The sequence below is a fragment of the Neorhizobium sp. AL 9.2.2 genome (assembly GCF_013317225.1).
In the GTDB taxonomy this organism is placed as follows: Bacteria; Pseudomonadota; Alphaproteobacteria; order Rhizobiales; family Rhizobiaceae; genus Neorhizobium; species Neorhizobium soli.
Window position 1 is genome coordinate 114376 of the sequence record NZ_JAALXU010000008.1, and the last position, 57671, is coordinate 172046.

Sequence of the window (57671 nt, forward strand, 5' to 3'; positions counted from 1 at the left end):
GCTCCAAGGCCAGCGTATCGGAATCTTTTTCGACCGACTTGGTTTCAAGCTGGGGCATCCCCTGGGACTTGATATCGTTTTGCGCAAGCCGCTCTGCATCGCGCACCGACATGCCTTTGGACACGATCGTGCGCGCGAGGGACGAGGGATCAGACGTGGTGATCAAGGCACGCGCGTGACCAGCCGAAAGGCTTCCGGCAGACAGCATGTCGCGAACCGGGTCCGGCAATTTCAGAAGGCGAAGGCTGTTTGCGACGTGACTGCGGCTCTTGCCGATGATTTCACCCAGATCGTTTTGGGTATAGCCATGTTCGGCAATCAACTGCTCGTAACCGAGCGCCTCTTCGAGCGGATTGAGGTCGGACCGCTGAACGTTTTCAACGATTGCGATTTCAAGTGCGGTCCGATCGTCTACGTCGCGGACGATGACTGGGATCTCAGTCAGTCCCGCCAGTTGCGCTGCACGCCACCGCCGCTCACCGGCAATGATCTCAAGGCGACCGTCGACTGTCCGAACAACGACCGGCTGGACAATGCCATGCTGCCTGATCGAGCTGGCGAGATCCTGCAGCTCCGCCTCATCGAAATGGCGCCTGGGGTTTTTCGGACTGCGCGAAACATGCTCGATCGGCACCATACGGTCTGGATTGACGTTTTTCGCAGGTGCATTGACCTGCACAGGCTGATCCATCTCACCGATAAGCGCAGCAAGCCCGCGGCCCAGCCGCCTTTTCGAGGGATCTTCGTTCATCCTGTCACCTGTTATTTCGTGTAATCAAAGAAGGGTTTCAAGCTGCCTTGCGCCGACGTTCCCGCTGGATCACCTCGGAGGCGAGCTGAAGGTAGGCCTGGCTCCCAGCGCATTTGAGATCGTAAAGAATAGCCGGCTTACCATATGAAGGCGCTTCGGATACCCGAACGTTGCGCGGAATCAGCGTGTGGTACACCTTATCACCGAGATATGTCCTGACGTCGCTGACGACCTGTTGGGCCAGATTGTTGCGCGCATCGAACATCGTCAGAACGATGCCCTGGATATCGAGCAGCGGATTGACCGTCCGGCGGACCTGGTCAACCGTTTCGAGGAGCTGGCTCAAACCCTCGAGCGCAAAGAACTCGCACTGCAGAGGTACGAGCACCGAATGCGCCGCGGCCATCGCATTCATCGTCAGCAGATTGAAAGAGGGTGGGCAGTCGACGAGGATATAAGAGTATGCACGCGCTACATCAGTATCCAGCGCCCGCTTTAACCGGAAAGCGCGGTCCGTGGCCTGCGAAATCTCCATCTCGAAACCAAGAAGATCCATGGTGGAGGGAACGATGGACAGGTTCGGAACAGCAGTCGGAACGGCAGTTTCGCTAATATCGCTTTCGCCCATCAGCACGTCATAAGACGAATGAACGCGATCCTTGCGGTTAATACCGAGGCCAGTGCTGGCGTTTCCCTGCGGATCAAGGTCGATGATGAGGACATTTTCGCCGATTGCGGCGAGCGCCGTTGCCAGGTTGATTGCTGTCGTCGTCTTACCGACGCCGCCTTTTTGATTAGCGATGGTAATAATACGGTTCTTTTCGAACATATCGCACCTGACTTTACGGGTCCTTGCGTCGGAGGTTGCTGATCTCAAGAATAACCGAGTCCTGCTCGACAACGCTTTGGTGTTCTAGCAGATCGAAATCCCAGCGACTACGGGCTTCGCTGACTTCACGGCGATAATCCCGGCCTTTGTGGAAGAAGCCTCTGGCTTCCGTTTCGACCATCCAATCGGAGGAATAGGATAGAAGTTGGTTGAGATCAGCCAGAGCGCGAGCGGAAACGCGCTGGCATCCAGGCAAGTCTTGTTTCGCCTGCTCGATCCGGAGCGGATGAACCGAACCCCGAGCTCCGGTTTCGTTCAGGGCGACGCGGAGGAAAGCAGCCTTTTTATGGTTGCTTTCGACCAAGTGAACCCAACCATCTTCAAGCTCGGCGAGCAATATCGCGGTCACGACGCCCGGAAAGCCACCGCCCGAGCCAAGATCGATCCATTTCGATGGCTCCGGGGATAGTTGAAAGATTTGCGCGCTATCGGCGATATGGCGCTGCCAAATCTCGTTCAGGGTCGAGGGAGCGACAAGGTTGATTGTTTTCGCCCACTTGGAGAAGAGCGTGGCAAAATACTCAAGCCTCTCCTGCGTTTCACGTGAAACACTTCTGCCGTTCAACATCATGCCGAGACTCGTTTTACGCGATCCGAGACCGCGGCTTCTTTTTTCACAAGCGCAAGAATAAGTGCCAACGCTGCCGGCGTGATACCGTCAACTTTTGCGGCCTGCGCCATATTGCTGGGCTGATGCTTCGCGAGCTTTATTCGTAGCTCGTTTGAGAGACCGGGCACTGTAGAATAATCGAAGGACAGGGGGATGGTTTTTGACTCATCGCGGATCGTTGAGCCAATATCTGCAGCCTGTCTATTCATGTAGACAGAGTAGGTGGACTCGATCTCGAGAGCTTCCGCTACCTTCCCATTGACCCCATGGAGTTCTCCCCAGACACCGGCCAGACCAGCCATCGATTGGTTGGGATATGCGAGCAGCTCGTACGCCGTACGCCGCTGGCCGTCCTGATTGAGGGACAATCCGTGCGCTGCACCCTGTTTAGGCGTCAGCGAGAGCGATTTCAGCATCGCACGGGTTTCGTCGACTGCTTTGGAGTAGGCCGCGAACTTCGCTGCACGATCAGTGCCCACGCAGCCCAGTCCAATGCCCTTCTGAGTGAGCCTGATATCGGCGTTGTCGGCTCGTAGCGAAAGGCGGTATTCTGCACGTGATGTAAACATCCGATAAGGTTCCGTCACGCCCTTCGACGTGAGGTCATCGACCATGACACCGATATAGGATTCGGCTCGGCTGAACGGCTCCGGCTGGCCTCCCGAAGCCGTGATCGCTGCTGAAAGGCCGGCGACCATTCCTTGCGCGGCAGCTTCCTCGTAACCCGTTGTGCCGTTGATCTGGCCAGCCAGGAACAGCCCCGGCAATTTCTTGACTTCCAGCGTGGGTGTCAATTCCCGCGGATCAACATAGTCATACTCGATCGCATAGCCGGGCTGGATAATCTCGACCTGCTCGAGGCCCGAGATCGTCCGGATAAAAGCCTCCTGGACTGATGCGGGCAGGGACGTGGATATTCCGTTTGGGTAAACAGTTGGATCATCAAGCCCTTCGGGCTCTAGGAAGATCTGGTGCCCGTCGCGCTCACCGAACCGCACGATCTTGTCTTCGATTGACGGACAATAACGCGGGCCCACGCCCTCGATCTGGCCGGAATACATTGCGGACAGGTGGATGTTGTCGGAGATGATCCGATGGGTCGCCTCGTTCGTGCGGGTCACTCCACAGCTGATCTGCGGCGTTACGATTTTATCGGTCATGAACGAGAATGGAACTGGCTGCTCATCGGCTTCCTGCTTGTCAAGCTGGTCCCAAGCGATGGTCCGCCCATCAAGCCGTGCCGGTGTGCCGGTTTTCAGGCGCCCCAAGGCAACGCCAAGTCCAAGAAGCGTCGCTGATAGCCCGAGCGATGGTTCCTCACCCACCCGACCGGCCGGTATCTGTTCCTGCCCGATATGAATAAGCCCGCGCAGGAACGTACCGGTCGTGAGTACAGCCGTTCCGCATCCGAATCGACGGCCATCCCTCATGATGACAGCTGACACTCGACCAGTGTCCGTGATGAGGTCGAATGCGTCACCCTCGATGACAGTGAGGCTCAGGTGATTGAAGATTTCCTTCTGCATCGCTTCACGGTAAAGGCGCCGGTCGGCCTGCGTACGGGGACCACGAACGGCGGGACCCTTTTTCCGGTTGAGCAAACGGAACTGGATTCCAGAAACGTCTGCGACGCGGCCCATCAGACCGTCAAGCGCATCGACCTCGCGCACGAGGTGACCTTTGCCCAGCCCGCCGATCGCGGGATTGCAGGACATGACACCAATCGTTTCACGTTTGTGGGTGATTAAGGCCGTCCTCGCGCCCATCCGCGCCGCAGCGCTCGCGGCCTCGCAACCGGCATGACCACCACCAATGACGATGACATCGAAATTTTGGTTCATATTCATTGTCCCACGTCAGCCGAGTGTTTCACGTGAATCATTTTCCGATACAGAACTGCGAGAAGATAACATCCAGCAACTGCTCGACATCGACGCGGCCCGTAATGCGCCCCAAGGCGGATGCGGCTGCTCGAAGGCTTTCGGCTCTCAAGTCAAGTTCCGTGCCGTTTAACGCCTCTGCGATAAAATTGGAAGCATCTTTCAGTGCGTCGACTTGCCGAGCTCTGTTCGGAACCAGCGAACCGGTCCACAGCGCTGTGATCTTTCGGAGGATGGTCTCCCTGAGGAGCTCGAGCCCGTCGCCAGTTTTAGTTGAGATGCAAAGGTCGAAGTCGTCCGAAGGTGCGTGCGCATCCAGCTTCGTTCCGACAGTCAGGACGTTAGTCTGACTGAACTCATGGTTTTGTAACGCCGGCGAATCGATCTCGTTGAGAGCGAGGATCATGTCGGCTTGCTCGATCGCAACACGGGCCCGACGGATCCCTTCGACTTCAACAATGTCGTCGCTTTCCCGCAGGCCAGCCGTATCGAAGAAACGGACGAGATAACCCGACATGTCGAGATCGACATGCAGGATATCCCGGGTCGTTCCTGCACGTTCCGTCACAATCGCCACATCCCGGTTCGCAAGCGCGTTCAAAAGGCTGCTTTTGCCCGCATTCGGAGGCCCGGCGATGACGATCTTGTAGCCATCCCGGATGATCTCGCCAGACTTTGCGGTTTCCAGATGCTGGAGAAGTTCCAGATAAATCTGGCCCACCTCGCTCCAGACCCGCTCCGATACGGAACCGGGCACGTCGTCCTCGTCAGCGAAATCCAGCTCGGCCTCGATCAGAGCACGCGACCGCGTCAGCCGCTCAGCCCAGTCGATATAGAGCGCTGACTGGCCGCCAAGGCTTTGCTCGACCGCAAGACGGCGCTGCATTTCCGTTTCGGCAGAGATGAGATCCGCAAGACCTTCAATCTCGACCAAATCCAGCTTGCCGTTCTCAAACGCTCGCCTTGAAAACTCGCCCGCCTCTGCCAACCTCAGTCCGTCGATTTGCTCGAGCTCTAGGACGAGAGCTGCGACAACGGCGCGGCTGCCATGCACATGCAGTTCGACGCAGTCTTCTCCCGTAAACGAGTTTGGCCCCGGGAAGCCGACCACCAGTCCCTGATCGATGATCGCGCCGTTTCGGCCGCGAATCGTTCTGAGCGATGCTTTCCGGTCCGTCGCTAAACGACCAGCAAGCGTCTCAGCCGCAGTGAAGGCTTGGTTGCCGCTTAGCCTGATAACGGCGAGACCTGCGGGCAGTGCTCCGCTCGAAAGGGCAAAGATCGTATCAGGGTTCATGATGCGGCTTTCGGACTGTGTCCCAGAAACTCGAAAGCGCCCGTCTTTACGACGGGCGCCTCGCGGTAGCAGTGAATCCGGCTAAGGATCAGGTGTTCATCGAGTCGAAGAAGTCGCTGTTGCTCTTGGTCTGCTTCAGCTTGTCGATCAAAAACTCGATTGCATCCGTCGTTCCCATCGGCGCGAGAATTCGACGGAGAACAAAGATCTTCTGCAGGTCCTGGCGCTGGACGAGAAGGTCTTCCTTGCGCGTGCCGGATTTCAGAATATCCATGGCTGGGAAGATGCGCTTGTCGGCAACCTTTCGGTCGAGCACGATTTCCGAGTTGCCGGTCCCCTTGAACTCTTCGAAGATGACTTCGTCCATACGGCTGCCCGTATCGATCAGCGCCGTAGCGATGATGGTCAGCGATCCGCCCTCTTCAATATTACGGGCGGCACCGAAAAAGCGCTTCGGGCGCTGCAGGGCGTTGGCATCCACACCACCGGTCAGAACCTTGCCGGATGACGGAACGACCGTGTTGTAGGCGCGGCCAAGACGGGTGATGGAGTCGAGCAGAATGACGACATCGCGGCCGTGTTCGACGAGGCGCTTCGCCTTCTCGATGACCATTTCAGCCACCTGAACGTGGCGGATGGCGGGTTCGTCGAAGGTCGAGGAAACAACTTCGCCCTTCACCGAGCGCTGCATGTCCGTCACTTCTTCCGGCCGCTCGTCGATCAGGAGAACGATGAGATAGCACTCGGGGTGGTTTGCCGTAATCGAATGCGCGATGTTCTGCAAGAGAACGGTCTTACCCGTGCGCGGCGGCGCGACGATCAGGCCGCGCTGGCCCTTGCCGAGCGGTGCGACGAGATCGATCACGCGCGCCGAATTGTCCTTCGACGTCGGGACGTCGAGTTCCATCTTGAAGCGCTCATTCGGGTAGAGCGGCGTCAGATTGTCGAAATGCACCTTGTGGCGGATTTTTTCCGGGTCGTCGAAGTTGATCGTGTTGACCTTCAGCAGCGCGAAATAGCGCTCGCCTTCCTTCGGCCCGCGGATCGGCCCCTCGACAGTGTCGCCGGTCTTCAGCGAGAAGCGGCGGATCTGCGAGGGAGAGATGTAGATATCATCGGGGCCAGGCAGGTAATTGGCGTTGGCCGAACGGAGAAAGCCGAAGCCATCTTGCAGAACTTCAACGACACCTTCGCCGATGATCTCGACATCCTGGCTGGCCAGAATCTTGAGAATCGCAAACATCAATTCCTGCTTGCGCATGGTGCTGGCGTTTTCCACCTCCAGCGATTCGGCGAATGTCAGCAAATCGGTCGGCGATTTGCTCTTGAGTTCTTGAAGCTTCATTTCAGCCATGAAGAGGGGACCATATTCAGAATTTTTTGGGGAAACAGGCGTGTCGGTGAAATTCGCTACCGCGGAAGACACCGGGGTAGGACAGACGATTACACACATGCCACGAGATGAGATGGCTGGGAAAATAGCTGTTCACGAGCACGCCTGCAAGGGGGAGGGGCAGGCGGAGTTAAGAAAAAGCTCAAGACACCATCAAAATGGCTTAACGATGACCATGATTACGATGGCAATCATCAAAACCGTCGGGATTTCGTTCATCAACCGCCAGTAGCGGGCGGTTTTGCGCGGCCCGTCTATGGCAAAAGCCCGAACTGCGGCACTGAACCGCATATGCGCCATGGTGAGCAGCAGGACAAACAGTATCTTGGCATGAAGCCAGCCGCCCTGGAAACCGTAGACTGCCCAAGCGAGATAAAGCCCGAGCGCCCAGCTGATCATCATCGCCGGGTTCATGATGATTTTCAGGAGCCGCCCCTCCATCACTTTGAAGGTTTCCGACTGGGCGGAGCCGGGTTCGGCTTCCGCGTGATAGATGAAAAGCCTGGGAAGGTAGAGCAGCCCGGCCATCCAGGAAATCACGGCGATGACGTGAAAGGCCTTGATGTAGAGCAGGAAATCATCCGGCCGCAGCCAGTAGATAAAAAACAGCACGACGACGAAAACCGAAAGCGCCGTCGCCGCCCGGAACGCGACACGCCGCCCATTTCCGGCACCGGTGCGATCGTCCCGCGTCATACGCCCGATCCTCTGACCCGTTTCACAAGATGCGCAACAGTCTGCGGATCCGCCTGCGGTGTGATGCCGTGGCCGAGATTGAAGATCAGCGGTCCCTGTCCAAGCCCCTGGAGAATAGCATCGATCCCGTCGTCTAGGGACTTTCCGCCTGCCACCACGCGCATTGGATCGAGATTGCCCTGGACGGGCCCGTCCTTCTGCAGCTCCTGCGCAAACGACATCGGCACCGACCAATCGAGCCCGATTGCATCTGCGCCCGTCCGGGCCCGGTAGTGTTTGAGGTTCATGCCTGCACCCTTGGCGAAAGCAATCACCTTCGCGTTAGGTCGCGCTGCCTTGATGATATCGATGATCCGCCGCACGGGCTTGATCGAGAATTCCTCGAATTCCTTCTCCCCGAGCACGCCGGCCCAGGAATCGAAGATCTGCACGACATCTGCGCCCGCATCGATCTGACCGATCAGATATTCGGCAGACATCTCCGCCAGCAGAGCCAGCAGTTTTTCAAAGGCCTCGGGGTAGCGGTAGGCGAACAGACGTGCCGGCGCTTGGTCCGGTGTTCCCTGACCGGCGATCATATAGGTCGCAACGGTCCAGGGAGCCCCGCAGAAGCCGATCAGGGCAGTTTCAGGGGGTAGCTCCAGCCGAAGCCTCCGAACCGTCTCCAGCACCGGTGCAAGGTGGGAAAGCATCGTACTGCTATCGAGCGCTGCAATCCCTGCTTCGTCGATCGGATCCATCCTTGGACCCTCTCCCTGCACGAAGCGAACATTGCGCTTCAAGGCATCGGGAATGACGAGGATATCGGAAAACAGAATGGCTGCGTCGAACTGGTAGCGCCGGATAGGCTGAAGCGTCACTTCGACAGCCAGATCCGGCGTATAACAGAGATCGAGAAACGAACCGGCTGCCGCACGGACTTCCCGGTACTCGGGCAGATATCGACCTGCCTGCCTCATAAGCCATATCGGCGGTGGGGTGATCGTCTTGCCGTTCAGCACCTCAACGATCTTCCTGGTCGGACCGGCCAATGGGTTCTCCAAATAAAGAAAATAAGATTCTTAAGATCTTCTATTTCTTAGAGTCGGTGAGTAGCAAGGATTAAAACTCCTGCACAGAAAACGCGACGATCTGCCGCTCCGTATCGTTGAAAAGGAAAACTTCCGGGCATTCTTGGCAGAGCTTCTGGATAACCATATTTCAATCAGGGATATCAATTGCTTGTGCTGGGCGCTTGGTGAAGCTCTCTTGTGGATATCTTGTGAATCAAGCGATAGGTTCATCCGGTTATCCCCGCTTTGAACAGGGGGCCTGAACGGCTTCCTCGAAATACGCGATTGTGGACAACTCGGAGGTTATCCCAGGGGTCTGGCTCGGCCCTCGAAAGGCGGTCAGTCTCTCCCCGGTTATCAACAGAGGACGAAGAACAACGTGGAGAACAGAAAAAACTTCTTCCATCTCCACCTCATATCTGACTCCACCGGCGAGACCCTGATCTCGACAGGACGCGCGGCGGCAGCCCAGTTCCAGACCTCGCTCGCCGTCGAGCACGTCTATCCGCTGGTGCGAAACCGCAAGCAGGTTCTCGCCGTGCTGGAGGCGATCGATCGTGAACCGGGGATCGTCCTTTATACGATCGTTGATCGCGAGCTTGCGAAACTGCTGGACGACCGCTGCCGTCAGATAGGAACACCGTGCGTCAACGTGCTGGAACCGGTTATGGCGACATTCCAGACCTATCTCGGAGCACCGTCTAAATACCGCGTCGGCGCGCAGCATGCGCTCAACGCGGAATATTTCGCCCGCATCGAAGCGCTGAACTTCACCATGGATCATGACGATGGCCAGATGCCCGAAGGGTACGACGAGGCCGATGTCGTACTGGTCGGGATCAGCCGCACCTCGAAGACGCCGACCAGCATCTATCTCGCCAACCGCGGAATCAAGACGGCCAATATCCCGATCGTGCCGGGCGTCGACCTTCCGCACGCACTTCTGTCTGCAACCCGGCCCCTGATCGTCGGGCTGGTCGCGACGACGGACCGCATTTCACAGGTGCGCGAACACCGCGAACTCGGAACCACGCAAAATTTCGATCGCGGTCATTATACGGATCGGGCAACGATCAACGAGGAACTGAAATATGCACGAGCGCTCTGCTCGCGCCACGGCTGGCCGGTCATCGACGTCACCCGTCGGTCGATCGAGGAGACGGCGGCGGCCATCGTTGCGCTCCGCCCGAAGCTACGGTAATTCGGCACTAATTCCATCCGGAGATCTGCCGTGACAATGTCTCACTCAAGGCCACTCATATTGGCCTCATCCAGCAAGTTCAGACGCATGTTGATGGAAAATGCGGGGCTGAGTTTCGAAAGCCGGGCCGCCGATATCGATGAACGTCAGATCGAGGCGGGACTGGTGGGCGCCAGCCCAGATATCGTCGCGCTGACCTTGGCAAAGGCCAAGGCGCTCGATGTCAGCAGACACTATCCTTCCGCCATCGTCATCGGGTCGGATCAGACCATGTCGCTCGATCATCGCGTTTATCACAAGCCGAAATCACGGGAAGAGGCGCGCGAAAGCCTGCTCTCTCTGTCGGACAGGACGCATAGGCTGAACAGCGCCGTCGCTCTTATGCGCGATGGCGAAACCCTTTGGGAGCATGTTGCACACGCCGATCTTACCGTCAGACCGCTCAGCGAGATATTCGTGGATCGCTATCTGGATAGGGTGGGCGAAACGGTGTTCGGAAGCGTCGGCGCCTACCAGTTGGAAGGTGAGGGCATTCAGCTCTTCTCGCGGATCAAGGGAGATTACTTTACCATTCTCGGCCTACCCATGCTGCCGCTTCTCGACACCTTGCGCGCGATCGGAGCGATCGATGGCTGATTCACGTGAAACACTTTTGGTTAACGCTTTCGTAACGGGCTGGCCGATCAAGCACTCGCGTTCGCCGATCATCCACGGTCATTGGCTGGCTAAGTTCGGTATTGCTGGCCGCTACACACGTGAAGCGGTGGCACCTGAGGATTTTCCAGCTTTCATCAGCAAGCTCAAAGACGGATCATCGGGCTATCGCGGCGGCAATGTCACCATTCCCCACAAGGAAATGGCTTTTGCGCTCGCTGATCGTCCAGATGCGATTGCCGAAGAACTCGGTGCCGCCAATACGCTGTGGATGGAGGACGGTGTTCTTCACGCCTCGAACTCCGATGTCTACGGTTTTACCGCCAACCTCGACGAACAGTCGCCCGGTTGGGGAAATGTCGATCGCGCCGTCATTCTCGGTGCTGGCGGTGCCAGCCGAGCTATCATTCAAGCCGTCAGGGATCAGGGCGTCGGAGAAATTCACGTCGTCAACCGGACCGTGGCGCGTGCGCAGGAACTTGCCGACCGGTTCGGACAAAACGTGCACGCGCATGCGATGGAAGCACTGGGCGAGGTCATGTCCGGCGCAGGTCTCTTTGTGAATACAACATCGCTCGGCATGGACGGCGCGCCGATACCGCAGTTCGACTTCTCGACCATGCTCACGAACGCAGTCGTTACCGATATCGTTTATATCCCGCTGCAAACGGACATTCTGAAACAGGCGGAGGAGCAGAGCTTCGTGACCGTGGATGGTCTCGGCATGCTTCTGCATCAGGCCGTGCCGGGTTTCGAGAAATGGTTCGGCCTCCGCCCTGTCGTCGATCAGACGCTGCGGGATCTTGTCATCGCAGATATGGATATTCACGGATGATCGTTATCGGCCTCACCGGCTCCATCGGCATGGGGAAATCCACCACCGCAGAAATGTTTGCGCAAGAGGGTATCCCGGTCAACGATGCCGACCAGGTGGTCCACGATCTCTATCACGGTGAAGCGGTCGATCCGATCGCGGAGGCGTTCCCGAATGCGGTCAGAGACGGTGTCGTCGACCGACAGGAACTGTCGCGCCAGCTTTCGGCAGCACCTGAAAAATTCAAACTGCTGGAATCCATCGTCCACCCGCTGGTGCGCAAACGCGAAGCAGAATTTCTCGATAAACACAAAAGCGCCGGCGCAGCGCTCGTCGTGCTCGACATTCCCTTGCTGTTTGAGACCGGCGGCAAAAAAAGGGTCGATTTTGTCGTCGTCGTCAGCTGCGATCCACAGGTGCAGCGCCAGAGGGTACTTGCGCGGCCCGGCATGACAGAGGAGAAGTTGTCGATGATCTTGGCCCGGCAGGTTCCGGATGCCGAAAAGCGGGCGCGTGCCGATTTCGTCATCGACACCGGCGCCGGACTGGAGACAGCCAGATCAAGCGTGCGCGAGATCATCGGCAAGCTCAAAGCCGGCAGCAGGAACGGAAATACCCATGCGTGAAATCATCTTCGATACCGAAACCACAGGCCTTGAATCCAAGGCCGACCGGATTATCGAAATCGGCGGCATAGAGCTCATCAACAACTTCCCGACGGGAAGAACGCTGCACCTCTATATCAACCCGGGCGATCGCAAGGTTCACCCGGATGCGCTGGCCGTCCATGGCATTACCGATGAGTCGCTGAAAGACAAGCCGCCGTTCGCCCAGGTGGCGCAGCAGATCATCGACTTCTTCGATGGCGCCCGGTGGATCGCCCACAATGCCAATTTCGATATCGGCTTTATCAATGCCGAATTTGAACGCATAGGCCTGCCGCCGGTCCCACCGGAAAACGTGGTCGATACGCTTTCGATGGCCCGCCGAAAGCATCCGATGGGTCCTAACTCCCTCGACGCACTGTGCCGTCGCTACGGCATCGACAATGGCCATCGCACCAAGCACGGCGCGCTGCTCGACTCCGAACTCCTGGCGGAAGTCTATATCGAAATGACCGGCGGCCGGCAGGCGGCTCTCGGTCTGGTCGGTGCCGATCAGCCGAGAAACGTCATCGAGATCGATGATGTGGTGGTAACCGCGATCGCAGCACGGCCGCGCCCTTTGCCGCCGCGCATCAGCGAAGACGACATTGCCGCCCATGCCGCAATGGTCAGTGGACTGAAGGATAAGGCCGTCTGGCTGAAATATGCAGCCGACTGATTTCTGCTGAAGTCCAGACATGAAAAAAGCCCGGCTGTGACCGGGCTTTTTATATTCTATCCGTTGCTCGCTCAGCTGTTGAGCGGCTGAACCTGCGACTTGGTCTGTTCTTCGGCCATGCGCTGCGAGAACATCTGACCGAAATCGATCGGATCGATCATCAGCGGCGGGAAGCCACCGTTGCGGGTCACGTCGGAAATGATCTGGCGTGCGAACGGGAAGAGAAGACGCGGGCATTCGATAAACAGAAGCGGCAGCATGTGCTCCTGCGGGAAACCGGTGATGCGGAAAACGCCGCCGTATACCAGCTCGGCCGCAAACACGATCTTGTCGTCTTCGCGGGCTTCGGCACTCAGCGACAGAACGACGTCGAAGTCGTTTTCCGAAAGCGGATTGGCGTTGACGTTGACGCTGATATTGATCGCTGGTGCCTTGTCGCGCGACTGCAGCGAGCGTGGCGCGCCGGGATTTTCGAACGAAAGATCCTTGGTGTACTGCGCCAGGATATTGAGCGAGGGGGCGGAAGCCTGTTCGTTATCGTCTGCCATAAAAATTCCTCAAGGCTGGAAAGGGTGGCTGAAAAGCGTTGGGGGCACTTAACATTTCGCTCCAGGGCTTACAACCCTGCGAGATCTTAGCCTTAAGGTTCGATCCGCTTATCCTTGTCCGCCCAAGGCGAGGACGGGTTCGGTTCGCGGCGATAATCGTCGTCATCGAGATCGACCACCGGGCCGGATCCAACCGGATGAACAGGCGCCGGACCGGGGCCAGGGCCGGGACCGGTGCGAAAACCGCCCGGCCTTCTTCGATCGCCCGAATTCACGACGACCACGCGGCTGCCGATGGCCGACCAGATCAGCTTGCGGATAAAGGGCACAAGCAGCGCGAGACCAATGATGTCGGTCAGAAACCCCGGCAGCATCAGCAGGATGCCAGCCACCACGACCATCGCTCCGCTCACCAGTTCGGCTGCAGGCATCCGACCTTCGCGTCCTTCTGTCGAAAGCCGCCGCAGCATAGTCATCCCCTGGCCGCGGATCATCAATGCGCCCAGGAGGCCCGTTCCGAGGACGAGGCCAAGCGTTCCCCAAAGTCCGATCGCTCTTCCGACCAGAACAAAACCAGCGATTTCGGCCAGCGGCCAAGCCAGGAGAACAACCGGAAGGAATGGTAAGCGCATAATCATTGCCTGTATCTAATTGGCGGATATGGGTTCATCTCACGCCGTTGCTATTTGAAGATGGGCGGTAGGAGACTATATGAAAAGCTGCATAGAACTTTTAAACGACAATTGCGGGATAAAATGGGCTCGAACGACTTGATAACACTGTTTTTCCTCGTCGCAGCAGTGCTGATATTCCTGCAATTGCGCAGCGTCCTCGGCCGGCGCACGGGACATGAGAAGCCGCCGACTGAGACAGTCAGCCCTCGCGATGTTGCCCGCGGTCCCGTCGAGGACGATAGCAAGGTAGTGACGCTTCCTCGCCGCGACAATGTCGATGAGGAACAACGCAATGCCGATATCGACGCCGTCGCGAAGCCTGATACGCCGCTCAACGCATCGCTTCGTGCCCTCGTGAAGGAAGATCCGTCGTTCCGCCCGAAGGAATTCCTCAACGGCGTGCGGATGGCGTACGAGATGATCGTCATGGCTTTTGCCGACGGTGATCGGAAGACCTTGAAAGGGCTTCTCTCCAATGAAGTCTATGACGGTTTCGAAGCGGCAATCGCCGAGCGCGAGGCCAAGGGCGAGGTGATCAAGTCCACATTTGTCGGCATCGACAAATGCGACATGACACAGGTTTCGATCAAGGATGGCGAATCCCAGGTTACCGTCCGCATTGTCAGCCAGTTGATCTCCGCAACCTTCGACAAGGCTGGCACGCTGATCGACGGCGATCAGGAAACCGTAGCCGACGTCATCGACATCTGGACCTTTGCCCGCGACATCGGCTCCCGCGACCCGAACTGGAAGCTGGTCGCCACCGAATCCGAACAATGATTTCCGCGTCTCCGACCCTCTCTGACTTCCGCCTCGAGAGGGTCGACTTCGCGGATCTCCCCGGTTGGGCTGCCGACGATCCGAGCCCGCTGTATGAGGCGATGCGTGCTTGCGCGGCCCATATCCGAAACGTTAAGCCCTATCGCAAGGGTTCTCTCGGCCTTGAGGCCAGGGAACTGGCGGACCTCTTCGAGCAGGCCGCACCATTTGCGGATGCCTCTGCAGCTCGCACCTTCTTCGAACAACGCTGCACACCCTTCCGGATCCTGAAGCACAATGACGAACAAGGATTCGTCACCGCCTTCTACGAACCGGAAGTCGACGTCTCCGATGTGAGCGAAGGTCTTTTCACCCATCCCTTCTATTTCCGGCCTGACGATCTCGTCGATCTCGACGAAAGCAATCGCCCTGCGGATCTCGACTCCGGCTACATGTTCGGCCGTCAGACGCCGGATGGTATCGTCGCTTATCCGGATCGCGGTGAAATCGATCGCGGCTGTCTCAACGGCCGGGGGCTGGAGATAGCCTTCGCACGGTCGCGGATCGACGTCTTCTTTGCCCATGTTCAGGGCGCAGCTCGGCTGGTCTACCCCGATGGCCGCGTCCGTCGCATCACCTACGCGGCAAAGGCAGGCCATCCGTTTTCGCCGATCGGCAAGCTTCTGATCGATCGTGGCGAAATCGCTCGCGAAGACATTTCCATGCAGAGCATTCGGACGTGGCTTGCCGAAGCTCTGGTGTCGAATCCGGCTAAGGTTGATGAAGTCTTATGGCACAACAAGTCCTACATCTTCTTCCGTGAGGCCGATGTCAGCGACCCTGACCTCGGTCCTATCGCTGCCGCCAAGGTGCCGCTGATCGCGGGACGCTCGCTCGCCGTGGATCGCTCCATTCACACATTCGGCTACCCCTTTTTCATCCATGCGGAACGGCTGACACATCTCGACGACGGCAAGCCGTTCGCGCGGCTGATGCTGGCGCTCGATACGGGTTCAGCCATTATTGGGCCTGCAAGGGGCGATATCTTCACCGGTTCCGGCTATCACGCAGGCGAGCTTGCCGGCACGGTGCGAAACGATGCGGATTTCTATATCCTCGTCCCAAATGCGGCCGCCGGCCGTTATGCCGGGTAGGATATGGCGCATGAAGGATCGAAAACTCAGTTCAGATGAACGCATCCTGTGGGGCAAGGTGGCGAAATCCGCTCGTGCTCTGCCTGGGCGCATGAAAGAGATCGCTGCCTTCGAAGAGGAAATGGCGGCACGACTGGCGGCAGAGGATGAAGTCTCCAAGCCCCCGGTACCGCCAACCCAGCGTGTCAGCGATGCCTTCGCGGCAGTCGCGCCGAAGGTAAAAAAGCCTGCCGGCATTCATCATCCGCTGGAAAAACCCACCCGGAAGAAGCTCGCCAAGGGTCGCCTTGCGATCGATGCGCGGCTCGATCTTCATGGTCTCTACCAGGACGCCGCCCACGATCTGCTGCTCGATTTTCTTTACAGTGCCCATGATCGCGGTCTGCGCCATGTTCTTGTCATCACCGGCAAGGGCCGCTCGGTGGGCGGCGAGGGGGTTCTGCGCCGTGCGGTGCCGCTGTGGTTCTCGAAGGCCGAATTTCGTTTCCTGATCTCGTCCTACGAATGGGCAGCCCAAAACCATGGTGGCGAGGGCGCCATGTACGTGCGGCTTTCAAAGAGCCGTGCGGATTATCGGGGATCGGTCCTGTGACGCCCTTTGGTGAAGCGCTTCGACAGCTGCGCGCCAAAAAGGGAGTTACCCAGAGGCAACTGGCAGAGGCGATCGGGGTTACGCCTGCCTATCTGTCGGCCTTGGAACATGGCAAACGGGGCCGGCCCACATTCGAGCTGCTCCAGCGTATCACCGGCTATTTCAACATCATCTGGGATGAAGCGGAAGAATTGTTTCGGGTCGCAGAAGCCTCGCGCCCGAAAGTGGTCCTCGACACGACAGGCCTGGCGCCTGCATACACCGCATTTGCCAACGCCTTGGCGGCACGGATTCGCTCTTTGCCGCCGGACGTGCTAGAGGAAATGCGAAGACTTCTGCAAAAGGCTTGAATTGCCCTGGAAATCTCTGCGCATCCACGCCTTTCCAGGCATTTTGCGCGGCACCAACCTTTAGAAACCGCCCTGAATTCCCTATATTCAAGGCGGAGACTCCGGTGATTCGCTCGCCGGTATTTTAACCAACTGGAAGAGACTGAATGACCGACACACCCGTCAGCGATCACGGCGCGAGTGCCGAATACGGTGCCGATTCCATCAAGGTTCTAAAGGGCCTGGATGCGGTGCGAAAGCGCCCAGGCATGTATATCGGCGACACAGACGACGGCTCGGGTCTGCATCACATGGTCTACGAGGTCGTCGACAACGCGATCGACGAAGCCTTGGCCGGCCATGCAGATATCGTCACGGTCACGCTCAATGCGGATGGCTCGGTCAGCGTCACCGACAACGGTCGCGGCATTCCGACGGATATCCATACCGGCGAAGGCGTCTCGGCAGCCGAGGTCATCATGACCCAGCTCCACGCCGGCGGTAAGTTCGACCAGAATTCCTACAAGGTCTCGGGCGGCCTGCACGGCGTTGGCGTCTCGGTCGTCAATGCGCTTTCGGTCTGGCTCAAGCTGAAGATCCGTCGCTCAGGCAAGGTTCACGAGATCTCGTTCACGCACGGCGTCGCCGATGCGCCGCTGAAGGTCATCGGGGATTATGAAGGTCGCTCCGGCACGGAAGTTACCTTCCTCGCCAGCACCGAAACCTTCACTATGACCGAGTTCGATTACGGCACACTCGAGCACCGCCTTCGCGAACTCGCCTTCCTCAACTCCGGCGTTCGAATCCGGCTCACGGATCGGCGCAAGCCCGACGTGAAGGAAGAGGAAATGCTGTATGACGGCGGCCTCGAAGCCTTCGTCAAATATCTCGACCGTTCCAAGAAGCCACTCGTCGAAAAGCCTGTCGCCATCAAGGGCGAGAAGGACGGCATGACGGTGGAAGTCGCGATGTGGTGGAATGACAGCTACCACGAGAACGTTCTCTGCTTCACCAACAACATTCCGCAGCGCGATGGCGGCACGCATATGGCGGGCTTCCGTGGTGCGCTGACTCGCCAGATCACGTCCTATGCGGACTCGTCCGGCATCATGAAAAAGGAAAAGGTTTCGCTCACGGGTGACGACTGCCGAGAAGGCCTGACCGCAGTTCTTTCCGTGAAGGTGCCGGATCCGAAGTTCTCGTCGCAGACCAAGGACAAACTCGTGTCCTCGGAAGTGCGCCCGGTTGTCGAAAGCCTCGTCAACGAAGCGCTGAGCTCCTGGCTCGAAGAACATCCGGCTGAAGCGAAGATCCTTGTCGGCAAGGTGGTGGAAGCTGCTGTTGCACGCGAAGCGGCCCGCAAGGCTCGTGAACTCACCCGCCGCAAGGGCGTGCTCGATATTGCCTCGCTGCCCGGCAAGCTCGCCGATTGCTCCGAGCGTGATCCGGCCAAGTCCGAAGTCTTCCTCGTTGAGGGTGACTCCGCTGGTGGTTCCGCCAAGCAGGGCCGTTCGCGTGATACCCAGGCGATCCTACCGCTCCGCGGCAAGATCCTGAACGTCGAGCGCGCCCGTTTCGACAAGATGCTGTCCAGCCAGGAAATCGGCACGCTGATTACCGCTCTGGGCACATCGATCGGCAAGGATGAGTTCAACGCTGACAAGCTGCGCTATCACAAGATCATCATCATGACGGACGCCGACGTCGACGGCGCCCATATCAGAACCCTGTTGCTGACCTTCTTCTTCCGTCAGATGCCGGAACTGATCGAGCGTGGCCACATCTACATTGCCCAGCCGCCGCTTTATAAGGTGACGCGCGGCAAGTCGATCCAGTACCTGAAGAACGAGCAGGCTCTGGAAGAGTATCTGATCGGCATGGGGCTGGAAGATACGACCCTGACCCTCGGCTCCGGTGAAGTCCGTGCCGGCCAGGATATGCGCGAAGTCATCCAGGATGCATTGCGCATCCGCTCGATCATCGAGGGACTGCATTCTCGCTACAACCGCTCGATCATCGAGCAGGCAGCCATTGCCGGCGCACTTCATCCAGATCTGACGGACAATCCCGAACGGGCCCAGCAGACGGCTAACGAAGTCGCCAAGCGTCTCGATATGATCGCCGAGGAAACCGAGCGTGGCTGGTCGGGTCACGTCACCGACGAAGGCGGCATGCGCTTCGAGCGGATGGTTCGTGGCGTCAAGGAAGTCGCCGTGATCGATGTGGCCCTGATCGGCTCTGCCGATGCCCGCCATATCGACCAGATGTCGTCGCGTCTGCAGGAGATCTACAGCACGTCGCCAGTCCTCGCTCGCAAGGATAGCGAGCAGGATATTTCAGGTCCACGCGCCCTTCTCGACACGATCTTTGCGGCGGGACGCAAGGGACTGTCCATGCAGCGCTATAAGGGACTTGGTGAAATGAATGCCGAGCAGCTGTGGGAAACAACGCTTGATCCCAATGTTCGCTCGCTGCTTCAGGTCAAGGTTCCCGATGCGACGGATGCAGACGGCCTGTTCTCGCGTTTGATGGGCGACGAGGTCGAGCCTCGGCGCGAGTTCATCCAAGAGAACGCGCTGAACGTCGCCAACCTCGATATCTAGCAATCTTTTCATCGTGCAAAAATGGCGGCCTCCCGGCCGCCGTTTTTGTTTGTCCAGCAGAAATCTGTTTCACGTGAATCTAACCTGGGGATGGAGGATTCACGTGAAACAATTATTCTTCGCCGGCAAACCTTCCCTCGAAAGCGATCTCTGAGACAGGCTTGCGCTGGCTTGGAACCTCACGTTCGCGCAAGTCCTCCGGCAGCGTGTCCTTGGCTGCCATCCGCCCGATCGCCGCTGCGGCTTCCACCCTGAAACCCTCAGGCAATCCAAGTTCGCCAACAGCCTTTTCCTTGTCGAACCCTTCCATGCCATGCGCATGATACCCAAGCTTCATAGCCTGGCAGATGATTGAGAACCACGCGGCGCCTGTATCGAAAGAATGCGTGTATCCCTCGCGACGTTCGCCATCCTTGGAAAGGCGATAGGTTTTCGACACGAAGAAGACCAGCGCGCCGGCGTTTTCTGCCCAGCGCCGATTGCCCGGAACGAGGAGATCCGCAAGTCTGGTGAAATCCTCGGTGCCATGTAGCGCGTAGACAAAGCGCCAAGGCTGGCTGTTGCCGGAAGAGGGTGCCCAATGCGCGGCATCCAGAATGGTCAGCATCGTTTCCCGATCGATGGCTTCCTTCTCGAAGGCCCGCGGCGACCAGCGATCCAGAAAGAATGCGTCGATTGGAAATTCCGAGGTCCGGCTGTTGCTGGTCGTCATAGTGTCCTCTCAAGTTTGGGTCTTACCCAATCTAGGCAGTTAGGGCTGCTTTGCAATGAACCGCAGATGGCAGAAAGAGGGGTGACAATCGCGCCTCTTTTTTGCATAAACACTTGTCTGACAACTGGAGGAATAAGACCTTGAAATTGATGCGTGTAGGACCTGTGGGCCAGGAGAAGCCGGCATTGCTCGATCAGGATGGCAAGATCCGTGATCTGTCTGGCCATGTCGCGGATATCGGCGGGGAGGCGATTTCGCCCGAGGGTTTGACGAAGATTGCCGCGATCGACGCGTCGACATTGCCGGAACTGTCTGCCGATCGGATCGGCGCCTGCGTGACGGGCACCGGCAAGTTCATCTGCATCGGTCTCAACTATTCCGACCACGCGGCCGAAACCGGCGCCACCGTGCCGCCGGAACCGATCATCTTCATGAAGGCCACCTCCGCCATCGTCGGACCCAACGACGACGTCGTCATTCCGCGCACATCGGAAAAGACCGACTGGGAAGTCGAACTCGGTGTCGTCATCGGCAAGACCGCGAAATACGTGTCGGAAGCCGAGGCGCTGGATTACGTTGCCGGTTACTGCCTCACCAACGACGTCTCCGAGCGCGCATTCCAGACAGAACGCGCGGGCCAGTGGACCAAGGGCAAGTCCTGCGACACGTTCGGACCGATTGGCCCATGGCTTGTCACCAAGGACGAGGTCGCGGATCCGCAGAACCTTGGAATGTGGCTGACGGTCAACGGCGAAAAGATGCAGAACGGCTCATCCAAGACGATGGTCTACGGCGTCGCCTTCCTCGTCTCCTATCTCAGCCAGTTCATGTCGCTGCATCCGGGAGACGTCATCTCCACGGGTACGCCTCCGGGCGTCGGCCTTGGCCTCAAGCCCCCGCGCTTCCTGAAAGCCGGCGACGTTGTCGAACTCGGCATCGATGGTCTCGGCACCCAGAAACAGACATTCGTCGCCGATATCTGATCGATCGCTGGCATCGGCAAGGCGTGCTGCGGCGAGGGAAGGGCGGTGGTAAACCGCCGCCCTTTCATAACTCCCTCCACAAGTGCTAGCCTTGCTGCATTCCGATGGCGGAACGTTTTGCCCGCCACCGCTTTGACGGATATCGGACCAGGGATGAGGAGAGCCCGATTTCATGTTCTACCAGCTCTATGAGTTGAACCATGCCGCCATGGCGCCGTTCCGGGCCGCCGCGGATGCCATGCGCTTCATGTCCGACAATCCGATGAACCCGTTCGCCCAGACAGCACTTGGCCGCTCCATGTCGGCCAGTCTCGAAGTGTTCGAGCGGATGACGCGACGCTATGGGAAGCCGAGCTTCAATCTTCCGGAAACGGTGGTCGACGGTAAGCCGGTCATGGTCACCGAAGAGATCGTCTGGGCAAAGCCCTTTTGCAATCTCCTGCATTTTCGCCGAGATCTGCCCGCCGCTCGCCCGCCCGACCAGAAGATCCTGCTCGTCGCGCCGATGTCGGGTCACTATGCCACCTTGCTGCGTGGCACGGTCGAAGCACTTCTACCCCATGCGGATCTCTACATCACCGACTGGATCGATGCCCGCATGGTTCCGGTCACCGAGGGCAGCTTCGATCTCGACGATTACATCGACTACCTGATCGAGATGCTGCATCAGATCGGTCCCGGCACCCACGTGGTCGGCGTCTGCCAGCCGTCGGTGCCTGTGCTTGCCGCCGTTGCGGTGATGGAAACCCGCGGTGATCGGATGGCGCCCGCCTCGATGACGCTGATGGGCGGACCGATCGATACCCGCAGCAATCCGACAGCCGTCAACAAACTTGCCGGAGATCACCCACTCGAATGGTTTCGCGACAATGTCATCATGAGCGTGCCGTTTCCGCAGCCGGGCTTCATGCGGCGCGTCTATCCGGGCTTCCTGCAGCTGTCAGGCTTCATGTCGATGAACCTTGACCGCCACGTCACCGCTCACAAGGAGTTCTACGAGCACCTCGTCAAAAACGATGGCGAGCCCGCCGAAAAACACCGCGAATTCTACGACGAATATCTCGCGGTGATGGATCTGACGGAAGAATTCTATCTGCAAACCGTCGATGCCGTCTTTATCCGTCATTCCTTGCCCAAGGGCGAGATGATGCATCGCGCGATGCCTGTCGATACGAAGGCGATCCGCTCCGTCGCTCTTTTGACGGTGGAAGGCGAAAACGACGATATTTCCGGCGTCGGCCAGACAAAGGCGGCGCACACGATTTGTCCGAATATCCCGGATGACAAGCGCCAGCATTACATGCAGCCCGATGTCGGGCATTACGGGGTCTTCAACGGTTCGCGTTTCCGCAGCGAAATCGCCCCCCGCATCGTCGAATTCACCCGCAAGCATGCCATGGCCGATACCAAAGCTGCCAAGCCTGCTTCCCGGAAGCGCAGTACCAAGGGTGATTCGCCGGCTTGAGAGTGGATCCGGATCGACGCCTGTATCTGGATTTCTCCAAGGTATTTCAGCATGTTCTTGGATTTAGCGACCTGTCTTCTTGAAGGCGGGTCTGAGGCTCACCAAATCGGATATCATCGGGCTGGCATCAGGCCACTCCGCATTGAACTGAAGGGTGTAACCCATGAACCAGTCTGCATTGATTCGTCCGGAATGGACGCCGGCCACCATTGGTTTAATGGTGCTCGGTTTCGTGGTCTTCTGGCCTCTTGGCTTGGCTATGCTTGCCTATATCATCTTCGGGGATCGGCTTCGCGGCTTCAAGCGCGATGCCAATAATCGCGCCGACGAATGGGCCGGCAAGACCAGCCGATGGTTTTCCAGAAGCCGCGCCGCTGGCTACAACACGCATTTCTCGACAGGCAACGTTGCCTTCGACGATTGGCGCAAGGCCGAACTCAACCGCATGGATGAAGAACGCCGCAAGCTTGACGAGATGCGCGATGAGTTCGACAACTATTCCCGCGAGCTTCGCCGTGCCAAGGATCAGGAAGAGTTCGATCGTTTCATGCGCGAGCGCCGTAACAGCAACGCTTCCGGCCAGAACCCGGTCGTCGACGTCTGATCGGTCAAACGGATCTTCTGAAAACGTAACGAGCCGGCGTCCTTGCGACGCCGGCTTTTTCATGAGAACGGTTCTCTCGAATCGGCTAGAAAGGCTACATGTTCGCGCTCCTCAAAAAGCCCCTTCGCGCCCGCTCGAAACCGCTCGAAACCGTGAAGCGCACGCTTGAAGTCGGAAACCGCGCTTTGCCGCTGACGATCAAGGAAAACAGTCGCGCCACTCGTATCACGCTGCGCATCGAGCCCGGCGGCCGCGCGCTTAATCTCACTGTGCCGGCAGGCCTTCGGAAAAGCGAGATCGAGGAATTTCTCGAGCGCCATCAGGGTTGGCTGCTCACGAAGCTCTCGAAATTCTCCACCGACAATCCCATCCGCTCAGGCGGCTTCGTGCCGATTCGCGGCGTTCAGCACCGCATCGACCATACCGGAACGCTTCGCGGCCTGACGGAAATCGCCATGGTCGATGGCGTGCCGGTGGTAAGGGTAAGCGGGCTGGAGGATCATCTCGGCCGTCGGGTCGCGACATTTCTGAAAAAAGAAGCACGTCGAGATATGGAGTTGCTGGCCTTTCGCCATGCCGCATCGATCCGCAAGCCGGTCGCATCAGTCACGCTGAAAGACACGAGAAGCCGGTGGGGATCCTGTTCCTGGGATGGAAACCTGAGCTTTTCCTGGCGCATCGTCATGGCGCCGCCGCTGGTGATCGATTACCTCGCAGCCCACGAAGTGGCGCATCTGAAGGAAATGAACCACGGGCCAAAGTTCTGGGCTCTCTGCCACCAGCTTTGCCCGAGGATGGAAGAGGCGCGCAAATGGCTGAAGCAGAATGGCTCGCAGCTTCACGCGCTGGATTTCAGCTGAAGCCCAGCTAAAACAAACGGAAACTGGACGAAGAGATCAAGGTGTAGCTGTGCGAGCCGGGAACTGACGCGGAGTCGGCGCGACCATTACCATGTCGCCGGCTGTGTCGGTCTTGGCACCCGCCGGGCGCCGTTTCGGCAGAGGCCCGCTATTGGGCAAGGCTTCAGTCGAAAGAATGGCGGCACTTGCCGCATCCATGCCAGCGCCTGCCTGGTAGGCCTGCATCATGCTGGGCGAATGGGAAACAGGCTGCACTGTTGCGACCGTGGCGGAAGATGTGTCGGCAACCGTTGTGACAGAGGCAACGCCCGGCAAGGGCTGCTGCGTTGCTGCAGACGCAACGGCAACGGGGCTTGGTGTCTGTTCACGAACAGGCTCGGCCCGTGCGATCATGCTCATCGCTCCCGGCGTTGGCACAATCGTCCCTTCAGCCATCATGACATAGGCCCCGGCAGGCTTCGGCTCTGGCGTCTGCAAGTTGCCGTCCTCGTCGCGCTTTTCGTAAAACACGTTGCCGCCGGCATCAGCCACGTAATGCATGTTCTTGTAGGGGAAGCGCAGGCCCTTCGTGTGGAAGAACATCGCTTCCTTCACATCGGGGTGGCGCTTGCCCTTCAGCACGGCTTCTGCTGCTTCATTCAGCTGCGGCGCAGTGTTTTCGTCCATCTTGCGGGTCATCACACCCGGCGCGAACTGCTTTTCCTGCCCCACGACACCACAGATCGTCTCAGGGTAAAGACCTGAGGTCAGGCGGTTCATGATGACGCTGCCGACAGCCATGAAACCATCGGGGCTGCTGCGCCTTGATTCGAAATACATCGCGCGCTTGAGGCATTCGCGGTCGCTGGACGAATAGGTGTAGACCTGCTTTGCCGAACCCATATTGACCTGGGCAGTTCGTGTCTTCGAAGACTTGGAATCGAGCGACGCAGTCGTCTGAGTGCAGGCTGAAAGAGCGCTCACCGCGGCAAGGCACATTGCAGCGCGCACAAAGTTCGCACCTCTTGCCGCCATGACTACCCCCTGCGAAAACATTTCAAGAAACAATTTGCTGTGGAATAAGTTACTGGCAAAACCCTAATAAATCAAACCTGAATCGAGAACGTCTATTTTTCCGGAAAAACCTGCTCTTTTGCCCGAGGTTCTGGTTGTGATGATGTCGGCGAGCATGTCCTTGCGCGTGCAGGATCGTGGTGGAGAACCGAATCACACCCCGGAAGATTGCCTGAGGTCTTGAGAAGAGGAGTCCGTGCCGAACTGTCACGCCACCAAACCGCTGAAGGGCTCGACTCCGGGCGCGTTTCGTGCCAATCCGCGCACATGAAACCGGATATCAAGATCTGCGGCCTCAAGACTGAAGAAGCGGTCGATCGTGCGGTGACGCGCGGCGCAACCCATATCGGCTTTATCTTCTTCCCCAAGAGCCCGCGTAACATCGCGCCCGAGATCGCCGGCGAACTGGCGGACCGGGTGCGTGGCAGAGCTAAGATCGTTGCGGTCACGGTGGATGCCGATGACGAGGAACTGGACGATATCGTCTCGCTGCTTCGCCCGGACATGCTTCAGCTCCACGGTCACGAGAGCCCGGAACGGATTTTGCACGTCAAGGCGCTCTACGGTCTGCCTGTCATGAAAGCGTTTTCTGTCAAGTCCGCGGATGATCTTGCAGGGGTCGATGCCTATATAGGTGTGGCTGACCGTTTTCTGTTCGACGCGAAGGCACCGGCTGGCTCCGATCTTCCGGGCGGCAACGGCGTTTCCTTCGACTGGAAGGCCATGGCGTCGCTTGACCAGAGCGTGGATTACATGCTTTCCGGGGGCCTGAACAAGGATAATGTCGCGACTGCGCTCTCATCGACGCGGGCAAGCGGCATAGATGTATCGTCCGGTGTCGAAAGCGCGCCAGGCGCCAAGGATCTGGGCATGATCGATGCGTTCTTCGATGCGGCAGACGCCGCTACGAAACGCTGAAGGAGTTGAAAGTGAACGAGACCCCAAAACTGAATTCGTTCCGTTCCGGTCCCGACGAGGACGGCCTCTTCGGTATTTTCGGCGGCCGCTTTGTCGCGGAAACCCTGATGCCCCTGATCCTGGATCTGCAGGGCGAATGGGAAAAGGCCAAGACCGATCCCGCATTTCAAAAGCAGCTCACCGATCTCGGCAAACACTATGTCGGCCGCCCCAGCCCGCTCTATTTCGCCGAGCGCATGACGGCAGAACTCGGCGGCGCAAAGATCTATTTCAAGCGCGACGAGCTCAATCACACCGGCTCCCACAAGATCAACAACTGCATTGGCCAGATCCTGCTTGCCAAGCGCATGGGCAAGACCCGCATCATCGCTGAAACCGGTGCCGGCCAGCATGGCGTCGCTTCGGCCACGGTCGCTGCCCGCTTCGGCCTGCCCTGCGTCGTCTACATGGGCGCGACAGATGTCGAGCGCCAGGCACCCAATGTCTTCCGCATGAAGCTGCTGGGCGCCGAGGTGATCCCTGTCACGTCAGGCCACGGCACGCTCAAGGATGCCATGAACGAGGCATTGCGCGACTGGGTCACCAATGTCGATGACACCTATTACATGATCGGCACCGCTGCCGGTCCGCATCCCTATCCGGAAATGGTCCGCGACTTCCAGTCGGTCATCGGTCGCGAAACCAAGGAACAGATGCTGGAAGCCGAGGGACGTCTGCCCGACATGCTGGTAGCAGCCGTTGGCGGTGGATCGAATGCGATCGGCCTGTTCCATCCGTTCCTCGATGATGACAGCGTAAGGATCGTCGGCGTCGAAGCCGGCGGCAAGGGCCTCAACGGCGAGGAGCACTGCGCCTCGCTGACGGCAGGCTCGCCTGGCGTTCTGCATGGCAACCGCACCTATCTGCTGCAGGATGGCGATGGCCAGATCAAGGAAGGTCATTCGATCTCGGCCGGTCTCGACTATCCCGGCATCGGCCCGGAGCATTCCTGGCTGAAAGACATGGGACGTGTCGAATACGTCCCGATCATGGATACCGAAGCGCTCGAAGCCTTCCAGTTCCTGACACGCACCGAGGGCATCATCCCCGCGCTCGAACCCTCGCACGCACTGGCCGAAGTCATGAAGCGCGCACCAAAGATGTCCAAGGACGAAATCATCGTCATGAACCTGTGCGGTCGCGGCGACAAGGACATCTTCACTGTCGGCAAAATCCTTGGAATGGGGCTCTGAACATGACCGCACGGATGGATAAGCGTTTTGCCGATCTGAAGGCCGAAGGCCGCCCGGCACTGATCACCTATTTCATGGGTGGCGATCCCGATTTTGCCACGTCGCTGGCCATCATGAAGGCACTGCCTGATGCCGGGGCCGACGTGATCGAACTCGGAATGCCCTTTTCCGACCCGATGGCCGATGGTCCGGCAATCCAGATGGCCGGGCAGCGCGCGCTGAAGGGCGGCCAGACGCTCGCCAAGACGCTGGATCTCGCTCGCGAATTCCGCAAGACCGATGCCGCGACGCCGATCGTCATGATGGGCTACTACAATCCGATCTATATCTACGGCGTCGACAGGTTTGTTGATGACGCGCTGGAAGCCGGCATCGACGGCCTGATCATCGTCGACCTGCCGCCGGAAATGGATGATGAACTCTGCATCCCGGCAATCGCCAAGGGGCTCAACTTCATCCGCCTGACCACGCCGACCACGGACGAAAAGCGCCTGCCGACGGTTTTGCACAACACGTCCGGCTTCGTCTATTACGTCTCGATGAACGGCATTACCGGCTCCGCTCTGCCGGATCTGTCGCTGATCTCGGGCGCCGTCTCCCGCATCAAGGGTCATACCGACCTGCCGGTCTGCGTCGGCTTCGGCGTCAAGACCGCCGACCATGCGCAAGCCATCGGCGCTGCGGCTGACGGTGTCGTCGTCGGCAGTGCGATCGTTGCGCAGGTTGCCGGCAGCCTCACCAAGGATGGCGCTGCGACGCCAGATACGGTATCTGCCGTTTCCACCTTCGTCCGCGGCCTGGCCACCGGCGTGCGTTCCGCCCGCCTTGTTGCCGCCGAATAACTGGCCCAGATAAGGCCTGAACGTCTAAACTCGGAGTACGCCCAGTGAACTGGATCACCAATTACGTCCGGCCGCGCATCAACTCCATGCTCGGCCGTCCCGATCGGGACGTTCCGGAAAATCTCTGGATCAAATGCCCGGAAACCGGGGAAATGGTCTTCCACAAGGATCTCGAAGAGAACAAGTGGGTCATTCCCGCCTCGGGCTTCCACATGAAGATGCCGGCCAAGGCGCGTCTGAGAGACATGTTCGACGACGGCGAGTTCGAATCGCTGGTACAGCCGAAGGTCGCCCAGGATCCGCTCAAGTTTCGCGACTCCAAGAAATATGCTGACCGCTTGAAGGACAGCCGTATCAAGACCGATCAGGAGGACACGATCCTCGCCGGTCTCGGTTCCGTCCATGGCGTTAAACTCGTCGCCGTCGTGCACGAATTCAACTTCATCGGCGGTTCGCTCGGCATGGCGGCCGGCGAAGCGATCGTCAAGGCGGCCGAGCGTGCGCTGAAGGAAAAGTGCCCGCTGGTCATCTTCCCCGCATCGGGTGGCGCCCGCATGCAGGAAGGCATCCTGTCGCTGATGCAGCTGCCCCGCACCACGGTTGCCGTCGACATGCTGAAGGAAGCAGGCCTTCCCTATATCTGTGTGCTGACCAACCCGACCACCGGCGGCGTGACTGCTTCCTATGCCATGCTGGGTGATGTCCACATCGCTGAGCCGGGCGCCGAGATCGGCTTTGCCGGCAAGCGCGTCATCGAACAGACCCTGCGCGAAAAGCTGCCGGAAGGCTTCCAGACCGCAGAATACCTGCTTGAGCATGGCATGGTGGATATGGTCGTCAAGCGCCACGATATCCCGGCAACGCTGGCGCGGATCCTGAAGATGCTGATGAGACAGCCTGATCAGGAATTCCTTCCCGCCCCTGTCGCCGTCAGCGCCTGAACACCGGTTCTGACCTAACGTGATCGGAGCCGGAGCTTCGGGATGACGACGATGAACCAGCCCGTGGCAAGTGCGGCCGAGCAGGAAATCGAGCGGCTGATGACCCTTCACCCGAAGGGTTTCGATCTGTCGCTCGAGCGCATTACCCGCCTCCTTGAGATGCTCGGCAATCCACATCTGAAACTGCCGCCGGTCATTCATGTGGCCGGCACCAACGGCAAGGGGTCCTGCACCGCCTTTTGCCGCGCGATTCTCGAAGCGGGTGGCTATGCCGTGCACGTCCACACATCGCCGCATCTGGTGCGCTGGCACGAACGCTTTCGCATCGGCGTGAAGGGCGGCCGGGGCCAGCTTGTAGACGATGCCCTGCTGGCGGATGCGCTGCGCCGCGTCGGCGATGCCAATGCCGGCCAGATGATCACCGTGTTCGAGATCCTGACAGCGGCAACCTTCCTGATCTTTTCCGAACAGCCCGCCGATGCCGTAGTGCTGGAAGTGGGCTTGGGCGGTCGCTTCGATGCGACCAACGTCATCACCGACCCCGCCGTCTCGGTGATCATGCCGATCGCGCTCGATCACCAGGCCTATCTGGGCGACAAGGTCGAACTGATCGCAGCGGAAAAGGCCGGCATCATGAAGCGCCGTCGCCCGGTCGTGGTCGGCGCCCAGGAATTCGACGCGGCCCGCGAGGTTCTGGTTGCGACTGCCGAACGGCTGGGCTGTCCGCTCTCCATCTATGGCCAGGATTTCTCAGCCCATGAGGAGTTCGGCCGGCTGATCTACCAGGACGAAGACGGCCTGCAGGACCTGCCGTTGCCGCGCCTTCCGGGCCGCCACCAGTTCGCCAACGCCGCAGCGGCCATTCGCGCCGTCAAGGCCGCCGGTTTCACGGTGACTGACGCCACCATGGAAAAGGCGATGGGCATGGTCGAATGGCCGGCCCGCCTGCAAAAGCTGGTCGAGGGCAAACTGTTGGAAATCGCGCCGCCAGGTTCGGAAATCTGGCTCGACGGTGGGCACAATCCCGCCGGCGGCGAGGTGATTGCTGAAGCCATGGCGGCCTTCGAGGAACGCCAGCCTCGGCCACTCTATCTCGTCACCGGCATGATCAACACGAAGGATCCCGTCGGCTATTTCCGGGCCTTTGCCGATCTCGGCGAACACGTCTTTACCGTCCGCATCCGCGATAGCGAGGCAGGCCTTGATCCGGTTGTGCTGGCCAATGCTGCCTTCGACGCTGGCCTGGTCGCCGAACCCGCCGGTTCCACCATCGAAGCCTTGCAGGAAATCACCCGCCGCCAGCTGCCCGGCAGTCCGCCGCCCCGTATCCTGATCGGCGGCTCACTCTATTTCGCCGGCAATGTGCTGGCCGACAATGGCACGCCACCGGTCTGATAACGGACAGGATCGATCAACAGATAACAAAAAACCCGGCTGATCGATCAGCCTGGTTTTTGGATTCACGTGAAACAGAAGCTTAAGCGGCGCTGGAGATCCAGGCTGCGAGAGCCGTCTTTGGCGCAGCGCCAACCTTGATGTCGGCCACTTCGCCGCCCTTGAACATGGCAAGAGTCGGGATCGAGCGCACACCAAACTGGGCAGCCAGTTCCGGGTTCTCATCGATGTTCAGCTTGACGACCTTCACCTTGCCGGCGAGTTCCGTCGAAATCTCTTCAAGGCTCGGAGCGATCATCTTGCACGGGCCGCACCATTCAGCCCAGAAATCGACGACGACCGGCTCTACGGCGTCCAGAACTTCAGCCTGAAAATTGTTTGTATCGACTTTCACGGTAGCCATTGGGCTCTCCTTCGATTCTTGTTGACCCAGATGTGAGATCGGCACTCACTATTTTCAATGTCCGTCATGTCACTTTGTCTTAAGTTCTGCAAGCGAACGGGACATCAGCTCCACACCCAGCGGGATTACCTTTGCCGTCTCGGTGTAGACGAGCACGCAGTCGATCGCTTTGCCCGGATAAAGAGGCGTGAGGATTTCGCGGTAGATGGAGAGCTGTGCCCTGTGGGTCAATGGCACGTCTTCCGCAGTGCCCGGCGGAAAGCGGTTCGTCTTGTAATCGAGGATGATGACGCGGTCCTCCATCTCGACCAGCCGGTCGATCCGGCCCGAGATCGCGTAGTCCTGGCCCTCCAGCGTCAGCGTTCCCATGATCGAGACCTCCGACTGGCTGCGCGCAGAAAAGACCGGCGCGAGCTCGGGAAGGGACAGAACAGACATGACGCTCTCAACTAGCTTCTGTCGCTCAGCCGGCGGCCAGAAGCGGGCGGCGCGGTCTGCATAACGCCGGGCTGCACCCTCGCGTTCGCCGTCCGGGAAGTCGGTCAGCATCTGCAGCATCCGATGCACGAGCTTGCCTTTTTGCAGCGCCAGGCTGCCGGTCGCCTTGTCGCCGAACAGCGGCGATGTGACAATCAGATCATCCGCATCGTCATCGATCATCGTGCCAGCACCGGACGGGCTAAGTGGCCGCGGCAGGATCTTGCGGGGCGGCAGCGGTCGCGAAAGCGCCGTGGGCAGGGTAGGGGCGGAAGCCTCCCTTTCGGAGCCGACGGCAGCTGTGTGGTCCGCTTTGGCAGCAGCTTTGCCCGGTGCCGCGGGCAGGCGCCACGACAGGCCGTTCCACTCGCCCTCGGGGCCGGAAAATGTGGCTGGGCTGCAGTGCTGACCGCTCGCCGACAAGGCACGTGCGATCATCGCCTGCCAGCTATCGGGATTGTCGCGGCTGCCGCGATAACCGCAAATCACAAGATGATCGGCAGCACGGGTCATGCCCACATAGAGAAGACGCCGGTACTCTTCTTCGGCAGAGGTCTTTAACCGTTCGTCGTCCGCCGCCGTCAGCGGGTTGGACAGCGTCTTGCCCGCGAGCCAGGCCGGAACGTCACCATGGACGGTCTTCAGCAGCCGGAATTTCGGCACATGCGATGGAATGAAGGATTTCGAGTTGCTGTCGACGAGGAACACGACCGGCGCTTCCAAACCCTTGGAGGCATGCACGGTCATGATCCGCACCTCGTTGCGGCCACCATCCTGTTCGCGCTTCACCTCGGGGCTTTCGAGCTCCAGCGTGGATACGAAAGCCTGCAGGCCGGGCAGGCCGGATGTCTCGTGATCGAGCGCGAAGGTGAGCAATTCATCGAGAATATCGCCCGCCTCGGTGCCGAGCCGTCCGAGAAACTTCCGCCGTCCGCCATATTGTCCGAGAATACGGGCGTAGAGATCATGCGGGCTGAGCAGCCGCGACAGCGTCAGCAGATGCTGCAATCGCTCCGCTGCATCACGAAACCGCAGCGGCTGTTTTTCGGCAAGACGCTTGAGCTGCGTCCAGGCGCTGTCATCTTCGGGTCTGAGCGCCGCAACCTCGAACACATCCTCCTCGGACAGATCGAACAACGGGCTTTTGAGCAGCGCCGCCAGCGACAGGTCGTCCTGCGGCAGAAGCAGAAAGCGGCCAAGCGCCAGCAGATCCTGCACCGCGATATGGCTCGTCAGCTTCAACCGGTCGGCGCCTGCTACGGGAATGTTGTCGCGACGTTTCAGCGCCCGCGTCAGCGCGTTAACGAAGGCGTCGCGCTTTCTCACGAGAACGAGAATGTCGCCAGGCTCGATCGGCCGTTCCACGCCCTTTTCGATGATCGTCTCGCGGCCGATCATCTCGCCGATCCGGGCGGCGATGCGAGAGGCGAGAATGGCAGCCGGTGCCTTGTCCGGGGTCGAATCGAACGGCGCGGTCCAGTCGTCTTCCTGTTCGGACACTTCGGGCGCCACCACGTCCCAGAGATCGACCGCGCCGGGATGGCCCATGCGGTTGGATCGGTGCTGCACCGGATCGCCGATCGCCGACAGGCCCTTGGCATTTTCCTCGATTGAGAACACCTGATCGACGGCGGAAAGGATGTCGGCTGTCGACCGGAAGGACAGCGGCAGGCGGATCGCGTGAAACGGCTGGCCGCTGGCCGCAACCTGCCTCTGCGTCGCGCTGCGTTCCTCGGCAAACCGCTCCGGCCGCGCGCCCTGGAATGAATAGATCGACTGTTTCTCGTCACCGACCGCAAACATCGTCCGGCGCGTATCGCGCGCGCTGTTGCCGGAATAAAAGTCCTCCGCCAGCGACTTGATCACGGTCCACTGGATCGGGCTGGTATCCTGCGCCTCGTCGACCAGAATGTGGTCGATGCCTTGGTCGAGCTTGTAATGCACCCAGGCACCCACGCCGTCGCGGGTCAGAAGATCGGCGGTACGAGCGATCAGATCCTCGAAATCGAGCAGGCTGCGGCCCCGTTTCAGGTCCTCGTAGTCGTCGGTCAGGCGTGCAGCCAGCGTCAGCGCCGCCTTGGTGGCGGCAAACAGGCGGTACAGTCGCAACCGGTTCCGGCAGCTCAGAACATGCTCTCGCGCCGTATCGATCGCGCCGGCAAGTTCCGGTGCGATCTTGGTCATGGCGCTGGCGATCAGGCTGCGATCCGACTTCACCGTTCCCTTGGCCGTCAGAAAGATGGAATCGAGATAGGCGGCGCGCTTGAAGACGTCCGGCTCCTTGGCGACCAAGCGCAAACCATAGGCCACCTCATGGACGGTCGAGCCGCCCTTCTGATCGGCAAGCGACAGATAGAGATCGAGCGTGATGCCGGAAAGCTGGGGCAGCGGCCAATAGGTGGCGGCAATGCTGTCTTCGCTATCGGCAGGATCGAGCCCCAGGACCCGCTTCAGTTCCGGGCCGATGCCGCCGTTCTTCTCCGCCTGCGCCGTAAATTTGCGGATCGCCGTGCGTCTTGCAACGATGTCGGACAGCAGCGCTTCCAGCCCGAACTCGTCGCCGAGATCGAGAACATGCGCAAAGGCTTCCGCCAGATCCGGATCGTCCTCGGCGGATGTGGCCGTCAGCAGGGAGCGCCGCGCTTCGGAGAGGAGGGCGGTGGCGGCGCGGTCATCGAGCACCGAAAAATGGCCGGCCACATTGGCCTCCAGCGGAAACTGGTGCAGCAGAGCTTCGCAGAAGGCGTGGATCGTCTGGATCTTGAGACCACCCGGCGTTTCCAGCGCCTTCGCAAACAGCCGCCGCGCCTCGGCGATCTTCATGGAATCCGGCTCGTGACCTTCGATAGCCGCGATCCGCGTGCGCAACTCGTCGTCGGAGAGAACCGTCCATTCCGACAACCGCTGAAACACACGGTTCGACATTTCCGATGCTGCGGCCTTTGTGTAGGTGAGGCAGAGGATGGCGGAGGGACGGCATCCGGCAAGCAGAAGCCGGATCACCCGCTGGGTCAGCACATGCGTCTTGCCGGAGCCTGCATTGGCCGACACCCAGGCGGAACTGGCCGGGTCCGAGGCGCGAGATTGCTGAACCGTGGTCCAATCGATCCAGTGGATCGGGTCGTCTCCATCCGGCAGGTCCGAAGCCGGGTTATCCGGCAACTCGGTGAAAAGATCACTCATCGGCGTCCGCCTCTCCATCGTCATCGGCCGTCGACCACTCGGCAACGCGGGCGAGGTGATCGTATTCGCCGCCGAAATCCCCTTGCGCGAACGGCACCAGCCGCGAGGCGAACCCCGCATCGCCCTGACGCAGCTTGATGACGAACTTGGCCAGCTGGTCGATCGATTCCTGCGCGAGATCGATCGCCGATTTCGGCTGGCGCTTGGCATTCGCGGTTGCGCCCTCATTGTTGATCCGGTCTTCCTTGAACCGGTCGCCGGGGCGAAGCCGGACATAAAGAAGATCGCCGGGCCGCTGGATGCCCATCGTCTTGAAGGCGCCTGCCTGCAGCGCCGCTGCCTCCAAGGCAAGTTGCGGGTCGAGCAGCGACCGCGCCTGTAGGACGGAAGGGTTGAGGCCGGTCTTGTAGTCGATGATGTCAGCCTCGCCGGAGCGCTTGATGTCGATCCGGTCCGCAATGCCAGTGACACGGATGCCGGCACTCTCAACCTCGAAACCGGCACCGGCTTCCGTAACGCTGCTGCGGACTTCCGGTGCGCGACGCTCTTCCCAGTCGAGAAACGCCCGCGCGACCTCGACGAAGCGCGGCCGCCAGACCCGGTCGATATGCGGCGGGAGCTGTTCGGCGTCGAACAGCTCCCGCGTGATGCGCTGCATTGCTTCACGTGAAACCGGCGTGCCGGGCTTGTGGCTTTCGCGCGTATAGCGGTCGATAATGGCGTGGTAGAGCGTGCCGCGCTGTGCCGCACCCGGATCTTCGTTGAACGGCGCCAGCGGATCGAGTTTGAGGATACGCCGTGCATAGATCGAATAGGGGTCGCGACGCAGCCGTCCGACTTCGCTGAACGAATATTTGACCGGCTGCAGCTCCGCCGGCGGTTTGGGGGCAGGGCGCCTGGCCTGCTGCTGGTTGTCGCCACGATCGATCAGCGACGCCCAATGCAGAACATCCTTGCCGCGCGCCTTCAATTCGTCGGCAAAGGTTTTGCCGCCCAGCGCCAACAATCTCTGCAGCCAGCGGGAAGCAACCGTCGGCGTCGATCCCTGTCGTGTGGAGCGGGAAAAGATCAGGTTGCGGGTGCCGCAGGCCATTTCGAAATCGTGCGCCAGCTGGCCGATCCGCCGTTCGGGCGGTTCCAGACCCATGTCGGTCTTCATCGAACGCGACAGGAACGGGTTGTTGACTGTCTGTCCCGGCCAGGAGCCTTCGTTGAGACCGCCGAGGATCATCGTATCAACGCTTTGCAGCCGCGCTTCCAGCGTTCCGAAGATAAACACCCGAGGATGCGCAAGCGATCGTGGCTTGACCGCTTCGCCTGTCGTCAGCGCCATGACGATGTCGATCCACTGCGGCCCGTCAGCCTCGATCTGCCCATCGGTCTCGATCACTTCGCCCAGCAGACCCGAGAGACGTTCGCCCGGCTCACCCGACCAGAGCGCCGAGAGATCACCGCGCTCGTCGATGCACAGCGCTTCGAGCGCGCGCCCCGTGCGGGTCGCCCAATCGGACAGCGTCAGTCTTGCCGTCAGCCCGCGCCCATCGGGACGGCGGCGGATAAAGGCGCTGACCAGCGGTTCGACCGCTGTCGATATCCGCTTTGCGATATCCTTTGCCTGAGCAACAGAGCCTTCGGGCAACGAGCTGCGCCAATGCGGCATGTGCCGGTCTTGAAGGATTGCGGTCAGCTGCGCATCGAGAAGCGGCTCGAGTGCTGAAATATCCATGTCACCGACGCCACCGCGCAGGGCGAGCACTTCCAGCGCATCGATTGCAGCGCGCAGCTTGGCCGGCGGAAGGCCAAGCCGTAGCAGCGGATGTTTGAGCAGGCCAACGATCGCCACCGGATCGCCTGGACGAAGCGTGGCTTCCAGCAGAAGCTGCGTCAGCGTGCCCTGCGGCGTGCCCGAAAGCGCCGAACCGGCCGAATCATCGGCGAGGATGCCGAAACGGGCAAGTTCTGCGGTGACGCGGCGGCCAAGCGCGCGGTCGGGCGTGATTAGCGCTGCCTGGGCCTCGCCACCGTTTCGTCCGGGTTTTTCGAGCGCCAGCCGTAGGGCGATGGCAATCGCCACCGCTTCCTCGCGCTCGTTGGCAGCTTCGATCAGCGTAACATCGGCAAAGGCCGCGCGCAGCTTTTCCGGATCGGCGTCCTGGCGCCACGTATTCCAGCGATCCGTCGCCTTGGCAGGCATCAGCGCCTGCGAGATCGCCTCGGCGCGAAAGGCAAGATCAGCCTCTGTCTCGCCGATGACAGTGACATCCTCGCGCGTGGCACCGATCTTCTTCAACAGGCGGGACAAACCGAATTGCGGATGGCTGCGGCTCGAAGGGTCGGGCTTGCCGTCGAAGGTTTCCTCGCACACCATGTCCCACTGGTCCTGCAGCATCGTCATGTCGAGGCCCGGCAGGACGACCGTGCCTTCGGGAAGCTTAGAGATCGCCGCGATCAGCTCGGCCGCTGCCGGAACGGACCCGGTGGATCCCGCAACGATCACGGGGCCCTTGTGCTCCCGCTCGGTAATCCGCCGCGCCTCTCCGCGCAGGATCGAAGCCCGATGCTTTGCCGGCGAAGAGCGTTTCAGCTCTTCAAGCCGCGTCGGCCAGAAACCGCTGGCGATCTTCAGGAATTCGGCCGTCAGCTGCCACCACAGCGCATGTTCGCCGGTCTGGAGATTGTCGAGATCCTTCCAGTCGCGTTCCTCGGTCTCGATCGCATCGATCAGTTCCGCCAGCGCCCGGGCAAGCCAGATCGCATCCGCAGGGCTTGCGGGCGCCACCAGCGGCGATTCCGAATGCACGTCCAGCACGATCTTCGGCAGCTGGTTGCGCCAGGCAAGGATCAGCCGTCCGAGTTCGAGAAGTCGCGCCGTGCCGCCGATCGGCAGGGCCAGATCCATTTCCTCGGGTGCAACGAGATCGAAAAAGCTCTGATCGTCGTCGGTTTCGCCAAGTGGCCGGATGACTGGCAGGATCGCGGCGCGGCCGCCGAGAAGATCGACGAATTCCGAGCGCAGCACACGCGCCGAACGGCGCGTCGGCACAAAAATGGTGACGTCAGCCAGCGACAGCGGATTTTGGGGATCGTAGCGAAACGTCTCGTTCAGCCGCCCGTCGCAGAGTGCTGCGGCTAGCGTCTTCAAAAAGGGCGCGCCTGACGGGATGGAGAAGAGGCGGTTCGGCGATGCATCCGACATCGATCAGGCCCCCGCTTTGTGGCGGGCGATCACGGCTTCGGCTTCCGGCAGCGCTTCCGGCGTGCCGACAGTGATCCACTCGCCATCCATCACAAGGCCGAACAGCCGATCGTTCTGGATCGCACGGTCGAAATAGATGTTGAGATTGAAGGCATCGTCAGGCGCGTCGTCGAGAAGCGACGTGTGCATGACGATCGCGCCCGCATAGACGACCGGGTTATCTTCGCCTTCAACGTAACGCGAAAGCCGGCCGTCGGAGGACAGCTGGAAATCCTTCTTGCCGTTGTGTCCGGTGGTGCGCTCCAGCGGCACGCAGAGCAGCGCCATATCCATGCGCTGCGGATCGAAAAACCCGGCCAGTCGCTCAAGATTGGTGGGCGCGCCTGCCTTCTCCCCGATCCAGAACAGGTCGGCATTCATGACAAAGACAAAGCCGGGTTGAAGCAGCGATAAGCCCTGCTTCAACCCACCACCCGAGTTCATCAGTTGGGCCCGCTCGTCGGACACGGTGATCTCAAGGCGCGGATAGGCGGCGAGATGCGCTTCCATCCGGTCGGCGAAGTGATGGACGTTGACGACCGCATGCGTCACGCCGACGTCGGCCAGGGCATCGAGCCCGTAATCGATCATCGGCTTTCCGGCAACGGGCACCAGTGGCTTCGGCATCGTCTCGGTGATCGGGCGAAGCCGGGTACCGAGCCCTGCCGCCAGCACCATAGCCTGCGAGATCGGGGCGTTGGTCATGTCCATGCAACCGTATTTATGATTCGGGAAGCTCTATACCAGCCCTGTGGCACCAATCGCGCAAGGGCGCGAGTGCTTCATGCGCGAGTGCCGTCGAAAGATGGCGCAATGTTCGCGGCATATGCTTCATATAGTGCGGCTTGCCGTCGCGTTCCCGCAGCCGAACCCAGAGACCGGCAAGCTTGCAGTTGCGCTGTGCCGCCATGATCGCCCAGGATTTCAGGAAACCCGCTTCGTCAAATCCGCCCAGTGCGCGGCGCAGCGTCAGGTAGTCGATCATCATCTGATCGGCCAGAACCTTGGGAATATCGACGCGGGCGTCCTGGACCAGCGACGCGAGGTCGTAAGCCGTCGGGCCGATCATCGCATCCTGAAAATCGATCAGGCCCACCTGGTGCACGCCGGAGGCTTGGCTACGCCAGATGATGTTCGGGGAATGAAAATCGCGCAGCAGCAGGTTTTTCTCCGCGCTTCCGAGCTCTGCGATCAGCCCGTCCCAGATCGAGAGATACTCCTCTCGCTCGTCCGCTCCAGGTTGCCCGCCGCGCTTCCACGGCAGATACCAGTCAAGAAGAAGCCGTGCTTCCATCTTCATCGCGACCGGATCGAAATCCGGGATGTGATGCGTGTGGGAGCCGTCGACGGGAAGGTCCTGCCGGATCTCATGGCCGTGCAAATAGGCCAGCGCCACGACGCTTTCGCGGTAGCGTTCGCCGATCGGCTGCCCGTCTTCGTCGAGCACACCATCTTGGCCGAGGTTCTCGATGAGAAGAATGCCTTGGTCGTAATCCACGGCAAGCACCTCAGGGGCGCAAAGGCCGATGCCGCGCAGGTAATCGGAGATCGCCACGAACGGATAGGCATCCTCGGCGATATGCGCCACTTTCGGATAGGGCTTGCCGTCGAGAACCGGCGGACCCTCGGGCCGCTTCGGCCAGTCCATCAGGATCACCTTTTCGGCTGATTCGGTCAGAACGGTTTCATAGGCCCGCATCGAGGCATCGCCGGTCAGGAACCGGCGTCGGCCATCGGCATGACCGTGAGTGCGCAGAAACTCGCGGATGGCGATCACCCGGCGAATGCGGGCAAGGGCTGCTTCCGGTGCCGTAATCGTCGCCCGTCGGCCGCTCGTCTCATGCTCGAGCGTCAGCGTGATGCGATCCGCGGGCAGGAGGTCGCCGCCTATTTCCGGCCATTCGACAAGGCAGATACCGGAAGAAAGCGCTTCGTCGAAACCGAGTTCGTCGAGCTCAGACGGATCGGCCAGCCGATAGAGATCGAAATGCGCCACGGGAATGCGCAGTTCATAGATCTGGACCAGCGTGAAAGTGGGGCTTGGCACTTCCAGATCGTCCTGGTCCGCCATGGCCCGAAGAAAGGCACGCGCCAGCGTCGATTTGCCGGCGCCGAGATCGCCCGAAAGCGCCAGGCAGTCGCCAGCCTTCAGCGCCAGCACCAGATCCTCGCCGAACAGAATTGTCTCGGCCTCGTCGGTCAGTGCCACGACAATGCTATCGCCAGGCGCAGCGATCATTCGGCCGCGACCGAACGGGCCCGCGATCCGACCGGAATGCGGCAGGTAACCACCGTTCCCTGTCCGGCCCGGCTGTCGATCGAGACGTCCCCGTTGTGGAGGGTGACGAAGCTTTCGACGATCGAAAGACCAAGGCCAGCACCGCTGCGCTTGCCGCCCTTGGCGTTCGCCTTGAACCGGTCGAACACCGTTTTCAGCATGTCAGGAGGAATGCCGGGGCCTCTGTCAGTTACCGAGAAGAACACGTTGCTCTCGTCGCGCCAGCAATTCAGCGAGATTGCGGACCCCTCGGGCGCAAAATTGGTGGCGTTCATCAGAAGCTTGATCAGGATCTGCTTCAGCCGCTGCTCGTCGGCAAACACGGTTCCGAGTGCCGTCGGCGCGATGATTTCCAGCGTCACCGTATTTTCGTGGAGCCGGTCGGCGATCTGCATCGCCACGTCGTCCAGAAGCTCGTCCACGGCCAGCTGCGAATAGTTCAGCTGCATGATGCCGGCATCGACGGTCGCAAGATCGAGAATGTCGTTGACGATTGTGAGAAGCACCGACGACGAGGTGGAAATATGGTCGATATATTCCGCCTGCCGATCGTTCAGTTCACCCATGCCCGGCGTCTTGAGGAGATCGGTAAAGCCGATGATGTTGGTCAGCGGCGACCGCAACTCGTAGGAAACGTGCTGAACGAAATCGTTCTTCAGCTCGTCGGCCTTCTGCAGCGCCTCGTTCTTTTCCTTGAGTGCCCGCTCGGCGCGCGCGCTGGCCGTCATGTCGACGAAGGTGAACATCGTCTGGGCATTGGGCAAAGGCGTCGCGGCATAGTCGAGGATGAGGCCTGAATAGAGCTCGAACGTTCCCTGTATCGAGGCCCGTTCGTCATCGAAATTGGTCAGCATCTGCCCGAAATGACGCCAGCCGTCCGGCTCGTCATAGGATGGCGCGCAGGCTTTCTCGATCGCCTTGATATGGGTGCCCGGCTTTGTCTCGTCGGCGGTCACGCCCCAGAGCGCACGGAAAGCGGGGTTGGACAGTGTGATTCGGCCGTCCGGGCCGAACACGGCCACGCCTTCTGCAAGGTGGTCGATCGTTTCGCCCTGAACCTTGACCAGCGTGTTGTAACGGGTTTCGAGATCGACCTGTTCGGTGAGGTTTTCGAACACCCAGGTGGCGCCGCCGCGAGGGTGCGCGGTGGCGATGACGCGCAGCGTCTGGCCGTTCGGCAGATGCCAGGTATCGGTCTTGGTATCGAGCGCCTGGTAGATCGACAGCGCCGATTCCTTCCAGTTGCGCCAGCTGAGCTCTTCCGGCAGCTTGCCGTTGGCGCGCAGCTTGTCGAGCAGTTCGGAATTATCCGGCCGCGATTCGAGGAAGGGCAGGGAAAGGCCCCACAGCTGGACGAAAGCCTGGTTGTAGAATTGCAGCCGCCGTTCGCCGTCGAAGATCGCGACGGGTGTCGCGAGATGGTCCAGCGTTTCGGCGTGGCTGTTGAGCGTCCGCTTCAGCTCTTCGCGCACCGATTCGGCTTCCGACACATCGATCGCAATGCCGACGGAACCGTTCGTTGCCACGACATCGACAACGTCGAACACGGTACGATTGCCGCGCACGACAGTGGAGATGCGGTCGTGGAAAGGCGAGTTGGCTGTTGCGACGGCGCGGATTTTCTCACGCGCGATCGTGCCCAGGAATTCGCGGCTTTCGTCAACGGCCTGCGTCGGAACCTTGGCTTCGACGGCATCGCTATAGGCGTGGTTGACCCAGGCAAGCCTGCCCTGTGCGTCGCGCTGCCAGACCGGCTGTTCGATCGTGTCAAGCAGCGAGTGGAAAAGCGAGATGGAGTGGGTCAGCCGTTCGCGTTCGATCTTCAGTTCGGCAAGCTCGGCGCGCAGGTTGTTGAGCGCGATAAAGCGGACAAACGCCTTTCCGCCCGAAACGCGGCCCTGCACTTCAAGGATTTCGTCGCGGTTGGTTTCAAGAACCAGATCGAAGCTGCGGGCTTCGCCGCGCAGAGCGTCGATCGCCTTTTCCAGCTCGATTGCCGAAGAAGAGCGCAGCCAGCGGCCGAAGGCGAGAAAATCGCGATCCTGCTGCGGCGCACCGGTTTCAGCCGGCAACTGGCCCAGGAACTCAGGTTTGGAGTAGCCGCTTTCCCATACCACGATGCGGCGGTTCTTGTCGGCGATCAGCGCTTCGTACTTGGAAATCCGCTGCTGCGCATCCGAAAGCGCGCTGCGCATATCCTGGGTTTCGGCTTCCATGTTGCCGCGCTGGCGAACCAGCCAGACGGCCGACAGCAGGGCAGCCCCCAGCGCGCCAAGCACCAGCGACGACCAGATCACCTGGGTCGACGAGAACATGTGCGGACCGACCGTGCCGGCCTCCTGTGCATGCGCCATCCCAGCCACGCCTGAGAGCACCGTCCCCGCCAGGAACGCTGCAGCCGGACGTGCCAAGCTCACCGGCGCAAGCCGGGCAAGGTCTTTCTTCCACCGCCCATTTGCCGCCTCTTTGCAGGCGTCCAGGCCGCAGCTCATCGCCACGCCACAAATGAGATCGGCCTGCTTTCGCAGGCTCGTTTTTCTTACCGACATGACCGGTCTGTCTCCGTCCAATTGCCGCTTATCGACAAGACATACCACATCGCACCTTGCCCGAAGCCGGAGGCCCGAACGAGTACGAATCAAGAGCTGTAACAATACCTGCCGCGGCAGAGAGCGGGAAGGCGCGGGGCCAAAAAAGAAGCCGCAGCCTTTGTCAAGGCTGCGGCCACAAGATGTTGTGGATTGTTCGGCTACGGATCAGTAGCGGTAGTGTTCAGCCTTGAACGGACCCTGCGACGAGACGCCGATATAAGCAGCCTGTTCGTCAGAAAGTTTGGTCAGCGTCACGCCGAGCCTTCCGAGGTGAAGACGGGCAACTTTTTCGTCGAGGTGCTTGGGCAGGATATAGACCTCGTTCTTGTACTCGCCCTGCTTCGTGAACAACTCGATCTGGGCCAGCGTCTGGTTGGTGAACGAGGCGGACATGACGAAGGACGGATGGCCGGTAGCATTTCCGAGGTTGAGAAGGCGACCCTCCGACAGAAGGATCATCCGGTTGCCCTTCGGGAACTCGATCATGTCGACCTGCGGCTTCACGTTGGTCCACTTCAGGTTCTTCAACGCCGCAACCTGGATCTCGTTATCGAAATGGCCGATATTGCCGACGATCGCCATATCCTTCATCTCGCGCATATGCTCGATGCGGATGACGTCCTTGTTGCCGGTAGTGGTGATGAAGATATCGGCCGAGGCGACGACGTCTTCGAGCACGACGACTTCAAACCCGTCCATGGCAGCCTGCAGGGCGCAGATCGGATCGACTTCAGTGACCTTGACGCGAGCACCGGCGCCCTGGAGCGAAGCAGCCGAACCCTTGCCGACATCGCCGTAACCGCAGACGACGGCGACCTTGCCGGCCATCATCACGTCGGTGCCGCGGCGAATGCCGTCGACCAGCGATTCCTTGCAGCCGTACTTGTTGTCGAACTTCGACTTGGTGACGGAGTCGTTGACGTTGATGGCCGGGAAGGGCAGCAGGCCCTTCTTGGAAAGATCATAAAGGCGGTGAACGCCTGTGGTGGTCTCTTCGGTCACACCCTTGATCGCATCGCGCTGCTTGGTGAACCAGCCTGGCGAAGCGGCAAGACGCTTCTTAATCTGCGCGAACAGGATCTCTTCTTCTTCCGATGTGGGCACGGAAAGAACGTCCTCACCGGCTTCGGCACGGGCGCCGAGCAGGATGTACATGGTGGCGTCGCCACCATCATCGAGGATCATGTTGGAGAAGCCGCCATCCGTCCACTGAAAGATCTTGTCGGTGTATTCCCAGTACTCGGTGAGCGATTCACCCTTCACGGCAAATACCGGGATGCCGGACGCTGCAATGGCAGCAGCGGCATGATCCTGGGTCGAGAAGATGTTGCAGGAGGCCCAGCGAATGTCGGCGCCGAGTTCCTTCAGCGTCTCGATCAGAACCGCCGTCTGGATCGTCATGTGCAGCGAACCGGAGATGCGGGCGCCCTTGAGCGGCTGCGATGCACCGAATTCCTCGCGGCACGACATCAGGCCCGGCATTTCGGTTTCGGCGATGTCGAGCTCCTTGCGGCCGTAGGCAGCAAGTTCGATATCCGCGACGATGTAATCCTTGTCAGTGCTCATAAAGCTCTCCGCGTGGTGTGTCGAAGGCAGGGGAACGGATTTCCGTTCATCCGGGCGTCGACGAAAAATCTCGCCAGCGGTGTAACAGGCTTGAGGCTGACTTGCAACTAACACATAAAGACGTCTTTATATGTTTATGTCCGTTCGGTTGCTATGGTTATCAAGCTTCTTCGCCGAACTTGTTGGCAACGAGCGCCTCCAGAGCGTCGAGCGCTTCAACAGCCTGCGGGCCGCTTGCGGAAACCTCGATCGAACAGCCGGTGCTGGCGGCCAGCATCATCAGGCCCATGATGGAATTGCCGCCGACTGTCGATCCATCCCTTGAAACCTTCACATCGGCTTCGAAACTTTCCACCATCTGCACGAACTTGGCCGATGCTCGCGCGTGGAGACCACGCTTGTTGACGATTGTGAAATGCCGTGGGGCAAGGGGAGACATGCGTTTGCAGTGCTTTCTTATTTTCCGCTGAGCACGCGGCTTGCGACGTTGATATATTTGCGGCCGGCCTCGGAGGACTCGATCAGCGAGCGCTCCATGTTGTTGTCGCTTCGGACGCCGGCAAGCTTGATCAGCATCGGCAGGTTCATGCCAGCGATGACCTCCGTCTTGCCGCTTTCCATCACCGAGATCGAAAGGTTCGACGGCGTACCGCCGAACATGTCGGTGAGGATGATGACGCCGTATCCGTCATCGGCCTTCGCGACCGCATCGACGATATCCTGCCTCCGCTGGTCCATATCGTCTTCGGGGCCGATGCAAATGGTTTCGATGAATTTCTGAGGTCCGACGACGTGCTCGACGGCCTGTCGAAATTCCTCAGCCAGCTTGCCATGAGTGACAAGCACAATTCCGATCATGAAAACTGCCCCCTGCTATGGAAACTTGCGGCCAATATCGCAACGCAATACAGGCGTCCAGCGGTGGGGAGCCATCTTCGCCATGTCCGCATCAAGTTCAAGTTAAAAAATCGCGAGCCGGATTGGGTCAGAAGGGTCGCTCCCCTCGAAATGCCGGGAAAAGGCCGGAAAGCGCGGAAAGTGGCTCCGGAAAGAGCGACCATAATCTCACCAGTGGAATGTCTCCGAGACCCGAAAGCGCAAAGCGTTCGTTGTCCGGCGGATACCGTTCGTCGTTCGGAGACGACAGGACGCGCACGGCAAGATCGAGGGCAGCTGACGGGGCGGAGTCTACTTCGATAATGCCACTGCCGCGCAATTCGATGAGGCCGGCGATCGTCTGCGGCCGGTGTGCGACGAGGCGATCATTCTCGCGCGAGACGAACACCTGATCGTCGGCCACCAGCGCCGAAAAGACGCCCTGGCGTCTGGCGGCACTCAGACAGGCAAACGCCAGCATGGATTTGCCGCTGCCGGAAGGACCGGTGAAGAGGATGCCGCGGGTCCCGACGACGATCGCCGTTGCATGGATATTGACCCGTTGCGTATCGCTCATGGCTCTTCGCCCGAAGGAAGCGACAGCGTGAAGCGCGCGCCCTTGAGCATCTCCGTCTGCGGATCGACAAGGTTTTCCGCCTGCAGGGAGCCGCCATGCGCCACGGCGATCTGACGGCTGATCGACAGTCCCAGGCCCGAATTCTGGCCGAAGCTCTCGCCATCGGGGCGATCGGTGTAGAACCGCTCGAAGATGCGATCGATGTTCTCGGCCTGAATGCCCGGACCGTTGTCATCCACGGTGACGACTACCTTGTCCTTGACCCGGGCGAGGCGGATGGCAATGCGACCGCCTTTTTCAGGCACGAAGGAGCGGGCATTTTCGATAAGGTTGGTGATGATCTGGCCAAGCCGCAGGTCGTGGCCGTTGACGAGGTAATTCGGTTTCTGCCCGCCCTTCGCATCGATGACCAGATCGATCTCCACCGGTTTGCGGCCGGTGCGGATCTGTCTGGAAATATCGACGAGGTTGCCGAGCAGCGTATCCATGCCGACAGGTGCCGAATCGGTCCGGGCAAGCTCCGCGTCGAGCCGGGATGCATCGGAGATGTCGCTGATCAGCCGGTCGAGGCGGCGGACGTCGTGGAAAATGATATCCGTCAGCTTCTGTTTCGAGGCCTCGGACTTGGCGAGCGGCAGCGTCTCGACGGCGCTGCGCAACGACGTCAGCGGGTTCTTCAGCTCATGGCTCACGTCGGCTGCAAAACTTTCGATCGCGTCGATGCGGTCGTAGAGCGCGTTGGTCATGTCGCGCACCGCGATCGAAAGGTTGCCGATCTCGTCTTGGCGGTAGGAGAAGTCCGGGATCTCTTCACGCTGCTTGGCGCCGCGACGCACCCGAACGGCAGCGGCCGCAAGCCGGCGCAGCGGATTGGCGATGGTGGAGGATAGAAGCAGCGACAGGAGGATGTTCACGAGCGTCGCCACACCGAAGACGCGCATGATCGCCAGCCGCTCCGCATGCACGATCTTGTCGATATCGCCGGCCTGGGTGGAAAGAAGCAGGACGCCGAGCACGGCACGGAACCGCTGGACCGGGACTGCGACGGAAACGATCAGTTCGCCGCGATCGGTAATGCGCACGACCGCGCCGCGAACGCCGGTGAGCGCGTTCATCACTTCCGGATAGATCGAGCCATCGCCGCCGGGCGCTTCCTTGTAGGTCGGCAGGTTGCCGGGCTGCAGCATGCGGTTGAAGAGGCCGGCAACCCATTCGCTCCATGTCTGCGACTGATCTTCAACCGGCGGCAGATCGAAGCGCAGCACCTGGCCGCGCGAATAGAGGTGGCGCGAGTCCAGCAGCAGGTTTGCGTCTGCATCGAACAGTCGGGCGCGGGTGCGGGTCGGCGAGATCAGCCGCCGCAGCACGGGCGCGACCCGCTCGGGGTCGATCGGGAAATCGAGGTCCTCGTCGTTCGGCACCGGCGTGATGCTCTGGCCTGCCTGCAGTTCGAGAAGCTTCTGCGGATCGATGGTGATCGAATTGGTATCGACGGAGGCCGAGGCAGAGATTGCGCCGGCAATGATTTCACCCTGGGTCAGCAGGCTCTCGACGCGGGCATCGATCAACCCCTCGCGAAACTGGTTGAGATAGAGGATGCCGGCGACGAGAACGACGGTCGCCGCGATGTTGAAGAACAGGATGCGGCGGGTGAGGCTGGAAAACACCGCGTGGCCGAACACCCGGCGAATGAGCGTGAACGGTCGCGACCAGAAGCGCCGTGAGGCGCGGCGTATTCCGGCACTCGCGGGTCTGGTCGTTCCGGTTTCATGCAATCGGTCTGCCACGTGCAGTCCTTCCAGAGAGCTTACAGTCTAAGCCCTGTGCCGCGGCGGCTTCAAGTTACGCATCCGCACGATCGAATTCTTAGAGGCTCCCGGGTCTCGGAGCTGGCAACCGTTACGCAGCCTCGCGGAATCGGTAGCCCACGCCGTACAGCGTCTCGATCATGTCGAAATCCGTGTCAACCATCTTGAACTTCTTACGCAGGCGTTTGATGTGGCTGTCGATGGTGCGGTCGTCCACATAGACCTGTTCGTCATAGGCGGCATCCATCAGCGCGTCACGGCTTTTCACGACGCCCGGACGCTGCGCCAGCGAATGCAGGATCAGGAATTCCGTGACTGTCAGGGTTACCGCTTCGCCCTTCCAGGTGCAGGTGTGGCGTTCCTGGTCCATCGCCAGCTGGCCGCGTTCCAGTGTGCGGGCCGCCAACTGGTCCGGGGTCGGCTTGACGCCGCCACTTGCCTGCTGGGCTTCTCGTGCGCTGGAGCGGCGCAGGATCGCCTTTACGCGCTCGACCAGCAATCGCTGCGAGAACGGCTTGGTGATGAAATCGTCTGCGCCCATCTTGAGCCCGAACAGCTCGTCGATCTCTTCATCCTTGGAGGTGAGGAAGATCACAGGCAGATCGGATTTCTGTCGCAGGCGTCGCAACAGCTCCATTCCGTCCATGCGCGGCATTTTGATATCGAAGATGGCCAGGTGCGGGGGGCGGGCGATCAGCCCGTCGAGCGCGGAGGCGCCATCGGTATAGGTTTCGACCTTATACCCTTCGGCTTCCAGTGCAATCGACACCGAAGTCAGGATATTGCGGTCGTCATCTACGAGCGCGATTGTCTGCATTCTCTCCGTCTCCATCGTCATATAGGCGCATCTCCTGGATGTCCCCAGCCAGAATTGGCGAAAGCCATGCGCTTCTTCAGTATAAAGGTGGAACAAATTGTGGCAACGCCAAGAGGCGCACGGTCGGTAGGGACCTTTGTCCCAATGAGCCAAACACAGTCTGCAGGTCGTGAAAGACCCCCAGAAACGGCGAACAGAAAACCCTCGTAAACCGATTTAATCGAGAATAAAATTTTTTAAATCGATTAAATAACTGATATTATTACGCTATTTCAGAATTATCTTGCCCTTTTTAAAAACCCGCTCTAGGTTCCGCGCAGGTTCAATCCACAAAAAGGAGCGCGCGTATGGAGCAGTTTGGACTTCACAACCCATCGAACGGGCTCGCAGACATCGGTCTCGGCAATGCATCGCGTGTGAATTACAATCTCAGCGAAGTCGAGCTTTACGAAGAAGCGATTCGCCGGGGCGAAGCCGATCTGACGATCGACGGCGCGCTTCGGGCTCGCACCGGACAGCATACCGGCCGGTCGCCCAAAGACAAATTCGTCGTCCGCGACGCCGGTACCGAAGACAAGATCTGGTGGGACAACAACAAGCCGATGTCGCCCGAGCACTTTGCCGTGCTGAAGGCTGACATGCTGGCCCATGCCAGCGGCAAGACCCTGTTCGTCCAGGATCTGATCGGCGGCGCCGATGAAGCAAACGCGCTTCCGACCCGCGTCGTCACAGAGCTTGCCTGGCATGCGCTGTTCATCCGCAACCTCCTCATCCGCCCCAAGCGCGATACGTTGGAAGGTTTCGAACAGAAGCTGACGATCATCAACCTGCCGAGCTTCAAGGCCGATCCCGCCCGTCACGGCTGCCGCTCCGAAACCGTGATCGCCTGCGATCTGGAAAACGGCCTCGTGCTGATCGGCGGCACGTCCTATGCCGGCGAAAACAAGAAGTCGGTCTTTACCGTCCTCAACTATCTCCTGCCGGCCAAGGGCGTGATGCCGATGCATTGCTCCGCCAATGTCGGCAGCGAAGGCGATACCGCCGTGTTCTTCGGCCTTTCGGGCACCGGCAAGACCACGCTTTCGGCCGACCCGACCCGCACGCTGATCGGTGACGACGAGCATGGCTGGGGCGAAAACGGCGTCTTCAACTTCGAAGGCGGCTGTTACGCCAAGGCGATCAAGCTTTCCGCCGAAGCCGAGCCCGAAATCTACGCGGCAACCCGCCGTTTCGGCACGGTCTTGGAAAACGTCGTTCTCGACGACAACCGCGTTCCCGATTTCGACGACAATTCGCTGACGGAAAACACCCGCAGTGCCTATCCGCTGCATTTCATTCCGAACGCGTCGGAAACCGGCCTCGCGCCGCATCCAAAGACGATCATCATGCTGACGGCAGATGCGTTCGGCGTGATGCCGCCGATTGCAAGACTGACCCCGGAACAGGCGATGTACCACTTCCTGTCCGGCTACACCGCCAAGGTGGCTGGCACGGAAAAGGGTGTGACAGAGCCGGAAGCAACGTTCTCCACCTGCTTCGGCGCACCGTTCATGCCGCGTCATCCAGCTGAATACGGCAACCTCCTGAAGGACCTGATCGCCAAGCACGGCGTCGATTGCTGGCTGGTCAACACCGGCTGGACGGGCGGCGCATACGGCACCGGTCGTCGTATGCCGATCAAGGCCACCCGCGCGCTTCTGGCCGCAGCCCTGAACGGCAGCCTCAAGGATGCCGAGTTCCGCACGGATGCCAATTTTGGCTTTGCCGTTCCGGTCGCCGTCGACGGCGTCGAAACGTCCATTCTCGATCCGCGTTCGACCTGGTCCGATGGCCAGGCCTACGACAACCAGGCAGCCAAGCTGGTCTCGATGTTCATCAAGAGCTTTGAGAAGTTCGAAGACCATGTCGATAGCAAGGTCCGCGACGCAGCACCTGGCCTGAAGATCGCCGCCGAGTAATCCTTTGGTCCCAGCTGGACCTTAAGGATTCACGTGGAACATTATAGCCGTCGGCTCTCCTTGAGCCGGCGGTTTTCTTTTGCTCCGGTTTGTGGGAAATACGGCCATGGCCAGCAATCCTCTCGAGATCAACACCCGCATCACCATCGCCGGATGGGAGCTCACCGAGCAGTTCGTGCTGGCGGGCGGTCCGGGCGGCCAGAACGTCAACAAGGTCTCGACGGCGGTCCAGCTGTTCTTCGATCTCGTCAATTCCCCGTCGCTGCCCGAACGGATCAAGGAAGCCGCGATCAGGCTTGCCGGCCGGAAGGTATCCAAGGACGGCGTGCTGATGATCGAGGCCAACCGGTTTCGAAGCCAGGAGCGCAACCGCGAGGATGCGCGCGACCGGCTGAAGGAACTGATCCTCAAGGCCGCCGAGCCGCCACCACCACCGCGCCGGAAAACCAAGCCCACCAAAGGCTCGGTCGAGCGGCGGCTGAAAGCAAAATCCGGCCGCTCCGATGTGAAGAAGATGCGCGGCAAGCCCAGCGGCGACTGACCGCGCAGGCCGACGGGAGGAACGATATGGCGACTTTGGCAAACGGCATCCGGCATCTGCCGGATTATCTGAACCGCGTCGCCCAGGAACGTCTGGTCGAGGTCATCCGCGGCATCGTCGCCGAGGCACCGCTCTACGTCCCCGCTATGCCCGGCACCGGGAAACCGATGTCGGTCCGGATGACGAATTGCGGCACACTCGGCTGGGTGACGGACAAGGAACGCGGCTATCGTTACCAGGAGGCCCATCCGCAGACGGGCAGACCGTGGCCCGCCATTCCCTCGGAACTGATGGAGCTCTGGGAAAACCTTGCCGGCTACGACAAGCCGCCCGAGGCATGCCTTGTCAATTTCTATTCAGACGACGCGAAAATGGGCCTGCATCAGGACAAGGACGAATCAGACTTGACAGCGCCGGTCCTCTCCATCTCGCTCGGCAATACCTGCCTGTTCCGGGTCGGCGGGGTCGATCGCAAGGATCCGACAGGCTCCTTCAAGCTCTCGAGCGGCGATATCGTGGTGCTGGGCGAGGAAGGGCGGCTGGCGTTTCACGGGGTCGACCGGATCTATCCCGGCACGTCGACGCTTCTCAAGAACGGCGGTCGCATCAATCTGACACTTCGAAGGGTCAATAGCTGACGATCGAAGATCCATCGCGTGATGGGTATCGATCGACAGCCTACAGTTTTCTCAAAGCCACCGTTTCGATGAAGTGGTCGCGACCCTTGCGGAGAATGATATCCGCACGCGGCCGCGTCGGGATGATGTTCTGGCGCAGGTTCTTGAGATTGATGTTTTCCCAAAGCCCTTCTGCGACGGCCATCGCCTCCGCTTCACTGATTGCCGCATACTTGTTGAAGAAGGACGTCGGCTCACGAAACGCCGTCTGCCGCAGTTTCATGAAGCGCTGGACATACCACTGGTGGATCTGCTCTTCGTCGGCATCGATATAGATCGAGAAGTCGAAGAAGTCAGACACGATCGGCACGATCTTTCCGTCAACAGGCAATGCCCGCGACTGCAGCACATTGATGCCTTCGAAGATCAGGATGTCGGGACGGTCCACCAGCGTGTATTCGTCCGGCAGCACGTCATAGGTCAAATGCGAGTAGCGCGGCGCCTTGACGTTTTTCTCGCCGGCCTTGATTGCCGAAAGAAACCTCAGGATCTGGCCGATATCGTAGCTTTCCGGAAAACCCTTGCGCTGCATCAGGTCTTCACGCTGCAGCACAGCATTGGGATAGAGAAATCCGTCGGTCGTGATCAGATCGACCTTGGGACTTGCAGGCCAGCGGGCCAGCAGTTCCTTCAGAACGCGTGCGGTGGTCGACTTGCCGACCGCGACCGAACCGGCAACGCCGATGATGAACGGCGTCTTTGATACATCCGGCAGGGTCAAAAAGCGGTTGCGCTGCCGGTAAAGCCGTTGCGAGGCCTCGACATGGGTCGAAAGCAGGCGCGACAGCGACAGATAGATGCGCCGGACTTCGTCGATGTTGATCGGGTCATCCAGCGAGCGCAGCCGGGCGATTTCCTCGGCCTTCAGCGTCAGCGGTGTATCGGCCCGAAACTTCGCCCATTCCTCGGCGGTGAAGTGGTGGTAAGGCGAGTAGTATTCCGCGTTCACACCGCTATCCGGGATATCCACATCATGCTTTTCAGACGTCGAAACGATGTTCTTCAAGGAGCTCGGCTCGCCTTTTCCTGCAGGCCGGTCTGGCCTGTCCTGCGCTGAAGTTCAGCGAGCACATCCTGCAACGGGATGTCGGCAATGTTCAATACGACCATAAGATGATAAAGAAGGTCGGCACTTTCCGACACGAGATCGTGCCGATCCTGCGCCACCGCGGCGATCACGGTTTCCACCGCCTCTTCGCCAAGCTTCTTGGCAGCCTTGGTCTGGCCGGCCGCCACGAGCTTGGCGGTCCAGGATTCCTCCGGCGGGGCTTTCGCGCGCTGCGCAACGATCTTCTCGAGATCGCCGAGGGTAAATTCACTCAAAACCGTCTCCTCCCGTCCCGAATGTCAGTCGAGCCGCATGGCAATGCCATGGTCGGCCATATAGCGCTTTGCCTCGCCAATCGAATAGGTCCCGAAGTGGAAAATCGAAGCGGCAAGAACGGCCGTGGCGTGGCCCTCTTTCACGCCCGCAACAAGATCGTCGAGCGTGCCGACGCCGCCCGAGGCGATCACGGGAACGCGAACCGAATCGGCAATCGTGCTGGTCAGCGCCAGATCGTAGCCGATCTTCGTGCCGTCGCGGTCCATCGAGGTCACGAGCAACTCGCCGGCGCCGCGTTCCACCATCTTTCGCGCAAACTCGACGGCATCGATCCCGGTTGCCGTGCGGCCGCCATGGGTGAAGATCTCCCAGCGGTCGCTCTCGCCGGCGGAGGACACCCGCTTGGCATCGATCGACACGACGATGCACTGGTTGCCGAACTTGTTGGCAGCTTCGTAGACGAAATCCGGATTGTTCACGGCAGCGGAGTTGATCGAAACCTTGTCGGCCCCAGCCAGCAACAGCTTGCGGATATCGGCAATGGCGCGAACGCCGCCGCCGACGGTCAGCGGCATGAAGCAGTGTTCGGCGGTGCGCGCGACGACGTCGAAGATCGTGTCGCGATTGTCTGACGAAGCAGTGATGTCGAGGAAACAGAGCTCGTCGGCACCGGCGGCATCATAGGCCTTTGCGGCCTCGACCGGATCGCCGGCATCGATCAGGTCGACGAAGTTGACGCCCTTGACGACACGGCCGTCCTTCACGTCGAGGCAGGGAATGACACGGGCTTTGAGCGTCATGCGGCTTCTCCTCTCGCGGCGCGAATCAGCGAAAGCGCTTCGTCAGGATCGATACGGCCGTCATAGAGCGCCCGCCCGGAAATCGCGCCTTCGAGACGGGCTGCATCCGGTTGCAGCATGCGGTGGATATCGTCCATCGAGGCAAGACCGCCCGACGCGATGACGGGAATGGAAACTGCATCCGCCAGTTCCAGCGTCGAGGCCCAGTTGATGCCGGCCAGGATCCCGTCGCGGTCGATATCGGTATAGATGATCGCCGAAACACCGGCGCCTTCGAATTTCTTCGCAAGCTCGATGACGCCGAGCTCGGACGCCTCAGCCCAGCCTTCCACCGCCACTTTGCCACCCTTGGCATCGATGCCGACGGCGACCTGGCCCGGAAACTTCTCGCATGCCTCGATGACGAGGGCAGGATCGCGCACCGCAACAGTGCCGAGAATGACACGCGCCAGTCCGCGGCTAAGCCACGCTTCGATATGCTCGAGCGTACGGATGCCGCCGCCGAGCTGCACCGGGTTCATCGTTGCCTTGAGGATCGCATCGACGGCCGCGCCATTGACGCTTTCGCCGGCAAAGGCACCGTTGAGGTCCACCACATGCAGCCACTCGAAACCCTGGTCCTCAAAGGCCTTAGCCTGGTCGGCAGGGTCCGGATTGTAGACGGTCGCCTGCTCCATGTCGCCAAGCTTGAGGCGCACGCACTGGCCGTCCTTGAGATCGATAGCCGGGAAAAGAATCATGTTAGGGCTTCCAGCGCAGGAAGTTGGAAATCAGGGCGAGGCCGAGTGTCTGGCTCTTTTCCGGATGGAATTGCGCCCCCACCATGTTGTCGCGTCCAACGAAGGCCGTCATCGCGCCACCGTATTCCGTCGTGGCGATGACGTCGGAAGGGTTTGCGGCGGCGAGATGGTAGGAGTGCACGAAATAGGCGTGCAGTCCGTCCGGTCCGGTCGGAATGCCATCGAACAAAGGATGCGGGTTGACGAGCTCCAGCGTGTTCCAGCCGATCTGCGGGATCTTCAAGCCGGGATCGGACGGCGTCATCTCGACGACGTCGCCCTTGATCCAGCCGAACCCTTCGCTGGTGGTCTTTTCGAGCCCGCGCGAGGACATCAGCTGCATGCCGACGCAGACCCCGAGGAAAGGGCGTGCGTTTGTCTCGACGGCCTCGATCAGCGCCTCGTGCATCCCCGAAACGGCATCGAGCCCGGCCCGGCAATCGGCATAGGCGCCGACGCCAGGAAGAACGACGCGGTCAGCCGAGGCGACGGCATCAGGCTTGTCGGTGAGGTCGATTTCAGCGTCGATGCCGGCCTCGCGAGCGGCGCGTTCGAAAGCCTTGGTAGCGGATCGGAGATTGCCCGATCCATAGTCGATGATTGCGACGCGCATCAGCGTCCTCCGTGATCGAAAAGTCCGGCGCCGGAACTTTGCCATCCGGCAGCGGCGGGGAAAGGGGTGTTCGTCTGTGGCGCCCACTCGGAAAGACTAGGCATGGCCTTCGGTTCAGGCTGCGGCAGATTGGAGAAATACATTTCCTCGGCCGTGCTTCTGTCCTGCGCAAACACGACAGTTTCGAGCGTGTAGCCCCGGCGCTGCAGCGACTGCGAATAGAGATGCCGGCCTTCCAGCGCAACGATGAGGTTCATCGCAAAGCCGAGCAGCCAGCCACCGATCGCAAAACCCGGCATGGTCGAAAGAATGCCGCTGCCGATCTGGATGACGAGGGCGACCGCGCCGGCAATCCACATCCGGTGCCAGAACAGCCAGATCCAGGAAAGCATGAATGCCGGCCAGGAAAAGCCGTCCGGCATGATGATGGTGGAACGGTGCTCCCTGTCGGGGCCATTTTTCGGCGTCAGAACGAGATAGCTTCTCAAGGATGAAACTCCTGGAAGCGTCAGGCAAGCGTACCCTTGGTCGAAGGAACGCGATTGGCCTGCCGCGGATCGATTTCTGTCGCGATGCGCAACACGCGCGCCACGGATTTGAAGCAGGTCTCGGCGATATGATGGTTGTTGGCGCCGTAATGGTTGAGAATATGCAGCGTGATCCCGGCATTCTGGGCCAGCGCGTTGAAGAATTCCCGCACCAGTTCCGTATCGAACGTGCCGATCTTCGGTGCCGAAAAGGAAACGTTCCAGACCAGGAATGGCCGGCCCGACACGTCGACCGCAGCTTTCGTCATCGTTTCGTCCATGGCGAGATCGAGCGAGGCATAGCGCGCAATGCCGCGCCGGTCGCCTAGCGCCTTGGAAATGGCCTGGCCAATCGCGATGCCGGTGTCTTCCACCGTATGGTGATCATCGACATGCAGGTCACCCTTTACGTCGATCTCCATGTCGATCAGCGAATGGCGCGACAGCTGGTCCAGCATATGGTCGAAAAACCCGACGCCCGTCGAAATCTTCGACGTGCCGGTGCCGTCAAGATTGACGGAAACCGAAACGGAGGTCTCGTTGGTCTTGCGGGAAACGCTTCCCGTACGTGTGGCTGTCGTATCGCCCATCAGGTCACCCATGCTTATTATGCGCGCTCCATATCAGGCGGCAGATCAAATATCCAGCAAAAGCACGGCCGACGCGCGGCCGGTACGCTGTGCTGTTTCGGCAAGATTGTATTCGGCGGATGCCCACTTACATAGGGCTCAACGGAGCCGCCATGAACGTCGCTGGGGCTCGCAATCGAAGGCGCCCTCCAGGGGCTTTTAGAGGTAGATGAAATGACAACGATTATTACGGTCCGAAAGGGCGGCAAGGTGGTGATGGCCGGTGACGGTCAGGTGAGCCTCGGCCAGACGGTGATGAAGGGCAATGCCCGCAAGGTGCGCCGCATCGGCAAGACCGGTGATGTGATTGCAGGTTTCGCCGGCGCCACGGCCGATGCCTTCACGCTTCTCGATCGCCTCGAAAAGAAGCTCGAACAGTATCCCGGCCAGCTGATGCGCGCCGCCGTCGAACTTGCCAAAGACTGGCGCACCGACAAATATCTGCGCAATCTCGAAGCGATGATGCTGGTTGCCGACAAGTCGATCACGCTCGCCGTCACCGGCAACGGCGATGTGCTGGAGCCCGAACACGGCACGATCGCCATCGGCTCTGGCGGAAACTATGCCTATGCGGCGGCGCGCGCGCTGATGGACACGGACATGTCGGCCGAAGAGGTTGCCCGCAAGGGGCTCGATATCGCGGCCGATATCTGCGTCTACACCAATCACAATCTCGTCGTCGAAACGCTCGACGCCGAATAACGCCATCCCAGCCAGAGGATCTCTCACGGGCCGGGCCTGACAGGACGGTTGACGAGGGACGCCAAGAGGAACTCATGACTAATTTTTCTCCCCGGGAAATCGTTTCCGAGCTCGATCGCCACATCATTGGCCAGCACGACGCCAAGCGCGCCGTTGCCATTGCGCTTCGAAACCGCTGGCGCCGTCACCAGCTAGATGAGAGCCTGCGCGACGAAGTCATGCCAAAGAACATCCTGATGATCGGGCCGACCGGCGTCGGCAAGACGGAAATTTCCCGTCGCCTGGCAAAGCTCGCGGGCGCTCCCTTCATCAAGGTTGAAGCCACCAAGTTCACCGAGGTCGGCTATGTGGGGCGTGACGTCGAACAGATCATCCGCGATCTAGTCGAGATCGGCATCGGCCTGATCCGTGAGAAAAAACGCACCGAAGTGCAGGCGAAGGCGCAGGCAAGTGCCGAGGAGCGCGTGCTCGATGCGCTCGTTGGATCGACGGCCTCTCCTGCCACCCGCGACAGTTTCCGCAAGCGCCTGCGCAGCGGAGAGCTTGACGAGAAGGAAATCGAGATCGAGGTGGCCGATACCAGTTCGGGCATGCCCGGCTTCGACATTCCCGGCATGCCGGGCGGCAATATCGGCGTTCTCAACCTCTCCGACATGTTCGGCAAGGCGATGGGTGGGCGCACCAAGAAGGTCAAAACCACCGTTGCCAAGTCCTACGGCGAACTGGTGCGCGACGAATCCGACAAGCTGATCGACAACGAGGTGATACAGCGCGAAGCCGTGCGTTCGGTTGAGAATGACGGCATCGTGTTCCTGGACGAGATCGACAAGATCGCTGCCCGTGACGGCGGCATGGGCGCCGGTGTTTCACGTGAAGGCGTGCAGCGCGACCTGTTGCCGCTTGTCGAGGGCACCACGGTCTCGACCAAATACGGACCGGTGAAGACCGATCATATCCTGTTCATCGCTTCCGGCGCCTTCCACGTGTCGAAGCCGTCTGACCTTCTGCCGGAGCTTCAGGGTCGCCTGCCGATCCGCGTTGAACTGAAGCCGCTGACGAAGGAAGATTTCCGCCGCATCCTGACGG

55 protein-coding genes (2 of these 55 only partly in view) are annotated in these 57671 nt (G+C 60.0%); 24 read left to right on the forward strand and 31 right to left on the reverse strand.

All coding sequences use genetic code 11. From position 1 onward, the window contains the following. The 8 genes from G6K99_RS17450 to hemE all read right to left on the reverse strand — a co-directional run. Positions 1–751 carry the 5' portion of a ParB/RepB/Spo0J family partition protein gene (locus G6K99_RS17450; RefSeq protein ID WP_174197310.1) on the reverse strand. Its footprint begins 131 nt before the window's first position, so the window shows 751 of its 882 coding nt (coding positions 1–751); its start codon is at positions 749–751; its stop codon lies beyond the left edge, outside the window. Between the two features lie 37 nt (positions 752–788). Then, the gene (locus tag G6K99_RS17455) at positions 789–1580 is read right to left on the reverse strand and encodes a ParA family protein (RefSeq protein ID WP_062577083.1); all 792 of its coding nucleotides are present in this window, start codon (positions 1578–1580) and stop codon (positions 789–791) included. Between the two features lie 13 nt (positions 1581–1593). Further along, positions 1594–2211: a 16S rRNA (guanine(527)-N(7))-methyltransferase RsmG gene (gene rsmG, locus G6K99_RS17460; protein WP_174197311.1), complete on the reverse strand. Its 618-nt coding sequence runs from the start codon at positions 2209–2211 to the stop codon at positions 1594–1596. Further along, a complete protein-coding gene (gene mnmG / locus G6K99_RS17465; RefSeq protein ID WP_174197312.1) occupies positions 2208–4091 on the reverse strand; it encodes a tRNA uridine-5-carboxymethylaminomethyl(34) synthesis enzyme MnmG in 1884 nt (627 codons plus the stop codon). The genes rsmG and mnmG overlap by 4 nt, the downstream gene beginning before the upstream one ends. Positions 4092–4128: 37 nt before the next feature. Then, complete coding sequence (mnmE, locus tag G6K99_RS17470; RefSeq protein ID WP_174197313.1) at positions 4129–5427, reverse strand: tRNA uridine-5-carboxymethylaminomethyl(34) synthesis GTPase MnmE; 1299 nt, start codon at positions 5425–5427, stop codon at positions 4129–4131. Positions 5428–5515: 88 nt separating this feature from the next. Continuing rightward, positions 5516–6781, reverse strand: a complete 1266-nt coding sequence (gene rho / locus G6K99_RS17475) for a transcription termination factor Rho (protein ID WP_092665173.1) — start codon at positions 6779–6781, stop codon at positions 5516–5518. A 192-nt stretch (positions 6782–6973) separates the two neighbouring features. Beyond that, entirely contained in the window at positions 6974–7516 is a 543-nt protein-coding gene (gene hemJ, locus G6K99_RS17480; RefSeq protein ID WP_174197314.1) for a protoporphyrinogen oxidase HemJ, read from the reverse strand. Then, the gene (hemE, locus tag G6K99_RS17485) at positions 7513–8547 is read right to left on the reverse strand and encodes a uroporphyrinogen decarboxylase (RefSeq protein ID WP_174197315.1); all 1035 of its coding nucleotides are present in this window, start codon (positions 8545–8547) and stop codon (positions 7513–7515) included. Before hemE ends, hemJ begins: the two co-directional genes overlap by 4 nt. Before the next feature lie 400 nt (positions 8548–8947). Between hemE and G6K99_RS17490 the strand changes: the two genes are divergently transcribed. Genes G6K99_RS17490 through dnaQ form a run of 5 tightly spaced genes read left to right on the forward strand, consistent with a single transcriptional unit; the run spans position 8948 to position 12560 of the window. Next, positions 8948–9769, forward strand: a complete 822-nt coding sequence (locus G6K99_RS17490) for a pyruvate, water dikinase regulatory protein (protein ID WP_062462887.1) — start codon at positions 8948–8950, stop codon at positions 9767–9769. A 36-nt stretch (positions 9770–9805) separates the two neighbouring features. Beyond that, positions 9806–10405, forward strand: a complete 600-nt coding sequence (locus G6K99_RS17495; RefSeq protein ID WP_062577095.1) for a Maf-like protein — start codon at positions 9806–9808, stop codon at positions 10403–10405. After that, positions 10398–11258 (forward strand): shikimate dehydrogenase, encoded by an 861-nt coding sequence (locus tag G6K99_RS17500; protein ID WP_174197316.1) that lies wholly within the window; start codon positions 10398–10400, stop codon positions 11256–11258. The genes G6K99_RS17495 and G6K99_RS17500 overlap by 8 nt, the downstream gene beginning before the upstream one ends. Beyond that, entirely contained in the window at positions 11255–11863 is a 609-nt protein-coding gene (gene coaE, locus G6K99_RS17505; protein ID WP_113109965.1) for a dephospho-CoA kinase, read from the forward strand. Before G6K99_RS17500 ends, coaE begins: the two co-directional genes overlap by 4 nt. After that, positions 11856–12560 carry a DNA polymerase III subunit epsilon gene (dnaQ, locus tag G6K99_RS17510; protein WP_174197317.1) on the forward strand — a complete coding sequence of 235 codons (705 nt, stop codon included), beginning with the start codon at positions 11856–11858 and terminating at the stop codon, positions 12558–12560. The genes coaE and dnaQ overlap by 8 nt, the downstream gene beginning before the upstream one ends. A 71-nt stretch (positions 12561–12631) precedes the next feature. Here the strand turns inward: dnaQ and secB are convergent, their stop codons facing one another. Together secB and G6K99_RS17520 are read right to left on the reverse strand one after the other, a co-directional pair. Continuing rightward, positions 12632–13108, reverse strand: a complete 477-nt coding sequence (secB, locus tag G6K99_RS17515) for a protein-export chaperone SecB (protein WP_062462904.1) — start codon at positions 13106–13108, stop codon at positions 12632–12634. 92 nt (positions 13109–13200) lie between these two features. After that, the gene (locus tag G6K99_RS17520; protein ID WP_174197318.1) at positions 13201–13740 is read right to left on the reverse strand and encodes an FxsA family protein; all 540 of its coding nucleotides are present in this window, start codon (positions 13738–13740) and stop codon (positions 13201–13203) included. 123 nt (positions 13741–13863) lie between these two features. On the opposite strand from G6K99_RS17520, the gene G6K99_RS17525 reads away from it, so the two are divergent. From G6K99_RS17525 to gyrB, 5 genes are all read left to right on the forward strand, one after another. Then, positions 13864–14562: a Tim44/TimA family putative adaptor protein gene (locus tag G6K99_RS17525; RefSeq protein ID WP_062462907.1), complete on the forward strand. Its 699-nt coding sequence runs from the start codon at positions 13864–13866 to the stop codon at positions 14560–14562. Further along, positions 14559–15695, forward strand: coding sequence for a murein transglycosylase A (locus G6K99_RS17530; protein ID WP_113109963.1), 1137 nt, complete (start codon positions 14559–14561; stop codon positions 15693–15695). The genes G6K99_RS17525 and G6K99_RS17530 overlap by 4 nt, the downstream gene beginning before the upstream one ends. A gap of 10 nt (positions 15696–15705) precedes the next feature. After that, positions 15706–16287: a Smr/MutS family protein gene (locus tag G6K99_RS17535; protein WP_082471708.1), complete on the forward strand. Its 582-nt coding sequence runs from the start codon at positions 15706–15708 to the stop codon at positions 16285–16287. Beyond that, positions 16284–16637 (forward strand): helix-turn-helix domain-containing protein, encoded by a 354-nt coding sequence (locus G6K99_RS17540; RefSeq protein ID WP_092665195.1) that lies wholly within the window; start codon positions 16284–16286, stop codon positions 16635–16637. The genes G6K99_RS17535 and G6K99_RS17540 overlap by 4 nt, the downstream gene beginning before the upstream one ends. 146 nt (positions 16638–16783) lie before the next feature. Beyond that, positions 16784–19219 (forward strand): DNA topoisomerase (ATP-hydrolyzing) subunit B, encoded by a 2436-nt coding sequence (gyrB, locus tag G6K99_RS17545; protein ID WP_062577110.1) that lies wholly within the window; start codon positions 16784–16786, stop codon positions 19217–19219. Positions 19220–19331: 112 nt separating this feature from the next. Here the strand turns inward: gyrB and G6K99_RS17550 are convergent, their stop codons facing one another. After that, positions 19332–19931: a nitroreductase family protein gene (locus G6K99_RS17550; protein WP_174197319.1), complete on the reverse strand. Its 600-nt coding sequence runs from the start codon at positions 19929–19931 to the stop codon at positions 19332–19334. 140 nt (positions 19932–20071) lie between these two features. On the opposite strand from G6K99_RS17550, the gene G6K99_RS17555 reads away from it, so the two are divergent. The 4 genes from G6K99_RS17555 to G6K99_RS17570 all read left to right on the forward strand — a co-directional run bounded on the left by G6K99_RS17555 (position 20072) and on the right by G6K99_RS17570 (position 23843). Continuing rightward, positions 20072–20914: a fumarylacetoacetate hydrolase family protein gene (locus G6K99_RS17555; protein ID WP_113167245.1), complete on the forward strand. Its 843-nt coding sequence runs from the start codon at positions 20072–20074 to the stop codon at positions 20912–20914. 172 nt (positions 20915–21086) lie between these two features. Beyond that, positions 21087–22379 (forward strand): polyhydroxyalkanoate depolymerase, encoded by a 1293-nt coding sequence (locus G6K99_RS17560; protein WP_174197320.1) that lies wholly within the window; start codon positions 21087–21089, stop codon positions 22377–22379. 163 nt (positions 22380–22542) lie between these two features. After that, complete coding sequence (locus G6K99_RS17565; RefSeq protein ID WP_092665207.1) at positions 22543–22983, forward strand: DUF2852 domain-containing protein; 441 nt, start codon at positions 22543–22545, stop codon at positions 22981–22983. Between the two features lie 98 nt (positions 22984–23081). Next, entirely contained in the window at positions 23082–23843 is a 762-nt protein-coding gene (locus tag G6K99_RS17570) for a M48 family metallopeptidase (protein ID WP_062577118.1), read from the forward strand. A 36-nt stretch (positions 23844–23879) separates the two neighbouring features. Here G6K99_RS17570 and G6K99_RS17575 read toward each other — a convergent pair whose 3' ends face one another. After that, positions 23880–24857, reverse strand: coding sequence for a cell wall hydrolase (locus tag G6K99_RS17575; RefSeq protein WP_244631515.1), 978 nt, complete (start codon positions 24855–24857; stop codon positions 23880–23882). A gap of 306 nt (positions 24858–25163) precedes the next feature. On the opposite strand from G6K99_RS17575, the gene G6K99_RS17580 reads away from it, so the two are divergent. From G6K99_RS17580 to G6K99_RS17600, 5 genes are read left to right on the forward strand one after another with little or no spacing between them, the layout of a single operon-like run. Next, positions 25164–25814 (forward strand): phosphoribosylanthranilate isomerase, encoded by a 651-nt coding sequence (locus tag G6K99_RS17580; RefSeq protein WP_174197321.1) that lies wholly within the window; start codon positions 25164–25166, stop codon positions 25812–25814. Positions 25815–25825: 11 nt separating this feature from the next. Further along, positions 25826–27046, forward strand: a complete 1221-nt coding sequence (gene trpB, locus G6K99_RS17585) for a tryptophan synthase subunit beta (protein ID WP_092665274.1) — start codon at positions 25826–25828, stop codon at positions 27044–27046. Between the two features lie 2 nt (positions 27047–27048). Further along, the gene (gene trpA, locus G6K99_RS17590) at positions 27049–27888 is read left to right on the forward strand and encodes a tryptophan synthase subunit alpha (RefSeq protein WP_062462946.1); all 840 of its coding nucleotides are present in this window, start codon (positions 27049–27051) and stop codon (positions 27886–27888) included. Positions 27889–27932: 44 nt separating this feature from the next. Next, positions 27933–28829 carry an acetyl-CoA carboxylase, carboxyltransferase subunit beta gene (gene accD, locus G6K99_RS17595; protein ID WP_062462950.1) on the forward strand — a complete coding sequence of 299 codons (897 nt, stop codon included), beginning with the start codon at positions 27933–27935 and terminating at the stop codon, positions 28827–28829. A 42-nt stretch (positions 28830–28871) separates the two neighbouring features. Then, the gene (locus tag G6K99_RS17600; protein WP_244631516.1) at positions 28872–30224 is read left to right on the forward strand and encodes a folylpolyglutamate synthase/dihydrofolate synthase family protein; all 1353 of its coding nucleotides are present in this window, start codon (positions 28872–28874) and stop codon (positions 30222–30224) included. 82 nt (positions 30225–30306) lie between these two features. On the opposite strand, the gene trxA is transcribed toward G6K99_RS17600, so the two are convergent. The 12 genes from trxA to G6K99_RS17660 form a co-directional block, all read right to left on the reverse strand. Continuing rightward, a complete protein-coding gene (trxA, locus tag G6K99_RS17605) occupies positions 30307–30627 on the reverse strand; it encodes a thioredoxin (RefSeq protein WP_062462956.1) in 321 nt (106 codons plus the stop codon). Between the two features lie 69 nt (positions 30628–30696). Further along, complete coding sequence (gene addA / locus G6K99_RS17610) at positions 30697–34287, reverse strand: double-strand break repair helicase AddA (RefSeq protein WP_174197322.1); 3591 nt, start codon at positions 34285–34287, stop codon at positions 30697–30699. Then, positions 34280–37483, reverse strand: a complete 3204-nt coding sequence (gene addB / locus G6K99_RS17615) for a double-strand break repair protein AddB (protein WP_174197323.1) — start codon at positions 37481–37483, stop codon at positions 34280–34282. Before addB ends, addA begins: the two co-directional genes overlap by 8 nt. Positions 37484–37486: 3 nt before the next feature. Further along, positions 37487–38227 carry a nucleotidyltransferase family protein gene (locus G6K99_RS17620; RefSeq protein ID WP_174197324.1) on the reverse strand — a complete coding sequence of 247 codons (741 nt, stop codon included), beginning with the start codon at positions 38225–38227 and terminating at the stop codon, positions 37487–37489. 16 nt (positions 38228–38243) lie between these two features. After that, on the reverse strand, positions 38244–39761 hold the full coding sequence (tsaE, locus tag G6K99_RS17625) for a tRNA (adenosine(37)-N6)-threonylcarbamoyltransferase complex ATPase subunit type 1 TsaE (protein WP_174197325.1): 1518 nt from the start codon (positions 39759–39761) through the stop codon (positions 38244–38246). Beyond that, positions 39758–42349, reverse strand: a complete 2592-nt coding sequence (locus G6K99_RS17630) for an ATP-binding protein (protein WP_174197326.1) — start codon at positions 42347–42349, stop codon at positions 39758–39760. Before G6K99_RS17630 ends, tsaE begins: the two co-directional genes overlap by 4 nt. Positions 42350–42556: 207 nt before the next feature. Continuing rightward, a complete protein-coding gene (gene ahcY / locus G6K99_RS17635; protein WP_062462971.1) occupies positions 42557–43957 on the reverse strand; it encodes an adenosylhomocysteinase in 1401 nt (466 codons plus the stop codon). A gap of 160 nt (positions 43958–44117) precedes the next feature. Beyond that, the gene (locus G6K99_RS17640; protein ID WP_062462974.1) at positions 44118–44396 is read right to left on the reverse strand and encodes an HPr family phosphocarrier protein; all 279 of its coding nucleotides are present in this window, start codon (positions 44394–44396) and stop codon (positions 44118–44120) included. A 17-nt stretch (positions 44397–44413) separates the two neighbouring features. Further along, a complete protein-coding gene (locus G6K99_RS17645; RefSeq protein WP_174197327.1) occupies positions 44414–44815 on the reverse strand; it encodes a PTS sugar transporter subunit IIA in 402 nt (133 codons plus the stop codon). A 127-nt stretch (positions 44816–44942) separates the two neighbouring features. Beyond that, complete coding sequence (locus tag G6K99_RS17650; protein ID WP_062577137.1) at positions 44943–45410, reverse strand: HPr kinase/phosphorylase; 468 nt, start codon at positions 45408–45410, stop codon at positions 44943–44945. After that, on the reverse strand, positions 45407–47197 hold the full coding sequence (locus tag G6K99_RS17655) for a stimulus-sensing domain-containing protein (RefSeq protein ID WP_371816226.1): 1791 nt from the start codon (positions 47195–47197) through the stop codon (positions 45407–45409). The genes G6K99_RS17650 and G6K99_RS17655 overlap by 4 nt, the downstream gene beginning before the upstream one ends. A 112-nt stretch (positions 47198–47309) precedes the next feature. Beyond that, positions 47310–48035 carry a response regulator transcription factor gene (locus tag G6K99_RS17660; RefSeq protein WP_092665285.1) on the reverse strand — a complete coding sequence of 242 codons (726 nt, stop codon included), beginning with the start codon at positions 48033–48035 and terminating at the stop codon, positions 47310–47312. 347 nt (positions 48036–48382) lie between these two features. Here G6K99_RS17660 and G6K99_RS17665 point away from each other — a divergent pair, with 347 nt between their 5' ends. The 3 genes from G6K99_RS17665 to G6K99_RS17675 all read left to right on the forward strand — a co-directional run bounded on the left by G6K99_RS17665 (position 48383) and on the right by G6K99_RS17675 (position 51172). Further along, on the forward strand, positions 48383–49993 hold the full coding sequence (locus tag G6K99_RS17665; protein WP_174197328.1) for a phosphoenolpyruvate carboxykinase: 1611 nt from the start codon (positions 48383–48385) through the stop codon (positions 49991–49993). A gap of 106 nt (positions 49994–50099) precedes the next feature. Next, on the forward strand, positions 50100–50534 hold the full coding sequence (gene arfB / locus G6K99_RS17670; RefSeq protein WP_174197329.1) for an alternative ribosome rescue aminoacyl-tRNA hydrolase ArfB: 435 nt from the start codon (positions 50100–50102) through the stop codon (positions 50532–50534). Between the two features lie 26 nt (positions 50535–50560). Beyond that, the gene (locus G6K99_RS17675) at positions 50561–51172 is read left to right on the forward strand and encodes an alpha-ketoglutarate-dependent dioxygenase AlkB (protein WP_174197330.1); all 612 of its coding nucleotides are present in this window, start codon (positions 50561–50563) and stop codon (positions 51170–51172) included. A gap of 40 nt (positions 51173–51212) precedes the next feature. On the opposite strand, the gene coaA is transcribed toward G6K99_RS17675, so the two are convergent. From coaA to hisB, 7 genes are read right to left on the reverse strand one after another with little or no spacing between them, the layout of a single operon-like run. After that, entirely contained in the window at positions 51213–52181 is a 969-nt protein-coding gene (gene coaA, locus G6K99_RS17680; protein ID WP_371816230.1) for a type I pantothenate kinase, read from the reverse strand. Positions 52182–52213: 32 nt separating this feature from the next. Continuing rightward, positions 52214–52534 (reverse strand): phosphoribosyl-ATP diphosphatase, encoded by a 321-nt coding sequence (locus tag G6K99_RS17685; RefSeq protein ID WP_062462998.1) that lies wholly within the window; start codon positions 52532–52534, stop codon positions 52214–52216. Positions 52535–52558: 24 nt separating this feature from the next. Then, positions 52559–53335, reverse strand: coding sequence for an imidazole glycerol phosphate synthase subunit HisF (gene hisF, locus G6K99_RS17690; RefSeq protein ID WP_174197331.1), 777 nt, complete (start codon positions 53333–53335; stop codon positions 52559–52561). Continuing rightward, positions 53332–54075 (reverse strand): 1-(5-phosphoribosyl)-5-[(5-phosphoribosylamino)methylideneamino]imidazole-4-carboxamide isomerase, encoded by a 744-nt coding sequence (hisA, locus tag G6K99_RS17695; RefSeq protein WP_174197332.1) that lies wholly within the window; start codon positions 54073–54075, stop codon positions 53332–53334. Before hisA ends, hisF begins: the two co-directional genes overlap by 4 nt. A 1-nt stretch (position 54076) precedes the next feature. Continuing rightward, positions 54077–54727: an imidazole glycerol phosphate synthase subunit HisH gene (gene hisH / locus G6K99_RS17700; protein ID WP_092665229.1), complete on the reverse strand. Its 651-nt coding sequence runs from the start codon at positions 54725–54727 to the stop codon at positions 54077–54079. Further along, the gene (locus G6K99_RS17705) at positions 54727–55215 is read right to left on the reverse strand and encodes a DUF2628 domain-containing protein (protein ID WP_174197333.1); all 489 of its coding nucleotides are present in this window, start codon (positions 55213–55215) and stop codon (positions 54727–54729) included. The genes hisH and G6K99_RS17705 overlap by 1 nt, the downstream gene beginning before the upstream one ends. A 20-nt stretch (positions 55216–55235) precedes the next feature. Beyond that, a complete protein-coding gene (gene hisB / locus G6K99_RS17710) occupies positions 55236–55844 on the reverse strand; it encodes an imidazoleglycerol-phosphate dehydratase HisB (RefSeq protein ID WP_062463073.1) in 609 nt (202 codons plus the stop codon). A gap of 213 nt (positions 55845–56057) precedes the next feature. Between hisB and hslV the strand changes: the two genes are divergently transcribed. Beyond that, the gene (hslV, locus tag G6K99_RS17715) at positions 56058–56585 is read left to right on the forward strand and encodes an ATP-dependent protease subunit HslV (RefSeq protein ID WP_062463013.1); all 528 of its coding nucleotides are present in this window, start codon (positions 56058–56060) and stop codon (positions 56583–56585) included. A gap of 74 nt (positions 56586–56659) precedes the next feature. Beyond that, on the forward strand, positions 56660–57671 hold the 5' portion of the coding sequence (hslU, locus tag G6K99_RS17720; RefSeq protein ID WP_062577159.1) for an ATP-dependent protease ATPase subunit HslU. The gene runs 296 nt beyond the window's last position; the window shows 1012 of its 1308 coding nt (coding positions 1–1012); its start codon is at positions 56660–56662; its stop codon lies off the right edge, out of view.

Bases quoted from the DNA above. Each gene is read 5' to 3' on its own strand.
- G6K99_RS17455 (WP_062577083.1), bottom strand. From the start codon at position 1,580: ATGTTCGAAAAGAACCGTATTATTACCATCGCTAATCAAAAAGGCGGC.
- rsmG (WP_174197311.1), bottom strand. From the start codon at position 2,211: ATGATGTTGAACGGCAGAAGTGTTTCACGTGAAACGCAGGAGAGGCTT.
- mnmG (WP_174197312.1), bottom strand. From the start codon at position 4,091: ATGAACCAAAATTTCGATGTCATCGTCATTGGTGGTGGTCATGCCGGT.
- mnmE (WP_174197313.1), bottom strand. From the start codon at position 5,427: ATGAACCCTGATACGATCTTTGCCCTTTCGAGCGGAGCACTGCCCGCA.
- rho (WP_092665173.1), bottom strand. From the start codon at position 6,781: ATGGCTGAAATGAAGCTTCAAGAACTCAAGAGCAAATCGCCGACCGAT.
- hemJ (WP_174197314.1), bottom strand. From the start codon at position 7,516: ATGACGCGGGACGATCGCACCGGTGCCGGAAATGGGCGGCGTGTCGCG.
- G6K99_RS17495 (WP_062577095.1), top strand. From the start codon at position 9,806: ATGTCTCACTCAAGGCCACTCATATTGGCCTCATCCAGCAAGTTCAGA.
- G6K99_RS17500 (WP_174197316.1), top strand. From the start codon at position 10,398: ATGGCTGATTCACGTGAAACACTTTTGGTTAACGCTTTCGTAACGGGC.
- coaE (WP_113109965.1), top strand. From the start codon at position 11,255: ATGATCGTTATCGGCCTCACCGGCTCCATCGGCATGGGGAAATCCACC.
- dnaQ (WP_174197317.1), top strand. From the start codon at position 11,856: ATGCGTGAAATCATCTTCGATACCGAAACCACAGGCCTTGAATCCAAG.
- secB (WP_062462904.1), bottom strand. From the start codon at position 13,108: ATGGCAGACGATAACGAACAGGCTTCCGCCCCCTCGCTCAATATCCTG.
- G6K99_RS17520 (WP_174197318.1), bottom strand. From the start codon at position 13,740: ATGCGCTTACCATTCCTTCCGGTTGTTCTCCTGGCTTGGCCGCTGGCC.
- G6K99_RS17525 (WP_062462907.1), top strand. From the start codon at position 13,864: ATGGGCTCGAACGACTTGATAACACTGTTTTTCCTCGTCGCAGCAGTG.
- G6K99_RS17530 (WP_113109963.1), top strand. From the start codon at position 14,559: ATGATTTCCGCGTCTCCGACCCTCTCTGACTTCCGCCTCGAGAGGGTC.
- G6K99_RS17535 (WP_082471708.1), top strand. From the start codon at position 15,706: ATGAAGGATCGAAAACTCAGTTCAGATGAACGCATCCTGTGGGGCAAG.
- gyrB (WP_062577110.1), top strand. From the start codon at position 16,784: ATGACCGACACACCCGTCAGCGATCACGGCGCGAGTGCCGAATACGGT.
- G6K99_RS17550 (WP_174197319.1), bottom strand. From the start codon at position 19,931: ATGACGACCAGCAACAGCCGGACCTCGGAATTTCCAATCGACGCATTC.
- G6K99_RS17560 (WP_174197320.1), top strand. From the start codon at position 21,087: ATGTTCTACCAGCTCTATGAGTTGAACCATGCCGCCATGGCGCCGTTC.
- G6K99_RS17565 (WP_092665207.1), top strand. From the start codon at position 22,543: ATGAACCAGTCTGCATTGATTCGTCCGGAATGGACGCCGGCCACCATT.
- G6K99_RS17570 (WP_062577118.1), top strand. From the start codon at position 23,082: ATGTTCGCGCTCCTCAAAAAGCCCCTTCGCGCCCGCTCGAAACCGCTC.
- G6K99_RS17575 (WP_244631515.1), bottom strand. From the start codon at position 24,857: ATGGCGGCAAGAGGTGCGAACTTTGTGCGCGCTGCAATGTGCCTTGCC.
- G6K99_RS17580 (WP_174197321.1), top strand. From the start codon at position 25,164: ATGAAACCGGATATCAAGATCTGCGGCCTCAAGACTGAAGAAGCGGTC.
- trpA (WP_062462946.1), top strand. From the start codon at position 27,049: ATGACCGCACGGATGGATAAGCGTTTTGCCGATCTGAAGGCCGAAGGC.
- G6K99_RS17600 (WP_244631516.1), top strand. From the start codon at position 28,872: ATGACGACGATGAACCAGCCCGTGGCAAGTGCGGCCGAGCAGGAAATC.
- trxA (WP_062462956.1), bottom strand. From the start codon at position 30,627: ATGGCTACCGTGAAAGTCGATACAAACAATTTTCAGGCTGAAGTTCTG.
- addA (WP_174197322.1), bottom strand. From the start codon at position 34,287: ATGAGTGATCTTTTCACCGAGTTGCCGGATAACCCGGCTTCGGACCTG.
- addB (WP_174197323.1), bottom strand. From the start codon at position 37,483: ATGTCGGATGCATCGCCGAACCGCCTCTTCTCCATCCCGTCAGGCGCG.
- G6K99_RS17620 (WP_174197324.1), bottom strand. From the start codon at position 38,227: ATGACCAACGCCCCGATCTCGCAGGCTATGGTGCTGGCGGCAGGGCTC.
- tsaE (WP_174197325.1), bottom strand. From the start codon at position 39,761: ATGATCGCTGCGCCTGGCGATAGCATTGTCGTGGCACTGACCGACGAG.
- G6K99_RS17630 (WP_174197326.1), bottom strand. From the start codon at position 42,349: ATGTCGGTAAGAAAAACGAGCCTGCGAAAGCAGGCCGATCTCATTTGT.
- ahcY (WP_062462971.1), bottom strand. From the start codon at position 43,957: ATGAGCACTGACAAGGATTACATCGTCGCGGATATCGAACTTGCTGCC.
- G6K99_RS17640 (WP_062462974.1), bottom strand. From the start codon at position 44,396: ATGTCTCCCCTTGCCCCACGGCATTTCACAATCGTCAACAAGCGTGGT.
- G6K99_RS17645 (WP_174197327.1), bottom strand. From the start codon at position 44,815: ATGATCGGAATTGTGCTTGTCACTCATGGCAAGCTGGCTGAGGAATTT.
- G6K99_RS17650 (WP_062577137.1), bottom strand. From the start codon at position 45,410: ATGAGCGATACGCAACGGGTCAATATCCATGCAACGGCGATCGTCGTC.
- G6K99_RS17660 (WP_092665285.1), bottom strand. From the start codon at position 48,035: ATGCAGACAATCGCGCTCGTAGATGACGACCGCAATATCCTGACTTCG.
- G6K99_RS17665 (WP_174197328.1), top strand. From the start codon at position 48,383: ATGGAGCAGTTTGGACTTCACAACCCATCGAACGGGCTCGCAGACATC.
- arfB (WP_174197329.1), top strand. From the start codon at position 50,100: ATGGCCAGCAATCCTCTCGAGATCAACACCCGCATCACCATCGCCGGA.
- G6K99_RS17675 (WP_174197330.1), top strand. From the start codon at position 50,561: ATGGCGACTTTGGCAAACGGCATCCGGCATCTGCCGGATTATCTGAAC.
- hisF (WP_174197331.1), bottom strand. From the start codon at position 53,335: ATGACGCTCAAAGCCCGTGTCATTCCCTGCCTCGACGTGAAGGACGGC.
- hisA (WP_174197332.1), bottom strand. From the start codon at position 54,075: ATGATTCTTTTCCCGGCTATCGATCTCAAGGACGGCCAGTGCGTGCGC.
- hisH (WP_092665229.1), bottom strand. From the start codon at position 54,727: ATGCGCGTCGCAATCATCGACTATGGATCGGGCAATCTCCGATCCGCT.
- hisB (WP_062463073.1), bottom strand. From the start codon at position 55,844: ATGGGCGATACGACAGCCACACGTACGGGAAGCGTTTCCCGCAAGACC.
- hslV (WP_062463013.1), top strand. From the start codon at position 56,058: ATGACAACGATTATTACGGTCCGAAAGGGCGGCAAGGTGGTGATGGCC.